Origin of the sequence: Desulfosediminicola flagellatus (genome assembly GCF_005116655.2) — a bacterium.
GTDB classification, from domain to species: Bacteria; Desulfobacterota; Desulfobulbia; order Desulfobulbales; family Desulfocapsaceae; genus Desulfopila; species Desulfopila flagellata.
Genome location: NZ_CP050698.1, coordinates 4,956,715 through 5,014,385 on the forward strand (window position 1 = coordinate 4,956,715; position 57,671 = coordinate 5,014,385).

At 44.6% G+C, this 57,671-nt stretch carries 53 protein-coding genes (1 of these 53 running past the window's edge); 19 read left to right on the forward strand and 34 right to left on the reverse strand.

The window, feature by feature from the left end; genetic code table 11:
- From FCL46_RS20555 to uvsE, 4 genes are all read right to left on the reverse strand, one after another.
- Positions 1-603, reverse strand: partial view of a putative sensor domain DACNV-containing protein gene (locus FCL46_RS20555; protein ID WP_136805989.1) — the beginning only. It extends 717 nt beyond the left edge of the window; only the first 603 of its 1,320 coding nucleotides appear in the window; the start codon lies at positions 601-603; its stop codon lies off the left edge, out of view.
- Positions 604-807: 204 nt separating this feature from the next.
- Entirely contained in the window at positions 808-1,224 is a 417-nt protein-coding gene (locus FCL46_RS20560; RefSeq protein ID WP_136805990.1) for a DUF2177 family protein, read from the reverse strand.
- Between the two features lie 4 nt (positions 1,225-1,228).
- A complete protein-coding gene (locus FCL46_RS20565; RefSeq protein WP_136805991.1) occupies positions 1,229-2,017 on the reverse strand; it encodes a DUF1295 domain-containing protein in 789 nt (262 codons plus the stop codon).
- Positions 2,018-2,187: 170 nt separating this feature from the next.
- Positions 2,188-3,111, reverse strand: a complete 924-nt coding sequence (gene uvsE, locus FCL46_RS20570) for a UV DNA damage repair endonuclease UvsE (RefSeq protein ID WP_136805992.1) — start codon at positions 3,109-3,111, stop codon at positions 2,188-2,190.
- Between the two features lie 186 nt (positions 3,112-3,297).
- Between uvsE and FCL46_RS20575 the strand changes: the two genes are divergently transcribed.
- Both FCL46_RS20575 and FCL46_RS20580 read left to right on the forward strand, forming a co-directional pair.
- A complete protein-coding gene (locus FCL46_RS20575) occupies positions 3,298-4,152 on the forward strand; it encodes a helix-turn-helix transcriptional regulator (protein ID WP_136805993.1) in 855 nt (284 codons plus the stop codon).
- A 152-nt stretch (positions 4,153-4,304) separates the two neighbouring features.
- Positions 4,305-5,909, forward strand: a complete 1,605-nt coding sequence (locus FCL46_RS20580) for a protein adenylyltransferase SelO (protein ID WP_136805994.1) — start codon at positions 4,305-4,307, stop codon at positions 5,907-5,909.
- A 54-nt stretch (positions 5,910-5,963) separates the two neighbouring features.
- Here FCL46_RS20580 and FCL46_RS20585 read toward each other — a convergent pair whose 3' ends face one another.
- The 11 genes from FCL46_RS20585 to FCL46_RS20635 form a co-directional block, all read right to left on the reverse strand.
- Complete coding sequence (locus tag FCL46_RS20585) at positions 5,964-6,878, reverse strand: AEC family transporter (protein WP_136805995.1); 915 nt, start codon at positions 6,876-6,878, stop codon at positions 5,964-5,966.
- A 31-nt stretch (positions 6,879-6,909) separates the two neighbouring features.
- Positions 6,910-7,371, reverse strand: a complete 462-nt coding sequence (locus tag FCL46_RS20590) for an Lrp/AsnC family transcriptional regulator (RefSeq protein WP_136805996.1) — start codon at positions 7,369-7,371, stop codon at positions 6,910-6,912.
- 317 nt (positions 7,372-7,688) lie between these two features.
- Positions 7,689-7,931, reverse strand: a complete 243-nt coding sequence (locus tag FCL46_RS20595) for a hypothetical protein (protein ID WP_136805997.1) — start codon at positions 7,929-7,931, stop codon at positions 7,689-7,691.
- A gap of 116 nt (positions 7,932-8,047) precedes the next feature.
- A complete protein-coding gene (locus FCL46_RS20600; RefSeq protein ID WP_167505771.1) occupies positions 8,048-8,953 on the reverse strand; it encodes a DMT family transporter in 906 nt (301 codons plus the stop codon).
- 395 nt (positions 8,954-9,348) lie between these two features.
- The gene (locus FCL46_RS20605) at positions 9,349-10,989 is read right to left on the reverse strand and encodes a response regulator (protein ID WP_136805999.1); all 1,641 of its coding nucleotides are present in this window, start codon (positions 10,987-10,989) and stop codon (positions 9,349-9,351) included.
- A 280-nt stretch (positions 10,990-11,269) separates the two neighbouring features.
- Positions 11,270-11,674 (reverse strand): response regulator, encoded by a 405-nt coding sequence (locus FCL46_RS20610; RefSeq protein ID WP_167505772.1) that lies wholly within the window; start codon positions 11,672-11,674, stop codon positions 11,270-11,272.
- Between the two features lie 68 nt (positions 11,675-11,742).
- Positions 11,743-13,140 (reverse strand): tryptophanase, encoded by a 1,398-nt coding sequence (locus tag FCL46_RS20615; protein WP_136806001.1) that lies wholly within the window; start codon positions 13,138-13,140, stop codon positions 11,743-11,745.
- A 174-nt stretch (positions 13,141-13,314) separates the two neighbouring features.
- Complete coding sequence (locus FCL46_RS20620) at positions 13,315-14,163, reverse strand: rhomboid family intramembrane serine protease (protein WP_136806002.1); 849 nt, start codon at positions 14,161-14,163, stop codon at positions 13,315-13,317.
- A gap of 84 nt (positions 14,164-14,247) precedes the next feature.
- On the reverse strand, positions 14,248-14,466 hold the full coding sequence (locus FCL46_RS20625) for a hypothetical protein (RefSeq protein ID WP_136806003.1): 219 nt from the start codon (positions 14,464-14,466) through the stop codon (positions 14,248-14,250).
- Positions 14,460-16,166, reverse strand: a complete 1,707-nt coding sequence (locus tag FCL46_RS20630; RefSeq protein ID WP_136806004.1) for an aldehyde ferredoxin oxidoreductase C-terminal domain-containing protein — start codon at positions 16,164-16,166, stop codon at positions 14,460-14,462. Before FCL46_RS20630 ends, FCL46_RS20625 begins: the two co-directional genes overlap by 7 nt.
- A gap of 208 nt (positions 16,167-16,374) precedes the next feature.
- Positions 16,375-17,607 (reverse strand): amidohydrolase family protein, encoded by a 1,233-nt coding sequence (locus FCL46_RS20635; protein WP_136806005.1) that lies wholly within the window; start codon positions 17,605-17,607, stop codon positions 16,375-16,377.
- 246 nt (positions 17,608-17,853) lie between these two features.
- On the opposite strand from FCL46_RS20635, the gene FCL46_RS20640 reads away from it, so the two are divergent.
- From FCL46_RS20640 to FCL46_RS20650, 3 genes are all read left to right on the forward strand, one after another.
- Complete coding sequence (locus FCL46_RS20640) at positions 17,854-18,342, forward strand: cupin domain-containing protein (protein WP_136806006.1); 489 nt, start codon at positions 17,854-17,856, stop codon at positions 18,340-18,342.
- A complete protein-coding gene (locus FCL46_RS20645) occupies positions 18,335-19,201 on the forward strand; it encodes a metallophosphoesterase (protein WP_136806007.1) in 867 nt (288 codons plus the stop codon). The genes FCL46_RS20640 and FCL46_RS20645 overlap by 8 nt, the downstream gene beginning before the upstream one ends.
- A gap of 95 nt (positions 19,202-19,296) precedes the next feature.
- Positions 19,297-19,770, forward strand: coding sequence for a hypothetical protein (locus tag FCL46_RS20650; RefSeq protein ID WP_136806008.1), 474 nt, complete (start codon positions 19,297-19,299; stop codon positions 19,768-19,770).
- 43 nt (positions 19,771-19,813) lie between these two features.
- On the opposite strand, the gene FCL46_RS20655 is transcribed toward FCL46_RS20650, so the two are convergent.
- From FCL46_RS20655 to FCL46_RS20685, 7 genes are all read right to left on the reverse strand, one after another.
- Entirely contained in the window at positions 19,814-20,068 is a 255-nt protein-coding gene (locus tag FCL46_RS20655; protein ID WP_136806009.1) for a VF530 family protein, read from the reverse strand.
- A gap of 75 nt (positions 20,069-20,143) precedes the next feature.
- Entirely contained in the window at positions 20,144-20,644 is a 501-nt protein-coding gene (locus tag FCL46_RS20660) for a TrmH family RNA methyltransferase (RefSeq protein ID WP_176371617.1), read from the reverse strand.
- 2 nt (positions 20,645-20,646) lie between these two features.
- Complete coding sequence (gene truA / locus FCL46_RS20665; RefSeq protein WP_167505773.1) at positions 20,647-21,423, reverse strand: tRNA pseudouridine(38-40) synthase TruA; 777 nt, start codon at positions 21,421-21,423, stop codon at positions 20,647-20,649.
- A gap of 176 nt (positions 21,424-21,599) precedes the next feature.
- The gene (locus FCL46_RS20670; protein ID WP_136806011.1) at positions 21,600-23,645 is read right to left on the reverse strand and encodes an acyltransferase family protein; all 2,046 of its coding nucleotides are present in this window, start codon (positions 23,643-23,645) and stop codon (positions 21,600-21,602) included.
- Between the two features lie 763 nt (positions 23,646-24,408).
- Positions 24,409-24,951 carry a hypothetical protein gene (locus FCL46_RS20675; protein ID WP_136806012.1) on the reverse strand — a complete coding sequence of 181 codons (543 nt, stop codon included), beginning with the start codon at positions 24,949-24,951 and terminating at the stop codon, positions 24,409-24,411.
- 136 nt (positions 24,952-25,087) lie between these two features.
- Complete coding sequence (locus FCL46_RS20680) at positions 25,088-25,504, reverse strand: hypothetical protein (RefSeq protein WP_228723261.1); 417 nt, start codon at positions 25,502-25,504, stop codon at positions 25,088-25,090.
- Positions 25,505-25,590: 86 nt separating this feature from the next.
- The gene (locus FCL46_RS20685; RefSeq protein WP_420811288.1) at positions 25,591-26,367 is read right to left on the reverse strand and encodes a methyltransferase domain-containing protein; all 777 of its coding nucleotides are present in this window, start codon (positions 26,365-26,367) and stop codon (positions 25,591-25,593) included.
- A 325-nt stretch (positions 26,368-26,692) separates the two neighbouring features.
- Here FCL46_RS20685 and FCL46_RS20690 point away from each other — a divergent pair, with 325 nt between their 5' ends.
- Entirely contained in the window at positions 26,693-27,259 is a 567-nt protein-coding gene (locus tag FCL46_RS20690; RefSeq protein WP_136806014.1) for a flavodoxin family protein, read from the forward strand.
- A 203-nt stretch (positions 27,260-27,462) separates the two neighbouring features.
- On the opposite strand, the gene FCL46_RS20695 is transcribed toward FCL46_RS20690, so the two are convergent.
- The 6 genes from FCL46_RS20695 to eno all read right to left on the reverse strand — a co-directional run bounded on the left by FCL46_RS20695 (position 27,463) and on the right by eno (position 32,984).
- Positions 27,463-27,801: a P-II family nitrogen regulator gene (locus tag FCL46_RS20695; RefSeq protein WP_136806015.1), complete on the reverse strand. Its 339-nt coding sequence runs from the start codon at positions 27,799-27,801 to the stop codon at positions 27,463-27,465.
- 1 nt (position 27,802) lies between these two features.
- Positions 27,803-28,597, reverse strand: a complete 795-nt coding sequence (locus tag FCL46_RS20700; RefSeq protein WP_136806016.1) for a DUF1538 domain-containing protein — start codon at positions 28,595-28,597, stop codon at positions 27,803-27,805.
- Positions 28,598-28,607: 10 nt separating this feature from the next.
- Positions 28,608-29,357, reverse strand: coding sequence for a DUF1538 domain-containing protein (locus FCL46_RS20705; RefSeq protein WP_136806017.1), 750 nt, complete (start codon positions 29,355-29,357; stop codon positions 28,608-28,610).
- Positions 29,358-29,541: 184 nt separating this feature from the next.
- Complete coding sequence (locus FCL46_RS20710) at positions 29,542-29,742, reverse strand: cold-shock protein (RefSeq protein WP_136806018.1); 201 nt, start codon at positions 29,740-29,742, stop codon at positions 29,542-29,544.
- An 88-nt stretch (positions 29,743-29,830) separates the two neighbouring features.
- Complete coding sequence (locus tag FCL46_RS20715) at positions 29,831-30,070, reverse strand: hypothetical protein (protein WP_136806019.1); 240 nt, start codon at positions 30,068-30,070, stop codon at positions 29,831-29,833.
- A gap of 1,621 nt (positions 30,071-31,691) precedes the next feature.
- Positions 31,692-32,984, reverse strand: coding sequence for a phosphopyruvate hydratase (gene eno, locus FCL46_RS20720; RefSeq protein WP_136806020.1), 1,293 nt, complete (start codon positions 32,982-32,984; stop codon positions 31,692-31,694).
- Positions 32,985-33,993: 1,009 nt separating this feature from the next.
- On the opposite strand from eno, the gene FCL46_RS20725 reads away from it, so the two are divergent.
- Positions 33,994-34,434 carry an AP2 domain-containing protein gene (locus FCL46_RS20725; protein WP_136806021.1) on the forward strand — a complete coding sequence of 147 codons (441 nt, stop codon included), beginning with the start codon at positions 33,994-33,996 and terminating at the stop codon, positions 34,432-34,434.
- Between the two features lie 161 nt (positions 34,435-34,595).
- Here the strand turns inward: FCL46_RS20725 and FCL46_RS20730 are convergent, their stop codons facing one another.
- Positions 34,596-34,859 (reverse strand): hypothetical protein, encoded by a 264-nt coding sequence (locus tag FCL46_RS20730; RefSeq protein ID WP_136806022.1) that lies wholly within the window; start codon positions 34,857-34,859, stop codon positions 34,596-34,598.
- A 329-nt stretch (positions 34,860-35,188) separates the two neighbouring features.
- Here FCL46_RS20730 and FCL46_RS20735 point away from each other — a divergent pair, with 329 nt between their 5' ends.
- The 3 genes from FCL46_RS20735 (at position 35,189) to FCL46_RS20745 (ending at position 37,994) form a co-directional block, all read left to right on the forward strand.
- Positions 35,189-36,034, forward strand: a complete 846-nt coding sequence (locus tag FCL46_RS20735; RefSeq protein ID WP_136806023.1) for a M48 family metallopeptidase — start codon at positions 35,189-35,191, stop codon at positions 36,032-36,034.
- 257 nt (positions 36,035-36,291) lie between these two features.
- Entirely contained in the window at positions 36,292-37,050 is a 759-nt protein-coding gene (locus FCL46_RS20740; protein WP_136806024.1) for a Mut7-C RNAse domain-containing protein, read from the forward strand.
- 215 nt (positions 37,051-37,265) lie between these two features.
- A complete protein-coding gene (locus FCL46_RS20745; protein WP_136806025.1) occupies positions 37,266-37,994 on the forward strand; it encodes an SDR family NAD(P)-dependent oxidoreductase in 729 nt (242 codons plus the stop codon).
- 108 nt (positions 37,995-38,102) lie between these two features.
- Here the strand turns inward: FCL46_RS20745 and FCL46_RS20750 are convergent, their stop codons facing one another.
- The 4 genes from FCL46_RS20750 to FCL46_RS20765 form a co-directional block, all read right to left on the reverse strand.
- The gene (locus tag FCL46_RS20750; RefSeq protein ID WP_136806026.1) at positions 38,103-38,639 is read right to left on the reverse strand and encodes a hypothetical protein; all 537 of its coding nucleotides are present in this window, start codon (positions 38,637-38,639) and stop codon (positions 38,103-38,105) included.
- 243 nt (positions 38,640-38,882) lie between these two features.
- Complete coding sequence (locus FCL46_RS20755; RefSeq protein WP_136806027.1) at positions 38,883-39,941, reverse strand: DUF6765 family protein; 1,059 nt, start codon at positions 39,939-39,941, stop codon at positions 38,883-38,885.
- Between the two features lie 84 nt (positions 39,942-40,025).
- Positions 40,026-40,466, reverse strand: coding sequence for a hypothetical protein (locus tag FCL46_RS20760; RefSeq protein WP_136806028.1), 441 nt, complete (start codon positions 40,464-40,466; stop codon positions 40,026-40,028).
- A gap of 12 nt (positions 40,467-40,478) precedes the next feature.
- The gene (locus FCL46_RS20765; RefSeq protein WP_136806029.1) at positions 40,479-42,935 is read right to left on the reverse strand and encodes a pyruvate formate lyase family protein; all 2,457 of its coding nucleotides are present in this window, start codon (positions 42,933-42,935) and stop codon (positions 40,479-40,481) included.
- Between the two features lie 582 nt (positions 42,936-43,517).
- On the opposite strand from FCL46_RS20765, the gene FCL46_RS20770 reads away from it, so the two are divergent.
- The 5 genes from FCL46_RS20770 (at position 43,518) to FCL46_RS20790 (ending at position 49,950) form a co-directional block, all read left to right on the forward strand.
- The gene (locus FCL46_RS20770; RefSeq protein WP_136806030.1) at positions 43,518-44,501 is read left to right on the forward strand and encodes a mechanosensitive ion channel family protein; all 984 of its coding nucleotides are present in this window, start codon (positions 43,518-43,520) and stop codon (positions 44,499-44,501) included.
- A 368-nt stretch (positions 44,502-44,869) separates the two neighbouring features.
- Positions 44,870-45,922, forward strand: coding sequence for a phospholipase A (locus FCL46_RS20775; protein ID WP_136806031.1), 1,053 nt, complete (start codon positions 44,870-44,872; stop codon positions 45,920-45,922).
- Positions 45,923-46,010: 88 nt separating this feature from the next.
- A complete protein-coding gene (locus FCL46_RS20780; protein ID WP_136806032.1) occupies positions 46,011-47,168 on the forward strand; it encodes a radical SAM protein in 1,158 nt (385 codons plus the stop codon).
- Positions 47,169-47,482: 314 nt separating this feature from the next.
- Positions 47,483-48,091, forward strand: a complete 609-nt coding sequence (locus FCL46_RS20785) for an NAD(P)H-dependent oxidoreductase (RefSeq protein WP_136806033.1) — start codon at positions 47,483-47,485, stop codon at positions 48,089-48,091.
- A 2-nt stretch (positions 48,092-48,093) separates the two neighbouring features.
- Positions 48,094-49,950 carry a monovalent cation:proton antiporter-2 (CPA2) family protein gene (locus FCL46_RS20790; protein ID WP_136806034.1) on the forward strand — a complete coding sequence of 619 codons (1,857 nt, stop codon included), beginning with the start codon at positions 48,094-48,096 and terminating at the stop codon, positions 49,948-49,950.
- Positions 49,951-50,196: 246 nt separating this feature from the next.
- Here the strand turns inward: FCL46_RS20790 and FCL46_RS20795 are convergent, their stop codons facing one another.
- On the reverse strand, positions 50,197-52,758 hold the full coding sequence (locus tag FCL46_RS20795) for an ABC transporter substrate binding protein (RefSeq protein ID WP_167505774.1): 2,562 nt from the start codon (positions 52,756-52,758) through the stop codon (positions 50,197-50,199).
- Positions 52,759-53,177: 419 nt separating this feature from the next.
- On the opposite strand from FCL46_RS20795, the gene FCL46_RS20800 reads away from it, so the two are divergent.
- From FCL46_RS20800 to FCL46_RS20815, 4 genes are all read left to right on the forward strand, one after another.
- Complete coding sequence (locus tag FCL46_RS20800) at positions 53,178-54,197, forward strand: tetratricopeptide repeat protein (RefSeq protein WP_136806036.1); 1,020 nt, start codon at positions 53,178-53,180, stop codon at positions 54,195-54,197.
- A 183-nt stretch (positions 54,198-54,380) separates the two neighbouring features.
- Complete coding sequence (locus tag FCL46_RS20805) at positions 54,381-54,917, forward strand: RNA polymerase sigma factor (RefSeq protein ID WP_136806037.1); 537 nt, start codon at positions 54,381-54,383, stop codon at positions 54,915-54,917.
- Position 54,918: 1 nt separating this feature from the next.
- Positions 54,919-56,088 (forward strand): tetratricopeptide repeat protein, encoded by a 1,170-nt coding sequence (locus FCL46_RS20810; RefSeq protein WP_136806038.1) that lies wholly within the window; start codon positions 54,919-54,921, stop codon positions 56,086-56,088.
- The gene (locus FCL46_RS20815) at positions 56,085-57,131 is read left to right on the forward strand and encodes a hypothetical protein (protein WP_153307108.1); all 1,047 of its coding nucleotides are present in this window, start codon (positions 56,085-56,087) and stop codon (positions 57,129-57,131) included. The genes FCL46_RS20810 and FCL46_RS20815 overlap by 4 nt, the downstream gene beginning before the upstream one ends.
- Positions 57,132-57,671: the final 540 nt, after the last annotated feature.

The window sequence follows — 57,671 nt, forward strand, 5'->3', positions numbered from 1 at the left end:
GCTCTGGATCTTTGAAAAACGCTCTTTCATCCAGTCCGCCTGAAACACGTTAATGGAAGGAGCGATAATTTTGCCACCGGTCAGCTGTACAAGAATTTCAAGCCCACGAAAAACAGTCAGTCTTCCGGCTCCGACAACATTTATCCCGAGTGCCACCGGTAATGGAGCAGCCTGCTTGCTTCCACCGTGTATAACCTGAGTCCAGCGGGAACCAGAATGGATTACACCCCATATCTGCAGCCCTTCATTCTCTCTGAAACGTATACCAACCAAAGAGTTGTTGAAATTGATTGAAGGAACAAGCTTGAGCAATTCATAGGTATTATAGGGGCGCGGCTCGGCAAGTTTAAGAATAAACAGTCCCTGCTGCTCTCCTTCCTTAGAACGAAAATGCTCAGCTTCAGCAAGAATTAACCTGAACCTGATATCCCGGCTCTCCTCCTGCATTTGGCTTACCTGATAGCAGGTGGATAGCAATTCTTCCAGTACCTTATTACTGGGTAACGGTAACGGGCCGGCATCATTGGGGTCTCGCGTACCCATGGGTCTATGCCATTTTTCCAGTAATTGGACAACCAGATCCTGAGGATATTTATGAACCATAAGAGAGAAAACTCATCAGTTACGTTAAGGCTATAAGGGAATAACACTCGCATAAGATACACATTACGTATAATACTTTTAGGATACGACACTTTTGTAGTAGATGGAATATATTAAGGAAAAATTACTGAAAATTTATGTTTATGACTCAAAGAGAATGTAGAAAAGAACGTTCCCAGTCCTGCCATGAAACCTGCAGGTTCCTCAAACAGAAACATAACGATAAATCTTAACTGCGCAAAGTGCCGCTATGCTGTTTAAGAAACCTCCCCAGCAAACATCAACCACAGCTAATTTCAAACTGTAACCGTCCAGCAAAGCATAGTTGGTCATATCGAATACTCCATAGAGAACCAGTCCGTACAAAAGACCATAGCCAAGAGCAGACATAATCTGATTCCTTTCGGGTACCAGTGGTAACACGAAAACAACTATACCAAGTGGAATAATGAGATAAACAATCACAGCAGCCCATACTACAGGCGCAAAACCGTCACCACCAATACGGGCCAGAGCTCCCAGTTCCTCAACATAAAAAGGCCCCATAAGCAGTCCCAGCCAGATATAATCAATCACAAACAAAACAGGCAGCAAAATAAGATATGTCTTGAGCTTCGCCATGACCTCAATCCTCCTTCGTATTTGTACGTGGCGGTAAGGGGATAAACGAACTCGTCATTTTTTTGTACCGCTGGTATTTCTCGCTATCTTTATAGCGCTTCTCTATGAGCGGAATTCCCGACACTTTCAGAATAAGAAAGGTAATAACAAGAGGACCGATTGCCGTATACGAGCCACCCGGAACTGAGAGTGCGATACAATAAAGCCCCCACCACATCACTACTTCACCGAAATAGTTGGGATGACGACTGTATCGCCATAATCCACTCTGGAGAATTTGGCCTCGATTATATCTTTTATGCTTGAAGGAATCCAACTGATAGTCGGCGACAGACTCGATAACAAATCCTGTAAGCCACAATAATACGCCCAGAACATCTAGAACAAAGATATCTCCCGCATGCTGCCTGCCAATCACATAAAGGACTGGTGTAAGAATCACGAACATCAGGAAAGCCTGAAATAGAAAAACCTGAAAATAACTGCGGAGGGCAAAAGAGCGGCCCCACGCCTCCCGCAACGCACGATATCTGAAATCTTCAGGTTTACCTCTGTTCTTTAAGAATATCCGTGTGGATAACCTGCTTCCCCAGACAATTACCATAAAGCTCATAGCCACGGAACGTAACGTCACATGATCAATTGTACAGAGTGAGGTCAGCACAATTATTACACAACCTGCTCCCCAAAGTACATCAGCGATATCCTGGCGTTTGATAGCCAGAGAGACCAGATACCACAATGTTACGAAAAAAAAGAGTACCGCTGCATCAACATAAAGCATGTAGACCATTTTCTTCTCCTGTGAAAAGGTACAGCTTTATTCTATCAGCGCAGTCCTTGGAGTCAAAAATGAAAAAATATCTCTGTGATGCAATTGGTATATCTCTACAGATTTTTCAGGTGAAAAGAGCTGATATAGTAGAAAGCTCAACAATGGCAGAGGTGGTATACACTGCAAATTCAGGCAACCCGGGCAAGACGCGCCAGCTCCTGTTGGAGTTGTGACACCGCAAGCTCCTTAGCTTTAGCTTCTATTTCTATTGTTACCTCAAGATCCTTCCACGACTCCGGCATATCATCTGGATTTATATAATCATGGTGAGATCGTATATCGTTGCCACTCCACCCGTATTTAGGGCTGGAAAGGTGAAATAATGGTTCTCTGTCCCATGTTTTTCGAGCGAGCCCTGTGACATCATCAATAGACAATTCATCTTTCAGGCATCGATGATGATGCACATCATACACGAGGGGGATGCCCATTTTTTCACATACAGGAAACAGGTCCATCGGCGAATACACCCTGTCATCATTCTCCAAAGCCAGCCTTGAGCGGACAGCATAAGGGAGTCGATCTATGTTTTCCATTACACGACCCAGAGCACCGGCTTTATCACCATAAGCACCGCCACCGTGCAGTGTAATAACATCAGCACCTATCAATTCTGCCACTTCGGCGTGATAGATCAACTCTTCTATGGATTTTTCAGTCACCTGCTCACGCGGTGATGATAGCAAAGTGAATTGATCTGGGTGAAAAGTAAGACGAATGTTGTGTTTTCTGGCAAAGCCTCTGCTTGTCTCAAACAAATCCATGATCAGCGCATAGTCTGGAAGATCTGTCAGGGCGTAGTGTAACTTCGGATGAGTTTTTAACGGCAGCATCCTCGAATTTACCCGGAAACATCCAATACCGTTCATAGCACAATAGTCGATTGCCCGTACCAGCGAAGAAGCATTATGCAATACGGTTACCGAGATTTGCTCCAACCTGTTTTCTTTATCAAGGCGTTCGATGTATGTGGCCTGACGAGATTTAAACGTTATGTCTTCGTCCCGAAAAATACAGCACAGTCCCAATCGGTTTCGCTTCCCATTATACATCTATATCCTCCGCTTTATGTTTGACCAGCTTCAACATTGCCAGCTTCCTGTTCAACCTATTTTTAGACGATTTTTCCTATGTTCATTACGTTAAGCAGTGCAAGGCAGACAGCAATTGGTAAGAAATAGCTGGAAAATGATAGCAACAACTACTATTGTTTAGATACAACCAGCTGGAGGAATACTATGAAGACACCGGATATGTATAAAGTCATTCTTAACTCTTTAGATACCCATGTAGCTGTACTTGATGGCGAGGGATACATCCTCGAAACAAATGCAGCCTGGCAGAATTTTGCCCGAGATAACGGGATGCAGGGCGCGATTGACTGTGTGGGGATGAACTATCTGCACATATGCGACCAGAGTAAAGGCACAGACATAACCGTTACCACTATCGGCACAGCAATCCGTGGTGTTATTGACGGTACAGTCTCGGAATATTCAACTCAATATCCCTGCCATTCGCCAACCGAAAAACGCTGGTATTCGCTCAAAGTGCTTCCATACAGATCAGCCGGGCAGCAACGAGTTATTATCACACATGAAAATATCACCGACATGATCCTCATCCAGGAGGAACTCAGAGCAAAAGAAGAACTTCTTTCACACAAGGCTGAAAAACTCGAAGAAACTAATATCGCGATGAAAGTATTACTCGATCATCGAAATCGTGATCGCCAGGAACTTGAAAATCGCTTTCTTGCCAATATTCGTGAACTTGTTCTTCCCTATCTCGAAAAACTTAAAACAGCTCGATTGCAGCAACGCGAAAAAGCTTTGCTATCCATCATGGAAGAACATCTTAATGATATCAGCAGCCCTTTTCTTAACCGCCTTTCCTCCCTGCATCTTATGCTTACCCCGCAAGAGCTTGAAGTAGCGCTCCTGGTTCGTCAGGGAAAAAGCAGTCAGGAAATCAGTGACGTACTCAATATCGCGGTCGCCACAGTCAGTTTTCACAGAAAAAAACTTCGCAACAAACTCGGTCTCGAGAGTCGTACTCAAAACCTCAGGACCTACCTGCTCTCATTGCAATAACAGTATTGATGAGAAATCGCAGGAGGCCCGTCCAGGAGGGTGTCACTCCTTATACCGTCTCATTCCCTTGTCTCTCAATAAAGTATGATTAACCTGTGACAATAGTTATCAGTACCACCATGATCACTACCTAATCAATTTTGCAGAGAGCTATGACTAAAAACACACCTGAATTCCCCCTTGCCAAATTGCATTTCGACAATGCTTTCACCCGTGAATTACCCGCTGATCCACTGCTTGAAAACATGCGTCGTCAGGTAACCGGTTCATGCTACTCACGGGTTAAACCGACAAAAGTCGCTCAACCTTCACTCATCGCCTATGCGCGTGAAGTAGCTGATCTACTTGACCTTGATAAAGATAGCTGTATGTCTGAACTTTTCACAGAGGTATTTTCCGGCAACAGCATACTGACGGGTATGGACCCTTTCGCAATGTGTTACGGCGGCCACCAGTTTGGTAACTGGGCCGGTCAACTTGGTGACGGGCGTGCAATCAATCTTGGTGAAATAGTTAACAGCAGAGATGAACGCTGGGTTCTCCAGCTTAAAGGTGCTGGGCCAACCCCCTATTCCAGACGTGCAGACGGCTTAGCTGTACTACGTTCATCTGTAAGAGAATTTCTCTGTAGCGAGGCAATGTATCATCTCGGTGTCCCGACAACGCGCGCCCTCAGTCTCATTGATACTGGCGAACCGGTACTTCGTGATATGTTTTACGATGGACACCCTGAAGAAGAACCGGGAGCAATTGTCTGCAGAGTTGCGCCGTCATTTCTCCGCTTTGGTAATTACGAAATTCTTGCCTCGCGTGGTGATAAAGAACTTCTGAAACGACTGGCGGATTATACAATCAAAACCGATTTTCCCCACCTCGACCAAACCGCCGAAGATATATATCTACAATGGTTTTCAGAAGTGTGCAGTAGAACAGCTCGACTCATTGTCCACTGGATGCGAGTTGGTTTTGTACATGGTGTAATGAACACCGACAACATGTCGATACTTGGCTTAACTATCGACTACGGACCATACGGCTGGCTTGAAGATTATGATCCGGAATGGACACCAAATACCACAGACAGTGTCGGCAAACGTTACGCTTTCAGCAATCAGGGACTCATAGCTCAGTGGAATCTGGTCCAACTCGCCAACACCCTGTATCCGCTCATCAACGATGCCACAGCCCTTCAGTCTACGCTCGACAATGCGTATACCCGAGAATTCACATCAGGTTGGAAAACCATGATGGCAAATAAAATAGGGTTAGACAGGTTTATTGACGAATCAGACACCCACCTCATTAAAGAACTGACGGATATTCTACAGGAAGCCGAAACTGACATGACGATATTTTTCAGGCAACTGGCAAAACTTGATATCTCGGAAACACTCGACATAAGCCAAGTGCCCGAGCAGCTCATTCAAGCCTATTACCGTCCTGAGCAACTGACACCGGTATACCTCAACCGCCTGCATAAGTGGTTCAAGGATTACAGACACCGCTTTCAAGCGGGGAGCATAACAAACTCAGCACGGACCGCCCTGATGGATCGTACCAATCCTAAATATGTCTTACGCAATTATCTCGCTCAGGAGGCTATAGACAAAGCGGCAAATGGCGACAACTCAGGAGTCCATGAATTACTGGAATTGTTGCGAAGACCATACGACGAACAACCGGAAATGGAAAAACAGTATTATCGTAAACGCCCGGAATGGGCACGCCATAAACCGGGATGCTCAATGCTATCCTGAAGTTCCTGACTTACGGCGCAGGCTGCGCCGAATAGAATAAAACGAGCTGAAAATCTATAAAAGCAGCACTATTGAGAGCGGAACAAACGATAACAGGGTTGAGAGTACAATCGACGATGATGCCAGTTCAGTATCACTGTTGAGTTGTGATGAAAGTACATAAATGGCTGTCGAAGCAGGCAGACTGAGAAAAATCATCCCGACTTTAAACGGTATCCCGTCAATACCGGCCAGTGTATATGCCACATATCCAGCGCCGGGCAAAAGCATCAGCTTCAGAAATGCTGCTGCAAATGCATTGAAAAAATGGAGCTGTACTCCGGCAAATGTGAGTGAACCACCAATGGAAATGAGAGCCATCGGCAGGGTAACCATTGAGAGCAACTGCAAAGAATTATTTAGAAATGCCGGAAATTCACCAAAAGCCCGTGAATACAACAACCCGGATGCACATCCAATTATCAGCGGATTTGCGGCAAGTGCCCTCACCAGCATCTTTACCCGCCTGGCCATCGAGAGCTCTTCCCCCGAGAACCAGATAAGCGTTGATACTGCGTAGATGTTAACCATTGGAATGGCAAGACCGATAAGAATGCCGAAAATGGCAATCCCCTGCTCACCAAGGCTGTTTAAGATAACAGCCACCCCTATATACGTATTAAAACGGTAACAACTCTGTGAAAATGAACCTGCCTGAAAACTGTGAACAGGGAGAAACCGAATGACTAATGCGCTGACCACAAACATGAAAATCAGCACGGCCAGGGTGACGAGGCAGAAACTCCAGTTAATGTCTGCGCCGTAGGGCGCACCACCTATTTTCCAAAACAGCATCACCGGAAAAAAAATGTAATAAACGAGCCTGTCCGATTGCTGCAGAAAAGAGGTGTCAGTAAACCCACGCGCTCTCAACAGGACTCCGAGAACAATCAATATAAATACTGGAAATAATGAATTAAGTATTATCAAAGTTCTCGTAGTCCGATGTCATTCACTCGTCTCAATCCTCATCTAAAGGTAAAACTGTTGTACTTTTAATCGTTTCCAGCACAAATGACGTGCGGATATTCTGAATACCGGGGATTGCTGTAAGTTTCTCATTGATAAACGTGGTGTAGCTCGGCATATCTCTTACAGCGACCTTCATGAGAAAATCCACATCACCCGTCAGCTGGTAGCACTCCTGAACTTCCTCAAGATCAAGGAGCTTCCCTTTAACATTGGGTAACGATATAATTTCACTCAGACTCACTGATATAATTATTATAGCCAACAGACCAAACCCTGCCTTTTCGCGGTCTATCAGTGCAGCATACTGACGAATCATACCTGAAGCTTCCAAACGCTTCACCCTCTCCAGCATGGCGGGTGGTGAGATACCTATCTCTGCAGCCAGTTTCGAATTGGTTATACGCCCCTGTTGCTGCAATATATTCAGTATTTTCCTATCTGTTTTATCCATATATTTTCCCTTCAATTAACTAACATGAAGCTGTGGCGCCCAATTGAGCAGAACTATTGTATTGAATTTTATTCATACTTCCAAGCAAAATACTTAATTAAATTTAGCAACTTTCACCTAAACCCAACAGATACGATTAATCACCTATTGACAGCAGCCTAATTAAATAATACAAATACACATTGCAAGCTAACTTTAAAAGCACCATCTCGCCCCCGCCGACATATTGTTAAATTGTATGCATTTTCCAATGTAGTTCTTTGCGGTGTCAGAATCAGCCGTTTACATTTGTCGCTTATGACCGATATTAAGTTCGGTCACATGTCCGGTGCTAATATACTCATTGGTGTTGCAGTGCATATAAGCCAGCCGTTTTTGTATCCATGGGCGAGCCTGGCAAACGTGCCGTTGATAATAATGTAGTGCTCTTCTTCCTCTTGATAGTCCCTGCCATTGGTATTTCTGGCTATCTGAATCAGAATATTCCAAAAGGTTCTGAAACAGGGTCCGGGTATATCGGCAGTAAGATTATCCTCCTCTTGTTCAACTACAATCAACATTGCAGGTTTGCCACGCTCATGGGTACATTTTTTTCTTTGCAGAATCCATGATACAGATGCAAGCCAGTTCTTTTACACCACGACTTCATTTCAACTGGTGGCAACTGCAGAGCCGACTATCTATTAAATTTTTTCCTGGGCATATTCAAAATCAGTAAGCTGAATGCAATAGCAATCATACCCGCAAGTGTTGCTGTGTCCGGTGACTCACCATCCAACAGCAACCAGCTGAGACAGGCACCTGAAAGTGGAATCAAAAACTTCCAGATGTTTAAGTCAGAAACATTAATACCCTCAATTTTTAACAGATTGAACCAAATTGAAAGAGCCAGTGCCGACAAAACGCTTAACCAGGCAAGTGAATAGTAATATTCTGCTGGATAGACAATTGCCACACCGTCCTCGACCAAAAAAGATAACAGCAGCAATAACAAACCACCGACAACGAGTTGAGCGGAGTTTAATACCAGAGGAAAGATATTCGCTGTTCTCTTCGACACCATGAGATTTCCCATGGCTGCGGAAAGATTGGAAAGCAACAGTAAACCGATACCTACCAAAGCCATCCCTCCCTCGACGCTCAATTCACCACGATCAAGAGCAATAACCGCCACGCCCGTCAATCCCATCGCCAGACTTACACCTTTTCGCATTGTCATACGTTCAGCATCTGAGACAAAATGGGCGACAAAAGCTATTATCAAAGGCTGTGTGCCGATAATAATTGCCGCAACGGCACCTGGAAGCAACTGCAGCCCCTGGTAGAAAAGGGTGTAGAGCAACGTAGTCTGTAACACTGCAACCAACAGAACTGTTCGGTAATTGTCTTTAATCTGGCATATATATTTTTCAGGACTACCGCAAAAGGGGAGAACCAGCAAACCGGCGAGCAGAAAGCGAATACCGGCAAAATGGAGGGGAGTCGTATATTGCAAGCCTATCTTTATAGCAGCAAATGCCGAAGACCAGAGCAGGCAGGCAATAATTGCCATAAAAGAAGTATACTTGAATAATCTGACCACAAAGCCTATCCGGGCAGCCATCGATGCTATCGGCGCTGCTGTTTGTCAGCAAAAAATATTTACACAATCCCCAAGCCTCACTCATCACTCATACCATTCGAATGAGAACCAGCCTAAATAGTTCCTTAAATCAACAAAGCTGATGTAATGAAACAATCAGGCAGACTGTGTCTTTCACCTGTCTGCAACGGTCGACTTTGTAACAGAAAGCTCTTCTATTTACAATATCCTTGTCCTAACCTGAATAGATCCTTAGTAGATCATACGATGTCAATAGCTATCAACCGGGATAGCTTCCTATTGGCGACTGCTTTTATCATTACACACTCAGACATCCACTGTGCGAGAAGCTACTCTATTGATAAGGTCTGCACTTTTTCACTTCTTCAAATTTCTTAAATTATCGGAAGTTCGATAGTAAACATCGTACCTTCACCGGGTGTAGTTAATAAACCTAGCGTACCACTATGTTTTTCTTCCACTACCCGACGCGCTATGGCAAGCCCCTGCCCGGTCCCTTCTCCCCGGGCCTTGGTTGTGAAAAACGGCTCAAAGATCTTTTCCCGAAATTCTTCAGGAACCCCTCCACCGGTGTCCTTTATCATAATGCGCACATTGTCCTTGAGCCGCTCACTGGAAATAGTGATAAGCCCGCGCCCTTTAATACCCTGTTCCGTTAGTGAGCCTATTGCATGAGCAGCATTGACAATAAGATTCAGGAATACCTGATTCATTTCACTGGCAAGGCACGAAACTTGAGGCAAATCTTTATCGAAGTTGGTTTCTATATCTGCCACATATTTCCACTCATTCTTACTAATGGTGATCGCATTCTCCAGCAGCACGTTGATATCCACAAGCGATTTTTCGTCGCTTCCCGGATGTGAAAATTCTTTCATTGCCCGAACAATGGCGTTTATTCTCTGAATTCCTTCAAGTGACTGTTCAAGTGTTTTGGGAAGTTCTTCCAGAAGGTAATCAAGGTCAGCGTCTTCTCGTGCTTCATCAATTGCTTTCTGTAACTCCTCCACGTTCACAGTACCGCTGGAAATAATCGAGGTAAACAGCTTTTCATGTTCATCCAAAAGATCAGATAAATCAGTGAAACTGTCCTGGAGAAAATTCATATTATCCATTACGTACTGGACTGGTGTATTTATCTCATGGACAATACCTGAAGCGAGTTGCCCAACAGCCTCAAGCTTTTGTCGTCTGCTTGCTTCACGTTCACTTGTTAACCGTTCTGTCACATCCTCTAAAAGCTCAACGGCAGCGATTATTTTACCCGCTTTGTCCCGAACGGGTGAAGTAAGCATACTGAAATCTTTTTTTCCTTCCGCGGTATAGAGCTGTCTCACCCCCTTGCCGTTTTTACCTTTAAACAATGCCTCCCGGAGAGGGCAGTGCTTACAGGCAGGGGTAATTCCAGGGCTTAAACGTAAATGGTAACAGTCCCCTCCCTCGCGGGGTGCGTTCGGAAACCAGGTGCGCATCTGCTGATTCATTTCAAGCAATTTCATATCCGGTCCGATCATAGCCACGCCGATGGAAAGATTTTCCATGATGACACCGAGCTTTTCCTTCCTGCTCCATGCCTTTTCCTCAAGTTGCCCTTTATACGCCTTCATCTGAATGGCAAGAAAATGGTGCCTCAGAGCATTCTCGACTGTGATGATCAGCATGTCCCGCGTGACAGGCTTTATAATATACCCATACACACCGACATCCATAATCTCACGAGCAAGATCAGGATCGGTAGTAGCCGTGAGCATTACCCGTGCAGTCTCTGGGTGGTTTTCTTTCACATGCTGAATCAGAGAAAGCCCACTCTCATCCGGCATCTTCAAATCTACAAGTACAAGATCAAAGGGCCTGGTTTTCAGTATATCCCGTGCCTCTTTGCAGCTGGAGGCTGTAACACAGTTGTAACCTGACTGTTCAAGCATACGCGCAACCAGGCGCCGGAGAGGACCTTCGTCGTCCACTGCCAGGATCCATATATGCTGCCGGCTTAATTCCAACTGTTCTTTGTCCATACCAGCCCCTTAGGCTTCAGAATCGGCGGCTTCCCTTGAGATGCCGATTTAAGGTAAAATGAGGATATTTGCCACAGAGCTGTCATTTCTTGAGTGGTTTCTGTCCCACACTAACAGTGACATCTTTTCAAGATGTGAATTCTCCACTCTATTCTCTGGCCATTTCTACTATAAACTTTATAGGAAAAGCAGATTGAAGTCAAAATACCAACCAGAGAAAGGGTACATCTACTTATGTTCGCTGCAAAGACATGCAGAGCGTTTGAGTCTGCCTACGACATCATTCTTTTACAAGCCCCAGCCAACGCCTCAGCATCTCATATAGCTCTTCTGTTGTAAACGGCTTACCGAGCGAATCATCCATACCGGCACTCTCCATCTGCACCTGCATATCATCGCTATTATGTCCAGATATTGCAATGATCGGAATGCGGTTCCCCTGTTGCTCCCTACTTCGAATCTTACGGGTAGCTTCAAATCCATCCATTTCCGGCATAAGACAATCCATCAGTATCAGGTCGTATGTCCCGACCTCCCAGCTTTGAACTGCACGTTTGCCATTATCTACAGTGTCAACATTACATCCAAAGAATTCCAGGGTGGCGATAACCACTTCCTGATTCACCACGCTATCTTCAGCCAGGAGAATATCTGCTGATATTTTAGGCAAATTTTTTTTAACCATGTGAAAAGTCTCCTGCCCTACCGGGGCCGTTCTGTTCATATCTAATGACAGGTGTTAGATTCATCGGATCAGCTTGATTCCCGTGGTAAAAATTTTGCAGTAAAATGCCTGAGAACAGGGCTCTGTTCAATAATTGTATAACCAGTAAGACGATCGCGCTGCCCAGCAAGTTCGATGACTATTTCGGCCAGATAATCAACATGGCTCTGGGTATAAACCCGACGTGGGAAAGCCAGTCGGACGAGTTCCTTCGCAGCCGGTTTTTCAGTGCCGTCAGGTTGCAGACCAAACATCACGCTGCCGATCTCTACCCCACGCACTCCCCCCAGCAGATACAATCCGTTTGCAAGGCTCCATGCCGGATATTGATTCCAGGGAATATGGGGCAGCATACTTTTCGCATCAATATAGAGTGCATGCCCACCGGTTGGCTGGATTATCGGTACACCTGCTGCCAGAAGTTTTTCGCCGAGATACTCTATTGAGCGCACACGATATGCAAGATAACGCTCATCCATAGCCTCATAGAGGCCAAGAGCTACAGCTTCCATGTCATAACCAGCCATCCCGCCATACGTTGGAAAACCTTCCATCAGGATCTCAAAGCTCCTGCACTGAGCAGCCAGGATACCGTCATTCATCGCCAGAAAACCACCGATATTAGCCATGCCATCTTTCTTGGCACTCATGGTGCAGCCATCGGCATAACTGAACAGTTCCCTGGCAATTTCTATTACAGGTGTATCTGCATACCCGGCCTCCCGCTCATGAATAAACCAGCAATTTTCTGCAAATCGGCAGGCATCAAGAAAGAAGGGAATATTATGCTCTTTTGCCAGTTCACTCACCCTGCGGATATTCTCCATACTGACCGGCTGTCCACCACCTGAATTATTGGTAACGGTCACCATGATGATAGGTATCGATTCAGCGCCTTCAGTGCGAATAAGATCTGCGAGTTTTTCCAGATCCATATTCCCTTTAAAGGGATGGATAAGCGCAGGATCAGCCGCTTCATCAATCACCAGATCGCGCGCTTCAGCTCCGCAATTTTCCACATGTGCTCTGGTTGTATCAAAATGCGTGTTATTCGGAATTATCTTGCCACTGCCGGCAATACTATGAAAAAGGATATGTTCAGCGCCACGCCCCTGATGAGTAGGCATGACGTGGCTAAAACCGGTTATATCACGAACAGATTTCTCAAAACGATAATATGATCTGGCCCCTGCATACGATTCATCACTGGCAATCATCCCGGCCCACTGCTTTGACGACATCGCACCTGTACCGCTGTCGGTCAGCAGATCGATCAGAATATCTTCAGCTTTTAGCAGGAATGGATTATACCCCGCACTCTCAAGCGCTTTTTCGCGATGTTCAACAGTGGTGAAATCAAGAGGCTCAACAGAACGGATACGAAACGGCTCAATAATAGTGCCAGGAGTATAGGCTTTGAGTTTCATCGTGACCTCTGTGGATAGTAGAGAGGTCATTGTATGCAGCCGACCTCAACGTTGAAAACAAAAGGAAAAACACATCCCTTAATAATTTCTATCACACAGAAGTCGTTACTATCAAATGTCTTTCAGATGGCGCTCCGAAAAGAGCGCCGGAAAATCATACGTCAACAGCAGTAATCACCCACCAAAAAGCAGATATACCGCTATTCTCAAAGTAGAATAGAGCAGCACCAGCCCTGTACAGATAATACAGGCCATACTGATGAATTTATGGCTCATATTTTCTTTCTTACGCTCCTGATAACCAAGCAACAGGCCGCACAATGCTCCAACTGCCATACCGCCGCCATGCCCCCAGTTGTTAATGCCGGGAACCATAAATCCAAAGATAAATATTCCGATAGCCCAACCACTCAACTGGCTATAAACCGCATTGCCATAGGCTCCACCTCGACTTTTACCGTAATACAAAGCAGCACCTATCAAACCGCAAACAGCCGCAGATGCACCGATGGTAAACGCCACTCCGAAAAGTGCCGATATAAGAAACCCACCAATTCCACTCAAGGTATAAATTGAGATAAACCTGCTCGTGCCATACTCTTTTATCAAAAGCGGACCAAGCTGATGCAGAGCAATCATATTAAAAACGATATGCATCAGGCTGCCATGCAGGTAATTGGCCGTAATCAGCGTCCACCACGCTTTGTTGTAGAAAAGAGGAACAGACCCTGTAGAACCAAGTGCCTGTAGAGCCGGGCTGGTTGGTGATAGAAAATTAAACGGACTCCCCCGGAATACCAAACCTCTCGGATCTATCAGAAGAGAAAGGACAAACATCACTACATTGGCAATAAGAATAATCTTCAGTATTCCGGCTCCATCGTTATTGCGCGTGAAGATATTATCCTTCCAGAATGAACCGGGATTATTCAAGCCACAGTACGGGCACGTTGTTGTATTACGACTGATCAGCCTTTGGCAATCAGGGCAAAGAAAAGAGTTTCGTTGTTGAGGAGATGTCATCTGTTTTAATTTGAGATATTAGCGTACAGCTAAAGGATTTTTAATGGTTCTGTTATATACATACGACGTTCGTTCAAGCAAGGGTCAGCCTCCGGAAATCGCTGGAAAGATATCGATCTCATCATGCTCGCCGACAATATCGTTTCTTTTCAAAACCTTTCCAGCCCTGACTGCAATATAGCCGCCAAGTTCAATGTCAGCTTTGGCGGCACACTGCGTAAGAATTAATTCCAAAGACTCAGGTCTATCAATACTCAGCGAAACGGAACCCGCATCGCTGAGTTTGAAGTTCACCTTTACCATCGACGCGCCTCGGCACTTTCTTCATCGGTGATATCCATCCGCTCGCCGGTTTCCACCTGGGCTTCATCATAGAATGTCTCAGCAAAACGGTAATCAAGCGCTGTAATCCCTGCATCGGTGTTGAATTTATGCTCCAGCCGCAACGTCTCTTTGACGAAATCGTCAAACTCTTCAGAGGTAATATCAACACCATGACGCGCCTTGATAAGCTCAAGCAACGGTGTCATATCGTTGCGCACTGAGTAGCGCACGAAGTTGCACATTCCCATTGCATCCATACGTGAACCGATAACCTGAAACTTCTTGGATAAAACCACCTTTCCTTCCTTGCTGATTGGATCATCCTCATCACGCAGAGTAAAACCAAAGGTATGATCCGCGCCCATTGGTGAGGAAAGATAGGTCATTGCCATTCCTTTAGTACCGCGAGGCTCATAGGCAGGAATGGCCTGACCGAGCACGTGCGGTGCATGGCGTACTCCAAGCACTTTTGCAGCGACCTTACAACCTGACCCGATGATCCGGCCAAGCGGTGTGAGTTCTTTGACTTCGTTCATCAACCTAATGGCCGCATCGCTATCACCAAATTCGGCAAGCCCTGCTTCCATGGCAACACCGATTGCAGCCCCGCAATCGAGAGTATCGACACCAGCATCATTGGCAATACGATTCATCTCAGCAATGGCATCAAGATTTTTAAGGCAAAGATTAGAACCCATAAGAGCCATTGTCTCATATTCTACGGGCGAGCAGAGAAGCTTGCCGTCTTTATCAGGATAAACGTTTGAACACTGAATCGCGCATGGATGCTGACAGGCATGCTGAGTCATCCCTTCACCGCCCCGCGCCTTGATTGTGTCATACATAGTCTGGGCGTTAATATCCTTTGCACCTTCAAATTCACCGTGGGTGAAATTTCTGGTCGGTAGCACCTTGAGCGCCTGACAGATGTCAACCATCGCGGCTGTTCCGTATTTGGTAAACTGAGATGACACCGGGTTTTCTTTAAGCAACTGAACGATTTTTCTGGTACCTGCCTTAAACCCATCCTGATCGATATAATCAGGTTTTACCTCTCCATCGTTCAGAATTACTATTGCGACAATTTTCTTGCTGGCCATAACAGCACCCATGCCGCCGCGACCTGCATAACGGGAACACACACCATGCGGGTCAGAACAGGCAATACCTGATGCAAGAAGTAATTTTTCAGCGGCAGGGCCGATGGTTATACAGCCCGCTTTTTTACCGAATCTCTCACTCAACAGTTCGGATTTTTTATAAACGCCTTTACCGGCAATAAATTCGCCGTCAATAAATTCGGTGGAATCTTTACCGATAACAATTATTTTCCAACCAGCTTTATCAGAAGGAGCATCTTCGAGCGCAATACATCGCAAGCCCTGTTCGGCCATTCGTAATCCTACAATACCACCGGCATTACTCTCTTTTATACCGCCCGTCAGAGGACTCTTGCCTCCGATGCTTAACCTGTTTGAGCTTGAAACTGTTGTACCGCTCAAGGCACCATTACAGAAAAACAGAGTATTCTTTTTACCAAACGGGTCGCATGTTGGGTCTACTTCCCGGCTTACAAGTCGGGAAGAAAGCGTTCGTGCGCCAAGCAGATACTCTTTGGCGGTGAAGCTCTCATTTCTTGACTCACCAGTAGCGGTGTTAATTCTCAGAATGGAAAACATCGTACGTCCTCTCGGCTTGATATAGGCGGGTCTGAACCGGTATTTTCAGTACGTCTACATGAGTAAATAGCCGGCAAATTTTATGATTCCACTATATTGATTGTGGCCAAATTATAAGTCAATTACAGCTTGGTCAAGTATACAATTGTTTTTTTCCATTTTTCAGTTGAGTTATACCGAAATGTGAGAACATACACATCTTTTGGATTCAATCAGTGCCCTGAACATGCTTCATTGGATTTTTCAGGTAAATCTCACTTGGTTTTCCTGCAAGATAAATAGATTCCAGATATGAGAATTTCCGCGGCAACTGGGCCGGAGTCCCCCTGGTAACAAGAAAATCTGCAGGTCTTCCTTTCTGCAACAGCCCTGCTTCTGTTATTCCCAGCAGCTCAGCACCAAGTGAAGTTGCGCTCTGCACGATCTCCTCAAGGCTATAACCGGCCTTGGTGAATAGCTTCATCTCTTCAAAAACACCTTCTCCATGCAACACGCCCGGACTGCCGGAATCAGTGCCAAGAACAACCTTCACACCGATCTCCCTTGCCAGTCTCAACTGGTCAAGTTGATGCTGAAGATTTTTACGGGCAACCACTTCACCATTTACATTTCCCTGGTAGGAAAGTATTTCAGCATAGGCCTTCATGGTACAGACTGTAGGTACCCAAAAACAGCCTTTTCGAGCCATTAACTCAAGATTTTCTCGACCCATGAAAAATCCATGTTCAATAGAATGGCAACCCGCCTCAACCGCCTCCTGCACCGGCAGTTTTCCATTAGCATGCACCATCACCTTTCGACCATCCTTCTCTGCCTCACGAACAAGCATACGTATTTCTTCAGCATTAAACTGCGGCGCTGTCTCTTTTCCGTAATTCTTCAAACTGTTGAGGCCTGAATTTACCAGTTTAATAAACGATGTGTGACCCTCTTCCCGCAAATAGGCTTCTGCAAGTGTTTCTCCCTGCGCAGGACATCTGCCGATTAACCCCCCATATCTACCTTTGCGGTGCCAGGCACGACCGGGCGTAATAACCTGCACGGGAAATTTTAGCGATGCTGCTCTGTTCAGATATGTGTGCACACAGTTATCCCTATCCCCACCGTCACGCACCGTAAGCACGCCATGATTAAACAACTGCTCAAGATGTGTTTCGATATACGGCTCCAGCTCTTCACAACCTGCAACAAGCTGGTTCTCCCTCGTTTGCTGGTCCATACTTCCAGACATTGCCAGATGCACATGACTATCGATAAACGGCGGCATAACAGCACCAAATGAAAAGTCAGCTGTCAGTTTCCGGTGCTGAACAATCTGTTCAGAGTATTTTTCGATATGTGTAATACTCCCTTCAGTGATGGTCATCACAACATCTCGCAGAATCGGCCCGCCGCTGCCGTCAATCAACCACCCAGCACGAATATATGAAATCCCGGTCATAAAACAGCTCCCTTTCCCGATGCTTTTATTGCGATAGATTTGTCGTAATCGGATATTTTTTCATTTTCACGCTAACACTATGCATATAATAACCATTTCTCTGCAGCAGCAAGGAGCAGTGCTGAAAAACCTCCTCCTGGTCCTATTTATATTTCACGTTCATTATGGCATACAATTATCTACGTCATACAGTTTTCATGTGAAACAGGAAAGCATCATGCATATTCCCCTATCAGTGAGGTGACTATGGTAGACGCATATACCATCGCACATTTTGACTTTGATAATCTTCCGTGGCTTACCAGCCCTCGTAATGCTCTTCAACTGCAAGGTGTTGCACTGGGTTTTATAAAAATCCCTCCAGAAGATGGTTATACCTTCACTCACACGCACAGAGAGCAGGAAGAAGTGTATATAGTTATAGAGGGTTCAGGAACTATAGCTATTAATGACGAGTTACTCGACCTTACTCCAGGTGATGTGATACGGGTCTCGCCCAATGCAAAACGCGCCTTGAAAGCTGGAGGTGATGGGCTATTTGCCATATGCGCTGGAGCAGTCCCGGCAGGATTCCCCAAAAATCCGCAATCGAGATATATGATTGATGACGGCGTGCCTGATTATGATGACATCCCGCCATGGCACCGTGACAAACGCGAGGTAGTAGAGAAAAACATGATACTCAAACAACGCATGCTTAAGTCCCAACTCAAACGAAAAAAGCGGAATGAGTAATACCAAAAAAACGTTCAGTCGCCGTGCCCTGCTGAGAACCTTAATCTATTCTACCATCGCACTCTCTGGTTCAACAGCTTATGCAACGTCTGACAATCTCGAAATCCTTCATACAGATGTACCAATAGAAGGGCTTCCTGCCGCCTTGGATGGTTTTACAATCGGCGTGATGTCTGATTTTCATGCCGGTGCCTTAGGAAATAATGAAGTGTGTCTGAATGCCATCCAGGCGATGCATGAACTCAAACCTGATATGATTACTCTGGCTGGCGATTTTGTTGACGGGGCAAACAGTCATGACGCTGAAAATATACACAACAGCATGTTCCTCTTTCAAGAACTAGAAACCCTCAATGCACCATTTGGGGTGTTTGCAGTTCTTGGTAATCATGACCACTGGGCTGATAGTAAGCATGTAACCGAACTGTTGACAGCAAAAAACATCCCCGTTTTGAATAACAGAAATATCAGGCTGGCAAATGGACTGATTCTGGCAGGCGTCGATGATTTATGGGAAGGCCCCGGGGATATCAGGAAAGCACTCAGGGGAGTTGAGTCAGAAAAACATATAAATATGTTATCTCACAATCCTGATATCAATGAAGATCTCATTCATGACAGCTCCGTATCCCTGGTAATATCCGGACATACACACGGAGGGCAGATTCGGGCACCAATCTCTCACTGGGCTCCCTGGGTTCCTTGTGGACCACGATACACAGGTAAAACCGGCTTGATTTTTGAGACCGCTCAACGGCGTAGTTTTATTAGCAAAGGAGTTGGGACATTTCTCCTGCCTCTACGATTATTTTGCCCGCCTGACGTTGCGGTATTGCACTTAAGAAGTGTAAAAGTATAGACACATTAGCTCCCGCATATGGTAATAGTTCACCTATGTTTCACCTGTTTTTTTGAAATGTCCATGAACAGCAATAGAATGTCAGAGAGGCGAACATGCAGCAGATCAGGTTTTCGGATGCAATTCAAAGATTGGCCAGTTTCGGTATTAAGGATCAGTATATCTATCTGATCGATCTGGTGTTACTCTGTGAAATGGCCTGGGCTGATGGAAAAATTCAGGACGCGGAACGGGACGTACTCTTTGGGCATCTCAACTGTCATGTTGACAGTATCAATCGACTGGCAGGCTGTAACGTTCTCAGCCATAAAAGTGCCAAAGAGTTTGTCAGAACGTTTCTCGATAATCGTCCGGACCAGAAGCTACTCAAGGAGATTCATGACCTCATCCCCGCAATAAGACTGAGCAGCAAAGATCCTGAAAGTGTCGAGAAGATCCGACTGGATATTCTTAACGGCTGTCTCGATATAGCAGCAAGCGCAGTGACAACCTACCCTTATGGACTAACCGAGCGTTTTACTGCTGAAGAAAAAGAATGCTATCATAAGATTGTACAACTGCTGAGCTAATATTTTTTGTAACTATTCAATAGCACTCCACCTACCCATATAGTTACACGTCTTTACTTTTGGGCCACACCCTCTGTTCTCTCTTTTTCATCGAGATATAGAGATTTTCTACTTTTGTCCGCGCCCAGGGTGTTTTGCGTAAAAGCTTCAGACTCGAATTTATTGTAGGATTAGTAGTAAAACACTTAATCTTTATATATTTACCGAGTTTTTCCCAGCCATAATCAGCAACCAGAGCTGTCAAAATCTGCTCTAAAGTCACTCCGTGCAGGAAATCAGGTGTTTTCTTTTCACTCATAAATCGGGGTATCTCGTATTTAAAATATTAAGAGAGGAAGTTATTGCTGCAATAGGGTTTCAGCCTGAAGAGCCACTATCCTTGCGGGTATTGGCGACAATACTCATAAAGCGCAATACTGGTCGCAGTAGCCGCATTAAAACTATGGGGTAACCCATATACAGGGATCTCAACAACATCATCTAAAACTTCCAGAATTTCGGAAGTTAACCCTGTACGTTCGTTGCCAATCACCAGGGCTGTACGTCGCGAAAATTCGTAGCAATGCATACTCACTGAATTCGTTGTCTGCTCAAGACCTACCAGCCGGTAGCCATCATCTTTCAACCGTTTCAGCACTGGAAGAAGAGTTCGGTGCGTTGAGATATCAAGTTCTGATTCACCATCGCGGGCGATCTTTGAGATAAGACTGGCATTACCGGTCAAGACCAGCCGTTCTATGGCGCATGCACTTCCCGTGCGTGCAATACTGGAAACATTCACATTACTGCGCATCGGCGCACATGCTACTATTATCTCCCGCGGCCTGGTAAGCTCAGAGCCTGGCTTGTGGCGCAGGTGTTCGAATTTACTCATCCTTAAAAACCTCGGTTAACATCTTCACTCATTTCTTCTTTACTGTAATACACTGACTCAAGGTATAAACCTGATGCCGGAGCTGTTCCCGGTGCAGCCTTGCGGTCCTTTGCCTCAAGGATACGGCACAAATCTTCGCGGGTGTAACGCCCTTCACCAACTTTAACAATTGCCCGGACAATGTTGCGCACCATCTTATAGAGGAAGCCATCGGCACAGATATCAAAGGTAATAACAGGTAACTCATGATTAATTACCGCCATAGTCACGGTACGATGAGTCATCTTCTGTTTAAAGTTTGGACGAGTAGCAAAAGAGGCAAAATCGTGCTCGCCTTCAAAAACAGAGCAGGCATCAATCATCGCCTGCACGTCGAGGCTGCTTGTTACATGCCAAACCCTGCCATCACGATCTTTCGGCAGTTTTTTATCATTCCAGATCACATACCGATAGCGCTTCCCTATTGCGCTGTCGCAGGCATGAAAATCATCCGGCACTTCGCGCACATCCACTACCCGAAGATCTTTTGCAAGTACACTATTTAACTGTTCTTTGATATCTTCCGGCTGTAAGCCTGCAGGAAGCTCGACACTCGCCACCTGGCCATTAGCATGTGCGCCTCGATCAGTACGTCCAGATCCTCTTACTGCCGCACGAACTCCAAACAATTGCTCCACCGCCTGCTCAAGGGCATATTGAACGGTCGGCTTGTCGCCGTGCCGTTGCCAGCCAAGGTACGCGCGGCCGTCATATGAAACAGTCATACGATAATTAGACATAGTAGAAATTTCATTAGACATAATAAATATTTAATCCCTTAAAGAGATGAGTAAGCAATAGATTTTATAGTGTGTTTCTGTTTTTCCGTCGCACCTATGTACCATGAATCAACACAGAGATGAAGAGACACTTCTCCAACCATAAGCATAAATACGTCGGGTGTAATTTATGTGCATCAAAGGCGGTAGGCTGATGGCAGAATTTCAGCCAGAATAGGACGCAAAAATCGTGCGCCCTCCAGGTTTAGATGATTGCTGTCCCGATATATAATCTTCTCATTCTGCTTTGCCTCGCACGAAGAATCATTACACATATAGAGGACAGGATCAAAAAAGAAGACATTTTCCATGCTGCCCAATTGCTGAAGAAACTCTCTGGATCGTAATAGCGAAGGTTCAATCATATCAACAGCCAGTGAACATATATCCGTTGACGGATGAATATCATTATACACCCATCGTTTGAAGGGTGTTTCCGCCTCTAAATAACATTCAGGAGGATGGTTAGGAAATTCAGGCATCTGCCCGAGGATTATCACTTCATGAGCATTCTCTGTGAGTTTGAAAACCATTTCGGTAAAATATTTTTTGAATATCCGTTCGGTTTCTTCGCTATCCTGCCTGACTGCTTCTGAGTCAATAAAATACGTCTCAGGCGGTTCGATCATGCCGTTTGCAAAATATGTTTCCCACCGACCGGCAAGAACTACCACCTCAGTCTTTTCATTATCGATTGTTGCCAGCACCTTTTCATTGCTGCTCAGACATGTTCCATACTTTGTGCTAATTCCATCGAAAGATCTGTACACCGTGAAATCTCCGACTAAGGGAGGGCATGCACTTTTGGAGATTTGCCGCAATGAGATGTGATCTTTTTCAGCCCATGTCTCAAGCGCTGGCATATAATGATCAGCATGAGAATCACCCCACAAAATTGCTTTTTTATTACCATAATCATACACACAGCTTTCTGAACCGGGTAGTTCTGTTTCTGAACCAGACACATGGCATTCATCACGAAATGGATTTTTACTATACAAATCGGGCTGATTGAGATGAGTGAATCGAAAAGAGAGGCCATCGAGACTTATTGAGATGGACACTGCAAGTAAAATGATAGATACAACAAACGCTCCGGCAAATGGTCGCTTAATCAAGCGATATCGCAAATTGAGTGGAGTAAAAGGGCGTGGCCGTTCTTTTCGCCTGAAAGGTGTTTCTATCCATTTATAGGAAACGTAGGCTGCCAGTATGCTAAATAGTGCAACGGCTACAATTTCCCCAAAGCGTAACTCTCGTCCCAGGTAATTTTTTACATAGGCAATTACAGGCCAATGCCACAGGTAGAGTGAATAGGAAATAAGACCAATAAAAACAATGAATTTCAGAGATAGAAATCGATGAACAACTCCCAATACACCTGATTTGCCCGAATATATAATCAGCACAGTACCGACGACGGCAAGCGTGGCGGAAATCCCGGGAAATCTCAAAGTATCATTAACAAAAATCAAGGAAGCGAAGATGAGCACTATTCCGATTGCGCTGAGAATTTCGACCTTTTTCTGCGATGAAATATTAGGGAGAACAGGAAGTGCTATCATCGCACCGGCCCCCAACTCCCATGCTCGCGAATAAATCATGAAAAATGCCAACTTCGGCGAGTAAACAGTAAGGATTTCACTGGCAATCAACGAGCTACCCAGAAATATCAGGAAAAAATACACATACCTTCGATTTGAACAATATTTGGCCAAAAGAATCATGGTCAATGGCCAGAGAAGGTAAAACTGTTCCTCTACCGACAAGCTCCACATATGAAGAAGAGGAGAGGAGTCGAATGTTTTTTCGAAATAATCCACATTTCCTGCAAACAGAAAATTTGAAATAAAAACGAGGCTATTACTCATTGCCTTGCCATATTGCTCCAACGGCTCAGGGGTTAGCAAAAGATAGCCAAGAATGGTTGTGAACAGCAGGAGAAAAAAGTAGGCTGGTAAGATTCTGCGAATTCGCCTTTCGTAAAATCGTATTAAAGAGAATTCCTTCGCATTGATCTCCCGTGCGAGTATGGAAGTGATCAAATATCCCGATATCACAAAGAAAATATCTACTCCAGTGAAACCTCCCGGGCAAAGGTTATGATCCAGATGATAGAGAAGCACTCCCAAAACTGCTATGGCACGCAGGCCGTCAATATCTGGTCTATAGGTAGTTTTCATGAAATGAACAGGTAAAATGATATAATATGGGGGATGCTGGGTGCTATACGCAATTTACTACCTGGCAGCCACATCATCTCAAGCATGATGTGAATCCATATAACGTTTTTATTCTAAAATAAAATTTTTCCGCCAATTGAAACTTCTGAGGTCTCAACACTTCAGTAACGGGTCATTTTTCAGCTGGTACGCAATATAGCCGTACAATTTTGAAATACAACACAACAGTTTTTTATAGATTTTTTGAAAAGACATCTCCCATGCATACCAGGAGGCTGTCAGAGAATAGGAATTTCTTCTCAAGTAGAGGACATTTGACAATAACAAGCGGAAACATATGCTTGATATTTAGAGCATTATTTCTTAAAAATTCCGAATATTTTGAGAAAAAGCCATTCCAGGAATATCTGAGGTAAAGAGCATTCAAATGAGCCTATTACACCGCATGTATAAAAAAATCATATTACCACCGAAACTCAGCCACATGGAGTGAGGCGATAGGTGTGAGGAGTCAACGGCATCATTTGGCAAAAAAATCTCAAATCTGTTGTGAAATATGATAATTACTGTGTGTGAACATTTTCCTGTTCATTACACCTCACGCCTTTCTCCTCACCGTTTGAAGCTGAGGATTAGTGGTAATCGGATAGAAAAATACATGTTCATGTTGTTCAAAAGTTCCAATGCTGAATATGACCAGATAGAGGAACATGCTCTTTCCTCAGACAAAACCGCTTAATCAAATAGTATTACGGTTATATTACTATACGGGCAGCACAGCCTGAATGCATTTTTCTTCGAGATTTTTTCTACTTTCCTGTATTTCACCAATACGCGAAATAAGTAATTCACCAGCTTCGCCCTGCTCCTGCAACAGTGCTTTCTGAGCCGCACATATATACCAGGTGCAGATAAATGGTCGTTCATCACGAGGAAGGCTGCATCCGTTATCTAAAAGAAAACAGCACCTTCCATCAGGTTCACGACTCACCTGAGTTTCCTGAAAAGACTTTCCTGCCAGTTGCAGATACAATAAATCCCGTATCTCATACCAGACAGTGGCCCGCATGCAGCAAACATCGCTACACAAACTACACGTTTTCTCACAAAGCTCCTGCAATTGTGCATCAACCGCAGAATAGCTTGTGCGGATATTTTCAGTCAATCCCGTTATAGCCTGAGTATCTTCACCAATCCCGTCACAGATACGCTCAATAGAAAGCTGTAATTCCATCCACTGCTCTCTGTTCTGCCAGGGAATCATCGTCTGAACGACAACGTTTTTATCTACGCTTTTCGGGTCCATAATTACCTCAGTTCTAATCCGGGTACCTAACGTCCCCAGCCTGCCGCCGGTGACGAGTGACTAACAACACATTGCCCTGAAATACAACCAGCAGACTCAGTGTTACATGAGTTATGGTCATTTCACAATCGTCTGCTTAATAGATCCGCCGATGACGGATATTTTTCGGAGCATGTGATCCAATGGATGCAATAATAAATACAGCCAGTATTGCTGGAGCTGCGGGTAGCAGACCATGAAATCCAGCTCCGAGTAAAACACATTTCGCCAAAGTAACCATGCCGGAAATTTCCCGATACACCTCACGATGCCTCATGGCCTCAGCAAAGAATAAAACCACACCGGTTATACCGGCCATGTAGATAGAGAAATCAGGGAGTGTAAACCTGTCTGCAAAAAGATAGAGGCAGAGAAAAAGAGCAGCCCCAACCTGATGAAGGGCCCGCGTAAAGATGGAGAGCCAGAGCACCCAAACCGGGCGATGCATAGTTCTGCCAAAGAGAGATGTATTATCCGAAATATCCCCTTTACTCTCCTGCCTGTCAATATTCATATACTCGTCATCTCCTGAACCTCAGCATAGCTCTCTCATCACCGGTAGAGGAGATGACATATTCAGCAGTACCAAAAGTCGGTATGCTATTTTTTTGCTTTAAACAATTCACCCGCCGTATATTGCGATGTACTCGTACCACTTGTTCCCAAATGCTCGACATCAACAAATCCAGCCTTCTGCATATGTTCGATCTGATCTCGCACGGAGACCGCACCACCTATTCACTGGGCCCAGGCATCAAGATTGCCGGACATTCCCGGAGGAAGAGGCTTATTGAGGATCATATCGGCAAACTGCAGTCGCCCACCCGGCTTCAATACTCGTCGAATTTCCTTGAAGAGTTCAAGTTTTTCAGCTGAGAGATTGATTACTCCATTTGAGATAACTACATCAAACGTATCATCTTCATAAGGGATGCGCGCAGAATCGACCAGTTGAGTTTCGCATTTCGTAATTCCCAACCTCGAGAAATTACTCTCGGCCTTATCCAACATCTCGGCAGTCATATCAATACCGCAAACACGACCTGTTTCACCAACGAGTGAATGAGCCACTATCATATCAAACCCGGCACCGCAACCAACGTCAAGTACAACGCTACCTGCGGCAATTTGTTCGATGCCGAACGGGTTGCCAACCCCGCAAAATGACCTCAGCAAATCTTCAGGCATTTCGTTGATGATGCTCATGTCGTAGCCGAGCTCTATTGCTCCCTGCCTGCCGACTGTGTACTTAAAAAACCCATCTGCGGACTTTGTTGCAACATCTTTGTATTTATTCTGTATTGCCGATCGAATAGCTTCTAACTGTGCTTGTGTAAACGGTTCATTCGAAAGGGTAGCCTGCGGTGTCTCCTGAATCTGTACTCCTGCTACCGGCAAACTGCCGGAAAGTCCTGGGGGTTTTCACACACCTGTTTTTAAATCACATTTTGGAAATTGATCCATAGTATATCCCGTACGTAATAATGTATTCCCTGAGACATCATGCTTTTCAGGGAATTTCTTTCAAAGTCTTCAAGACCCATTAAGAGAGCATCTTTTAATGTACTGCATGATGGTACATAATAGTAATTCATCAGAATCGTTATTGCTATATGCAACGTTTTGCAGAAATCACAAAAAAGCTGTACATAATAGAGTTCAGTTATTTTTTGCCCCGCGCAATTCCAGATAAGGAGAAAAAATGAAGAGAACAATCGTTCTGATGGCTAGCCCAAGATTGCAAAGCAACACAGATATATTAGCAAACAAAATAGTAGAAGGCATCAAATCGGTTGGTTCACCGGATGACATCGTCGAGCAGATCGATCTGGTTGAGATGCAGAAATATGTCTGTTGCGCCTGTGGTCGATGCAGGGCTGCCGGCCAATGCCTTCAGTTTCCAAAGGTAACAGAAAAACTCGAAATGATTAAAGAGGCTGATGGTCTGGTTATTGCCACACCCGTCTGGTGGCTTTCTTCATCAAGTTATCTGAAAATATTTATCGATCACTGGGGAGCTTTCCTGCGACCTGATTACACCTCAAGAATTTCTGGAAAACGCGCTGTACTCGCTGCAGTCTGTGGTAATCCTCAGGAAGATCTTGCAGAAAAAGTGTGTGACGATCTTCGTCAGATACTCTCGTTCCTCGGTGTAAAAGTAATAGGTCACCTGAGTGTTAAGGGCGTTGCTGATCACGGTGCAATTGTACGTGAAACCCAAAGCCTTGAAAGTGCATTTGAACTTGGAGCAGCACTCTACACTAAGTAACAAGTTCCCCTGCCATCACGCACAAAAAAGCCGGAATCTTCTTAAAGAGGATCCGGCTTTCGTTTCTTTTCGTCTCTCATAGTATATGAAGGTCTGACAACCATAGTTGATCACCAGTTACTCCATATATTTTAGCCAATTACCACACCGCACCACTTTCGTCAGTCACTGAATAGTAACGAAAAATAGTAACTCCGTGCTCATCATTCTCCGGCAAATTTCTTAAACCTGTCCATCTGGGCCTCAAGACCGATTACCTGATCTACAGGAAGCACAAAAGCTATTCCTGTACCCGGTTTTTCAAACTCGCCGACCCGGCCAATGGTTTCAAGTATAGTATCAACAATATGTTCTTCTAAAAGGAACATGATAATGTCGGTCTGCGCCTCAAGACTTAACCCGAAAAAGGTTTTCGCCTCACGAATTCCCGTCCCGCGAGCCGGGATGATCGTTGCGCCTGTAGCACCAGCCGCCTTGGCAGCGTCAACGATTTTGTCGGTCAAGGTGGTTTTGACCGAAGCCAGGATAATCTTGAACCTCATCTCACTTCTCCTTTTTAGTCGTTTTTACTTTAACTTCTCTGGTGCTAAGCCACTGGGCAATCTGGGCATAAGCTAAAACTGTGATAATTGGAAACAGGCTTGCAAACGCGATCAGGCCGAAACCGTCAATAGCTGGATTTCTGCCGGGAACCGAGGCAGAGAGACCAAGTCCTAGCGCTGCAACGATGGGCACTGTTACGGTCGAGGTGGTAACTCCACCAGAATCATATGCCAAGGGGATCAACGATTTTGGTGAGAAAAACGTCTGAACAATAACAACACAATATCCCGCCATAATATACATATACAACGGTGTTCCGGTTACGATCCTGAATGTTCCGAGGCAAATGCCGAACGCAACACCAATGGCGACAGTTATCCTCAGTCCCCATTCGTTAATAGCACCACCAGAGACATCTTTGGCCTTGTAAGCCACGGCGATAAGTGACGGTTCTGCGACAGTAGTAGCAAAACCAATTGCTGCTGCAAACACATAAATCCACCAGTACACTTTCCAGTCTGTCAGATCTACCGAAGCAGCGCTGCCCTGCAGAAAAACGGGGTCGGTCAACTGCTCAGCCATGATTTTCCCAAGAGGAAAAAGGGCATCTTCAAGACCGGTTAAAAATAAAGTTAACCCAATTAATACATACAGACTTCCAACCAGAATCCTCGTCAGATTTTCCAACGGCTGTTTTATGACAACAAGTTGGAAAAAGCCAAATAACAGAACGATAGGAATAAGGTCTCTGCTTGTTAATAAAAGGGTTTTCAGGAGATCCGTTAACAGTTCCATCAAGTCCTCTTCAAATACCGAAAAACAGGATGCCATAGACCATAACAAACATCATTGGCAGTAATGAAGCAAAAGCGATCAGGCCAAAACCATCCAGCAGGGGATTTCGACCCCGAATGACTGTTGCCAGGCCAACTCCCAATGCGGTAACGAGCGGTACGGTTATCGTTGAGGTCGTTACACCACCAGCATCGTATGCGATACCTATGATCTCATCAGGAGCAATGGTGGTAATGAGCATCACCAGGACATATCCACTGATGATCATGAAATGAATCGGCCAGTTCAGAAGTATGCGTAACACACCGAGAAGAATTGCAAAACCGACAGAAAAGGCGACTGTCATTCTGAGACCAAGCGCATAATTAGCCATGACAGAGGCTTCATTTTCGAGAAGCCCGCCTTCCATGGCAATATGTGCTGCCTCTTTGGAAATAGCAATCAGAGCGGGTTCAGCTACAGTGGTGGAAAAACCGAGTGCAAAAGCAAAAATCAGTAACCAGAACAGACTACCTTTACGGGACAACTCCTGAGCCATGGTTTCCCCGATGGGAAAAAGCGCCATCTCAAGCCCCTGGATAAACATACTTAAACCGGCAATCACAAGCAGAAATCCTACGAGCATTTCCCCGAGTTGTGGAAGCGGTTGTCGAATAACAACGAGTTGAAAAAAGGCTATCACAGCAACTATAGGCAACAAATCTATTGTTGACTGCTTCAACCTTTCCAGCACATAAGACAATGTCTTGGATTGCAACATGGTGGAGGACCCTGTTAAATATCTAAACGACTTAAGCATTCTGTAATAACATCCAATATATAGTATTTATATATTGAATTACAATCTGTTTTCACGCTTACCTGTTTAAGATATTCTAAAAAAAGAGCAAAAAAAACCCCGCCACAAGGGCGGGGTTTTTGAATATCGTGAGATATTCTAGCGATCAGATCTTCTGTACATTAGATGCAGCAGGACCTTTAGCGCCATCAACAACCTCAAAGCTTACTCTCTCGCCTTCCTGGAGAGATCTGAAGCCTTCAGACTGAATAGCAGAGTGATGTACGAATACATCTTTTCCGCCATCCTGCTCGATGAAACCAAAACCTTTTGCATCATTAAACCATTTAACTGTACCTTCAGCCATGTTACTACTCCTTGTTCGTTGTGCTATAATCTTGCACGGTTGTAGGTCGACTCCATTAGGAGCCGTTGAAATACGCTGATACTATCTTTTAGACAGCACAGCAAGTTCGTTTAAGGTGGCGCAGAAAACCTGTACCGCCTTGTGCGGGAAAACCAATAGCATCTGAAAATGCAGTTCGACTTTCCCAACATTGTTCTGCCATTCGCATTAATGCGTCAAGTATGGCAGACACCTTTATTCGGGCATCATCACTACAATGCTGCCCTCTAGTCAGCGCATCCGAACCCAATGGTCCGGTCGCTGTATATTGATCTTTGGATATTGACATAGATACGTCACGAGATAACAAAACAGTCCAGAGCAACAACACAATTTGTGCTGAGGTATTTTGGAAACTAGATTTATTATTTGAGAATCGTATAACTGGCACGTGATTTACTTACTAAAATAAAGAGTCATTCTGTACGGCATATTAGAATAAGCCGTTTCCCTTACTAAATAACAAAGGTTGTCCAGAACTTGCCAATCCGTTCGAAAACATGACAGCATCTCTGGTTATTTTAATCACTGGAAAATATATTGTTTGCAAAGAAGTGTTACCCTAAAAAAAAGTTTCTAGCATACTCCCCGTATTTCTTTACTCAGCAGGAAACTTTTAGGTATCTATCGTGAAAGTGCAACTGAGGAATTCGTGCTATGATTTATCTGAAAGAGAATATAGGTCATAGTCACTCTTTTCACAAGATATATTTTTCAAGACGAGTACGCTTTTCAACTATTTGGGCAGTGAAAAATCTGAAAGCACCTACCTTGTCTGTTGAAATCTCAGAACATTAGTTATTTATGAAAATGATATTTTTTTTCATAACGAGGGCTAAAAAACAGACCTTTTATGAACCAGACACAATTAAATGGATTTATTCGTTAGGCGCATCTTACTTTCCCGAAGTGTATTCTGATCCATTGTCAGCACCTGCACGAGTCATACCTCACCCCACCCGCGTAATTAATATGTATTTTTTCACAAACCCACCACCTGATTTGATGTTAAAAGAATCCCCAACTCAAGTAACAGTTTGTTTTTTATTCTCAAATAAAAAAGCTCATGAAAAATCCGGACTAAGCATTGTGTTGACCAGCGTGTATTATATCCCGTTTCACCTCTTACCAGACCAACACCACATCCAAGATGTTTTTATTGTAGGAAATCCTTCCCCCCTACGTCCTCTTTCATTACTGACATTATGTTTGTGTATTTTTTTTCAGACAGAATTTTCAGACAAGTAATGTATTATCAATCCGTTGGATACACATACTCAAAATCCAACAATTAATAATCATTTCATTGATTTGACAGATTGAATTCGTCCGTGATAATTTAAAGTATCCTGTATCAAGAAAGATGCAGATGCACAGAGCCGCCTGGCTACCCCTCCCGGCCAATCAGTAAAAGGCGGCTCGCTCTTTCTTTCTTCCCCCTCTCCACTGAACACTCTCCGATTGAAAAGTTGACACGTAAACATATTGAGAAAAAGATCTGATCGCGGCTTTTCTGGATGCAAGAGGTATGCTTCAGGAATATGTTTGATTGCACATTATTCACAGCAAATCAAAGCATTGCTGGACAAATAAGCACGATCATATAGTAAACATTGCAATGCATTAATTTTTTAAAATCTCGAAGAGTTTGAGGTTCAGAGCCTTATCGGACAACCTCATAGGAAGCTGATACACTGCATGTATTCAAACTGACCTTGAAGTTTTCTCCCTCTGCTGGCTATGCACTGTGAAAATCATACAGGATTTGGAGTCGAGCATATAAAGAAGAATTGGCGACCACCACACTATGCCCCACTCCTCAGGCACCCCAAATGTGCTCAATGCAGAACAACAACTGGGGTACCTGAGATACTTCAACAAATCGATAAATACCTTATCGTTTAATACACTTACTGCCCTTTAATCTCTTTTCGACCGTTATATGCTGCTGCACCGCCCAGCTCTTCTTCTATTCGGAGCAACTGATTGTACTTGGCAACACGATCAGATCGACAAAGCGATCCGGTTTTTATCTGGCCCGCTGCTGTACCAACGGCAAGGTCAGCTATGGTGGCATCTTCAGTTTCACCACTTCGATGAGATATTACAGCAGTATAGCCAGCTTCTTTAGCCATCCTGATAGCTTCCAGAGTCTCGGTAAGGGAACCGATCTGGTTAAACTTAATAAGAATGGAGTTAGCAACATTGGTCTCAATACCGCGCTTTAAGATTTTAGTGTTGGTTACAAAGAGATCGTCACCAACCAACTGAATTTTGCCGCCAATCTTATTGGTTAGGCTCCCCCAGCCTTCCCAGTCACTCTCATCCAGTCCATCTTCAATAGAAATAATAGGGTATTTTTCGGCCAGTTCTGCAAGATAATCACCAAATTCTTCAGAACTGAAAACCTTTCCTTCACCTTTAAGGTCGTATTTACCATCCTCGTAAAACTCAGATGCAGCACAATCAAGAGCCAGAGTCACGTCTTTGCCCATTGTGTACCCTGCAGCTTCAACCGCCTGAGTAATTACGGCCAGCGCTTCTTCATTTGAAGCTAGATTCGGGGCAAAGCCACCTTCATCACCAACGGCGGTGTTCAACCCTTTGCCACTCAATACTTTTTTAAGATTATGGAAAATTTCAGCGCCCATGCGTAATGCTTCACGGAAATTTGTGGCGCCTACCGGCTGAACCATAAACTCCTGAATATCTACGTTATTATCGGCATGCTCACCACCATTAATGATATTCATCATCGGAACAGGCATGGAATATTTACCCGGAGTTCCGTTGAGCTCTGAAATATGCTGGTACAGTGGAATGTTTTTGTCCATCGCCGCAGCTTTTGCATTGGCCAGCGAAACAGCAAGAATAGCATTGGCACCAAGTTTTTCCTTGTTCTCAGTCCCATCAAGATCGATCATCATTTTATCGATAGCCTGCTGTTCATAAGCATTTTGGCCAATCAGGGCAGGTCGGATCTCATCATTTACAGCGGCTACTGCCTTTAGTACACCTTTGCCCATATAACGACTTTTATCACCATCCCGCAGTTCCAGTGCTTCGCGTGAACCTGTAGATGCTCCAGAAGGTGCACAGGCACGCCCCCACGCTCCTGATTCGAGATAAACATCTGCTTCCACAGTGGGGTTACCCCTTGAGTCCATCACTTCCCGGCCTATAATCTTGCTGATCTTTGACATAACTGTTCCCTCACTATTCATTGTTGCCGCCTTAAACACGGCCGTTACTTAAAAAAGAAAGCCAACCACTGTACTTTGCTCAAACCAGGCTTTCGCCCGACCGACCACATGTCAAAACATGAAAAAGGTACTATTGTGGTATTTGCCTGTACGATAAGAACTTCACTACAATATAGCCAAAATTGCCGTAATGCTACGATATTAAAGTGGTTGATATAAATTTTCACTCAATTCCCATAAGAAATCTACAAAAACCTCAACATTCCACTTGTAAGTAACTCATATAAAACACGCAACTTCAAGCCCTGAGTAGTTATCATTACCTTGTTTTCCCGCCCTAATTCCCTCGAAATTCGTCTCAAATTCAGGCGTTTTCACGCTTCAATCAGACAGTATCTCAGTTACAGAATGATATTACCGTACAAATTGTATCACTTCGCAGGATGGCCAGTTTCCATCCTTACACTATCTCAATACTAAACTGAACAGATGAGACAATAGATCCTACCCCTGCAGAAAGAAACATCTCCTTAACCTTCAGAACGTGATTTATAACCACGATTTATTCTCATTCCAAAAGCCAGTTACACGCTTACTACTTGTCCCCGATTACCAATAACACAGCAGGTAACCACCTACCTATTGCAATGAAATTCAGAACATTATGGAATTCCAATTACATATTCGAAATGTGAATTTCAGCAATGTAATCACCACCACCATACCCAGCACCACAACGTGTGACTCATCTGCTCACTATAACAAACTATAAGAGCACCATGGCTTTTATTTATATAACTGGCACCAAAACTGCAAGTACTACATCAATACGTTATGCAATATAAAGAATTACTCAAATCATCCTGAGTCTTCACTTTTCGGATAACACCAATCACCCATAGGAGGCTGCACTAAATAATGAGGATCATCAATAGTTGTTCCATAGCCGGGGGATTCGGACCTTCGAATGACAAAGATTAACACTATTACAATAAATAAAAGGTATTAAATGAAAGAACTAAATAAACAAAAAATATTACTAGAAAAGCATAAGGACATAGCACGAATCGATCAGGACTCTAAGCGCACTCATGGCTGGTACGTTCGTGTCAGATTCAAAGGCAGGACGCACTCTAAATTCTTTTCTGATATCAAGTGTGGAGGCCACTATTCAAGCCTTCTCTCCGCAATTTCATGGCGCAACGAAACAGAAGTGAAAATTGGTAAAGTTCGTACCAATAAACATATGGTTACTATGACCTCTTCGAAAACCGGGGTCGTCGGTGTCAGGCTGAACGAAAAACTTAATCGTTATGAAGTGAGCTGGGTTACCCATCAGGGCAAGCAGGGCAAAACTTCAGTATCCATAAACAAGCACGGAGAGAAAAAAGCATTTATCAGAGCATGCTCAATACGGCAGGAAAAAGAGCAGAAACGGCTCGAATACTGAACATAGTTTTTAGCTGAATAATGCATGCAAGAGTGTGGGGCGTGTAACACACACCCCACACTCATTTCGCGTAATATGTTCAATGAAGTTTAATTCGGGTGCCATACAAACAGTTTATTGGTCATCCGCAAACTCATCATTGTACGACCACAACTCTCTCTTTATGAAAGTCCCCAAATACCGTAATTGGGTCCGTAGAGATCCCATTCCAACGGTTTTATTGCTATAAGCCATTTATAAAATTTTTCATCAGTCCGACTGCCCTTATACGGAAAGCTCAAATAAAAGCGAGCTGCCTCCCGTGTATTGGGTTTTCTGCTCATTCTCATCTGCGGATTTTCAGATTGTGCTTCGGCGAGTAGTTCCTGGACTTTCTCCAGATCGTGCAGTGGCACAGTGAGAGTGTAGTTGTACTCTTCTTTCATATCTGCCTCCTTGTCACCTTGCTATCGTATACCTCGAAAAAGTGCATTCTCACAAAACACCTTAATTTCGAAAAGTTATCCTTAAGTGATTACGTAACTTTTCGACCAGGCATCAGTCATTTTCCACATCTGCAGTTCACAACTCGATTAAAACAGACATTCTTAACCTGAGAGGTTGAGGCAACCAGTCAGAATAGTATACTATTTCCAGTAGAGATGTCTTCGGCTACAATACTACAAACACCATACACCGTATATATTTCATCACTACCTTATGTGCCTGCGTTTAGACCATATTCACTAATGTGCTTTACAATCCGGAGCATTTCATGAAGCGAATTATACTTATCCTGATGTCATTCATGTTGCTTAGTTCCTGCGAAGACACCAATGTTTTAACCCTGACTGACGCCGCCTCAGATGCCGTCAATGCCATAACCCTCACAGATGAGAGTGTAAGAGATCTTGCCTTGCAGGCCTCAATTGAGGCTGACAGTACGCATCAGGTGGCATCAACATCTAATCAATATGACAAACGCTTACGAAGACTAATCGACACGTACACGACCAGAGACGGCCACCAGTTCAATTTCAAGGTATACCTGACAAAAGATATCAATGCCTTTGCCATGGCAGACGGCACCATTCGCGTCTATAGCGGCCTTATGGATCTCATGAACGATGAAGAACTGCTCTTCGTTATCGGCCACGAGATGGGGCATGTCGTAAAAAAGCATTCACGAAAAAAGGTTGTTCTTGCATATGCCTCAAGTGCCATTCGTAAGGGCTTGGCATCTCAGGAAAATGAGGTTGGTCAGATAGCCCGATCGGTGGTCGGGGCATTTGCACAGCAGCTTACCAGCGCACAATTTTCACAACATGAAGAACGCCAAGCTGATACGTACGGTGTACAGTTCCTTGAAGCAGAGGGCTACGGAAAAGATGGTGCAGTGAACGCACTCGGAAAATTAGCCGATCTCGCCAAACGACACACATTCCTTTCAAGTCACCCCGACCCCGAACAACGAGCCAGACGTATAGCCGATGGCAGCTATGAAAATTCTGAAGACGAACAATCCCTCGCGGCTACACTTTTTGATTATGCAAAAAACATCATCATTACTATCGTGAAGATTCTACTCGCTCTTATAAACTGGGTACTCTCACTCTTCTAAGTCTGGCTACGATTCTTATCCGTCTACTGATCTAACACAACTAACTTTACACCATCCGAGATTTCAGAGACCCATACTATGCTATACTACACTCAGAGGAATCATAACAGTGATGCCCATACCGAAGATGGATTCGATGCCAATCCATCCGTTATGGGTAACGATTATATCATATTATAGGCAGCAGAAAGTCGGAGTTCGCTTCCCACAATGATGTGTCGTGGAACTGGCTCAAAGACTCTCTGTAGTAATAGCATATGACTGAACCTATACTACAGCTACATTTCACAGGTAACCTCAAAGGGTTGCTTCGCAAATCCCGAGAGACAGGCATTGTTTATTATCCACTCAACAGAAGGGCCTCAATAAAAGATATAATTGAAGCTCTTGGTATACCCCATACAGAGGTTGGCAGAATCACCCGGGCAGAAACTGAACTGGGCTTTGATTATTTGCCGGAAAAAGATACGGTTATACAGGTTGCTCCCTTCAATGATGATATTTCTGTCACAATGCCCTCGCTCTTACGTCCGGCACCATTTGCTGACCACACATTTCTGATAGATATAAACGTACTGAAACTCGGTCGTGATCTCAGAATGATCGGTTTTGATGCCACCGATATTACCGGCACTAACCTTCAAACAATTGCACAACAAGCCACTGAAGAGCAACGTATTGTGTTAACCCGCAACAGGGAGTTACTTAAAATCAACGCAATCAATTATGGCCAATTACTGCGTTCAGAAGACCATCAGACGCAACTCGTTGAGGTTCTCGAACGCTATAGACTGTTCACACAGATCAAACCATTCAGCCGCTGCCTCAATTGTAACGGAACTCTAGTAAATGTAGATAAAAACGATATTCTCCATTTACTGGAGCCACTGACAAAGAAATATTATTCAACATTCAAACAGTGCGGACATTGCAATAACGTCTACTGGCGAGGCTCACACCATAAAAAGATGATGCAGCTAATCGATTCTATACAACCAGAATCACCAGAGGTATGAAAAGGCTTTTTGGTTAAAATTTAGACATTAAAAAAATAATACAACCACTACCATAGAGCTGAGACTGCGGTAATTAGTATTTTCAAAATCCCGAAGAGTTTGACCAAGAGGCCAATCTCAAACAGCCTCCCAGCTACCACCCTCATGGCATAGTGACGCCCAAATGTTTATGATATCAGAACAACTTATCACCACAACCATAGAGGATGAGACATATGGCAGATTCCACTCGCAGGCGCGTATTGATTACAGGTGTAAGCTCCGGCTTAGGTGAGGCGTTGGCCACATATTATCTGCAACGCGGCTGGTATGTCTACGGCCTGAGTCGAAGAGTACCGAAAGGCCTCATAGATGATGAAAATTTCAGGTTTGTCTCCGTTGATCTATCAGCATTTGAATCGGTTGTACTCGGGATTAGAGAGCTGATCGATGTAAAATCGCTTGATCTGGTTATTCTCAATGCAGGCATTCTTGGAAGTTTTGGAGATATGGTTGACGCTTCGCTGGAAACCCTGCACGAAGTAATGGACGTTAATCTTTGGTCGAACAAACTCATCATCGATTTTTTTGTTCAGGAAGAAATTGCAGTACAACAGATTGTAGCCATCTCTTCAGGAGCTTCCACCAGCGGTGCACGTGGCTGGAACGGCTATGGTATTTCAAAAGCTGCGTTGAACATGATGATAAAACTGTATGCTGCGGAACTTCCTGATACACATTTCACAGCCCTTGCACCAGGCCTAATCGACTCCCCCATGCAGGAAGATCTATGCAGCCAGGATAACTCCCCTCACTATCCGACACTTAACCGAATTAAATCCAGTCGCAATACAGATGCCATGCCGCAACCGGATAAAGCTGCCAAAACTATTGCACAACGCATTAGCAACCTTCCTGAAACGGTGAAGAGCGGTGAATTTATGGATATCAGGAAAATGAAGTGATTTTTCACTCATAGAGATACAAGCCATACTGCCGAAGTAAACTACCTCAAATGGATTCTACCTCAACCTACGGATATTGTATTAATCAGAAAGGCGGGTCAATCCCAGCTACTTTTCGGTCCCCCGCTCTCTGTAATCATTATTTTCAGGCTCACTGCTATCAGTTGCCAGTTCAACTTGTCCAGAAACAGTATAAACCGTTTTTTCCTGTTGATATTGACTGCCTGATGATTCGACTTGAATAGTTACATCAGGTGTGGATTCAGTCGCCACGTCGGATTCCTTGAGCGAAGTATAGCTTTCCGCCACCCTATCCCTGCGGATATTTTCAGATGTCAGATACGTGCGTTTTTCAACTACTTCTCCCAGAATATCATAGTCTATCTCAATGATTCGTGTAGTTTTTCCCTCCGCATCTTTTGTATATATCCGATGTGTTATTTCCTGAGTTTCTTGTATCGAATCAGTATGCCGTTTTTTTTCGCCAGAGTTCACTTCTGAAGATGTTGGCTGCTCGTCCCCAACCACACGAACATCGCCGATTATCAGTTGCTCGCTCGCAACAGGCTGTGAATCTGCAGTTTCTTTTGAAAAGGAAGGGGAGCCTGATAAAGCAATCATCATAATGAGAAAGATCAAATGCATAGACACCCCCAAGCAGATCTCTAAAGGATCAAGACATATTTACGAGCTGATTATATCTACAAATGCATGATATCAAATGGTCGACTGGCCTTGCAAGTGAGCACCTGCAAAGCAAAGGCGAAGAAAGAAAACCCAATTCCACTCTACTTTCGAAACATATACGGCCATGATGCTGTAGTAAACTACGGCATCATGGCCTCTATTACAGGTGAAACACTGCTACACACACGGGATACTGGTTAGTTAGGCAGCACATATGGAGTATCGTGGTAACAAATCATGAATGACATGAAATCTATGCGCTTGAAGAGCGTCGTGGAAAAGCTTCCAGTTAGAAGTAAGAAAATTCTCATTATAACTATGTACCCGCATGTCAAAGCTTGAGCCGATTGCCTGCTCCTTCCATGAGCTTTTTCCTTTTGCCGTATATGCGACATCTTCTCCGCCAAAACTAAAATAACCGTCACGAATTGCATGCAGCCAGATCACATGACGTTTGTTCCCATCTTTGTCCGGATGACGCAGGAACAGTTTTCGGATCTTTTCCATATCACCTAATGCAATTCCATCAACTTGAGCATCAGGGTCACCAAAACGATATCTCTGCATCGCTTTACACATCTCATCCGCGGCGTCGCAAAACAGGTCGGTATTGTTTCGTCGTACTGTCTCATTTTTATGATTTTTGTACTCCCATTCAAGAAATGGCATGTCAGGGAGAACATTTGCACGACCGTGCCCTAATGGCGGGATGGTATCATCCATCACCTCAAGCAACAGAGTCTTCAAACAACTGCCAAAAACCCTTGAATCACTGATTTCATTCGCGTTTTCAACCTCATTCACCGGATGCAGCACTCCTGCAAATCCTTCATGGGCATAGGTATCGGCAAACACATGCATAGCAACCCCCAGCCTGTGCAGACCATAGGCCTTTCCCTTTTCTTCAATGGTGTTTCTCACCATGTCTCTGGCAATATGGCTGTTATGTACACAAACAATTTTTTCAATAAATTCTCCTCTCGGGTTTTCCCCGGCCTTTTTGTCGCCGTTGCCGGGCAGGAAATGAAAAGGAATCCAGACAAGATGATTAGCCAGCTCTTTTGCGTTACGCTTATCAATCATTTTATGCGCCGAGTTGATACGACTGTACATAGCTTTATTATCGAAATGTACCGTTCCGCGACTAATTGCATCATCAACATACTGAGCTGAGTAGGCGACAATATCGGCCTCTGCTTGAGAAAAACCAGCAAGTCGTGCTACCACATACGTTGTTCCATGATGAAAATCTATTTGCATGACGTATCCTCCCAAAGTGTTGCCCCCACCTCTTTTGGAGCAACTTCTACTCGTTTTACAACAGCTCTGTTTCAACGACAGGGTTTAAACAGGCTGCAGCATGAGTTGAAGCTTTTTGGCCAGATAACCAAATCTATACAGATAATTGAGATTACCATCCGTCTTTACATCCTGGGCGAGCATTGATCCCAGAATGTCCTGCTTCGGAGCCAGCAAAAATTTAAATAAGGTCTTACCATCCCGGAAGGTAATAGTAATATCCGGATGAGTAATTTTGGTTTCCGTCACCCGCATGCGGCCATTGCTAAACACCGCTGCCATAGACATAACTCCATCGGCACTGGTGAATTGGTAACTGCCATCAAATTTGCGGATTGACTCCCGGTAATCCGGCAGAATGATAAAGGCCATGCGCATTGCCTTAAGCAGCATTTCCAGAAATCCTTCCGCCGCCTCACCTTCAACGGCCTGCTGTATATTCTCCCAGAGTCCTTCCAACCCTTTTTCTGCTAAATGTATTGTCATGTGACCACCTCTCTATCTGTTTTCAGGAAGGGGAACAGCGTGACCGGACCCGAGATTATATTGCGTGCGTGTAATAAGCTCTTCTTTCATAGCCGGATTAAGCGCATTAAATTTTGCCGAATACCCGGAGACCCGCACTATAAGCTCTGGATATAAATCTGGATTCTCTTTGGCCTCCCGAAGCATTGCATAATCCATGATATTAAACTGCACCTGCTGGCCGCCTGCTCTGAAATATGCATCAATCGTCTGGCCGAAATGAACTGCCATCGCCGCCGTATCTGCTTCCGGCGAATACTTGATATTCAACGCCCAGCATCCGGGTACCTGCTCGCCACCAAGTTCTGCCACAGAATTGAGACACGAAGTAAGTTCAGGTGCCACACCGGAAACCGGGGTAATGCCACTTGAAAACAGTTCATTGCTCCTACGACCATTGGGAGTCGCACCTGTGACTTTACCCAAACCTGCATGGTTGGTCATGGTCCAGTAAGCCGGACGGTATTTGCCCCCCCGATAATTGGTAAATGACTGGTATTTCTGATAGAGATGTTCAATAATATCTGCAGCATTTTTTTGAGCTACCGGGTCTTCTGTACCAAATTTCGGCCCCTTATTTCGTAATTTCAAACGGATAAGCTCACCTTCATTTCCGCTGAAATCATTTTTTAAAGCAGCAACCATTTCAGCCGGACTCATTCGTTTATCTGCGAAAACTACCGTTTCGATGGCGCTCAGCGAATCTACAACATCGGCAAAACCAATATGAGTAGCTCCTGAGGAATTATAGACAGCACCACCCCGAATAAGATCCCGCCCCTTTTCCATCGGTCCTTCAAAAAATCCGGAGAGCAATGGGGAAGGCATCATCTCCTGATGTACCAGCCCCAGATATTCGTTGGTCTGAACCGCCTGCTCAATAAGCCAGTCCACCTGTGTGAAAAACGCTTCTTTGAACTCTGCAAAGCTTTTCATTTCAGAGGCAAACACCGTTTCGGGGCCGATCTGTTTATTTCCGGTTATTGGTCGTTTGCCCCCATACAGTGCCATTTCAAGCGGTGCTGTGAGGTTCAGCATGATTGATGATGATGACGGGTAATCCCGGCCACTGCTTGCCAACTCCACACATCCGATAACAGCATAATCACGAGCATGTTCAAGCGATTCCCCCTGCCCCATCAGCGCCTCAATATTTTTCACATCATTAAAAAAGGCCGGGATAGCACACGTGTTTATGATAGTTTCAGAAACACTCTGCCGCCACTCTGGAGGATTCTTTTCGTAGTGATAGCGGGCGTTAACATTTGGATCAGGGGTTTTGAGAAGCTCAGTTACCCGCAGCATAATATATGACAAATCATTAACGGCATCTTCACCTGCGCTATCTACTCCACCAAGAGTAATCGCCGGAACTGTCCCTGCCCCACCGAACATCTCTTCTGATGCCTCAGGAACCATCGCCACATTGTCAGAAAGCTTCAGCCACAGACAACCAATAAGTTCTATGGCCCCAGCCACATCAAGCGTACCGTTCTCAATATCTTTTTTGTAATAAGGATATAAGATCTGATCAAGCCTGCCGGGACTCATAGCCATATTGATATTTTCTGCATGAATGCCTACCTGGCAGATCCAAATGGCATTCACTGCCTCTCTGAATGTACGGGCAGGAGAAGCTGGAATCCTGCGGCAAACTGCTGCAATATCTGCATACTCCTGTTGCTTTTCAGGATCCTCTATTGATAGCGCCAGATATTCTGCTTCCGCTGCCAGATTTTCAGCGTATTCGATGATTCCCTTTAATGAAATTTGCACAGCTTTATAGAAATCCGCCTGCGCTTCACTTTCATCATCACCACTCTGTGATGCCCGTGTCTCCAGGTCTGCCGCTTCGCGAATCAAGCGCGTCAATCCTTTTTCGAGCATCGGAGCGTATGTGGGAACGCAATGAGAGATACAGCCCGCCTTACCTGCAATGAAAAAGACCAGGCTTTCAAAGAGCTTTATACAATCAGGATTATTAAACCGCTTGCGGGCGACCTCAAGTACATTTCTATCCATCCAGAAAGGAAAAATAGCCCGGTCCAGCTCAGTTGCATCAGCTTGTGAAAGAATTTGCGGATTTTTCTCTCTGGTGGAGACCGTTTCCAGCTCAGGCCAGAGAGTAAGAGCGAAGAATTCAGGGAATAAGGGTGCACCGAGTGGTTTTGAAGTAGTTGATCCGGCAAGAAGGTTATCATCGTGAAAAACAGCGCGTTTTTTCTTAAGAAAGTGACGCACTTTCTTTGCCTGCCTTACCTCTGGAGAGTCCTTTTGATCGTCGAGATACTTCAGATATTTCGTAACATATCGAGCCCTTTCAATACATATTTCAGGTTGTAAGGAGAATGCCCGGCTACGCAGTTTTGCCAGTCTTGGCAGAGTATCCAGCGTGTATTGCTGCAACCTGATATCATCGAGAGTTACCATTTTTCACCTCCTGATTACCGGGGAACAGCATGCCCCGGTCGGATAATATTGCAGGAAGGCTCGCGCTACGCCTCCACCCCTTAAAGTTGGAGTAATTACATCCCAAGTATAGCTCTGCAGACCCACATTAACCTGACCTTTTCCCGTGACCAGTAGCGGGGCAATTTCCCATGTGCTAACAAGATGTAGACCTCTTCGACCCTTTAAGGCTTTTGTATCGTGTGCGTATTGAAACCCTCCTTCCTGCAATCGAAAACATAACGATGCGCCAGAATGTCAGGCGTTTTTTTGAATATTCTATTATAAGAGTTTATCATACAGGCATATAGATCAAAACTATCATCTGCAGCATTCGAGTGTCCTGGTAAACCCACAATGCCTCAGCAGATCTGGTTATGATCGCTCCGTATACGTATATTTTACCACAAATAGCACGAGAATAATATTCATTCTCTTCCTTGCAACACTCTTGTCAATACGGTATTTTCATGTATTATTTTTTGTTTTTACACACTTTTTTATAATATTTTATCTTTTTTTATTATTTTGTTTTCCACATCTCAGGCGATCCAGGAGGATTACATGTCTAAAAAATTTATATGCATAGTAATTTCTGTCTTTCTTTTCACCGCGCTGGCGCTTCCTGTTGTTGCTGCAGAGACAGCTGAAGATGCGGCTCAGGCAACAGAGGCAACTGAACCCACCAAAAAAATCATTGATCTTTCAGATCCTGAAAAGACCCTCAACCCTGACACATACATACAACTCCTTGACACTGCCAAAGAGTGGCTGCTAACCAACGGGCCCAGCATCATTATTGCAATCATTATTCTGATTGTCGGACGCTGGATTGCCATGTGGTTTGCCTCAGTCGGAAAGAAAGCGATGGTAAAAGGGAAAATTGATATAACCTTAGCCAGTTTCTTGAGTAAGCTTATCTACTATGCACTGCTTGCAGCAGTCGCAATTGCTGCAGCCGATCAGGTAGGAATTAAAACGACTTCCTTTATCGCGATTTTCGGTGCAGCAGGTCTGGCTATAGGCCTGGCCCTGAAAGACTCACTTTCAAACTTTGCCTCCGGAGTTATGCTTATCCTCTTTCGTCCGTTTAAAGTAGCCGATGTAGTAACAGCTGGCGGAGTGACCGGAAAGGTTCAGCAGATCGATATATTCAGTACAATTATACTCACCGCTGACAACCAGAAAATCATTGTGCCTAACAGTGGGATTACTTCCGGCGTAATCACTAACGTTAACGCAGAACCCACCCGCCGAATTGACCTGGTTATAGGAATTGGCTACGATGATGATATTCGCCTGGCAAAAACTACACTCGAATCGATTATCCAGGCTGATGATCGTATTCTTGTTGATCCTGCACCCACCATAGCTGTCGCTGAACTGGGTGATTCAAGCGTAAACCTGATTGTTCGTCCGTGGGTTAAAACACCAGAATACTGGGATGTTCGACTCGCCCTAATTGAAAACATCAAACTTACTTTTGATGAAAAAGGGATATCCTTCCCGTATCCTCAGCAAGATGTTCATATGCATCAGGTTTCATAAGCTTCCTAAGAAAACGCCCCTATCTCAATAGTGAATCCACCAGGATAGATTATTTTTCAGTTCTTCTATCCTGGTGCTTTTAGTTTTCTCCGCATCCGCCTTGCGAGGATTTTGTCTACATTCCAGCCATATAACAAATATATCTATCAAGTCTCCTTTCAATCCAACCACCCGCATACAGCATAATGCGCATTTCCAGTTGTAAAAACAGTTGTCTACTTCGAAAAGAACACCTATCATGAGACTATTCTATAATAAACCAGCAAGTAACACGTCTCCTTTTAAAACGACAATCATATCACCCAACAGGCAAATCCATCACGCCCAACGTGTGTGACAGGGTTGAATTTTATTAACAGGACCCCACCATGAAACAGATACATTCAATACGACCACTCACTGCTTTCAGGCAAATCTCAACTACTCTGTTGATTAGCTGCTTTCTGATTCCTGCCGTACAACCTGCACTGGCAGCGCCGAACTCTATTCAATCGTGCATTGAGGAAAAGTTCCAGTCTGCACCGGACTCTATGACCATGGGTGAGATTCGCTCTGCATGTCAATCACAGGCAACAGCAGAACAACAACCAATAGCCGAAGATTCAACACAGCCCGGCGCTATTGAAACACGCATTCAGATGGACAGGGAAAACGTCTTAAAACCCTTTACCATCATGTCTCACAAGCAAAACTATATACTCCTGGGTGCCTACAATTTTAAGGGATACAATTCAGAGGAATTTGAAACTGCCTTTGACAAGGATTCGATCGATCTGGATGATATCGAAGCACAATTTCAGCTGAGCATAAAAACACCGCTTGCTGTTGATATCTTTAAAGATGGCATCAGCCTCTGGTCTGCCTATACAGTACGATCTTTCTGGCAGGTATATAACAATGACATTTCATCACCGTTCAGGGAAACCAACCATGAACCGGAAGCGTGGGTCCAGTTTATTCCTGATTTTGATATATTAGGTTTTAGCACCACTGCCGGAGCGGTCGGAATTGTTCACCAATCCAATGGTCAAGCCGGCAATCTCTCACGCAGTTGGAATAGGGTCTATGCTTCCCTTGTCCTGGAAAAAGGCAACTTTGTCATCGCCTTTAAACCCTGGTTCAGGATAGAAGAAGATTTCGAAGATGATGATAATCCTGATATCACAGATTTTCTTGGTCATGGTGAAATCAGGATGGCATACAAATACAATGATCATGTTTTCACTCTTATGAGCCGTAACAACCTTGAATCCGGCTTCTCCCAGGGCGCAGTTGAACTTGGCTGGAGTTTCCCCATCTACAACTTTCCTTACCTCAAGGGATATGTCCAATATTTCTCTGGATATGGAGAGAGCCTGATAGACTACGACGAGTATGTGAACAGGTTGGGCGTAGGATTGCTCTTGACAGATTTATTGTGATAAACATCATATCTAAAGTTTATAGTATTATATCTTACTTTAATTTGATGTATAGCAACTCCTGCCGGAATAATTAACGGATGTCGAAATGAAGGTTGAGGAAACGTACAACGGTTTTGAGCAGGGGCCGATCCGCCCGCCCAGTGAAGCAGAAAGCCTGCTAATCCGCATAACCAGAAATTGCCCATGGAATTTCTGCACTTTCTGCCCTGTCTACAAAGATCAGCAATTCAGTCTGCGACCTGTTGACCATGTATTAAAAGATATCGACACCGTTCACGCCTACGTCCGTGCGATCACCGAAGCACGTGAGTCAGGCCGTAAATTCTCAAGACGTGATATTTACAGTCTCGCACCATCTGGTAGTAACGAGGAAGATCTTCACGCCTTACATGCCGCCTACCAGTTTATCGCTGGCGGCATGAAATCGATTTTTCTGCAGGACGGTAACAGCCTGATCATCAAACCGGAAAATCTTATCCGTATCCTTCGTCATCTTAAACACACGTTTCCGATGGTGGAACGAATAACCTCCTATGCCCGCTCACACACCATTGCCAAAATCAGTGATGAACATCTTGGATTAATGGCAGATGCCGGATTAAACCGTATTCACATAGGCATGGAATCGGGCTCTGACACGGTACTCAAGCAGGTGAAAAAGGGGGTTGATAAAGCAACCCACATTGTCGCCGGGCAAAAGGTGAAGCGCGCCGGCATGGAGCTCTCAGAATATTACATGCCCGGCCTTGGCGGCAAAGCCCTTTCCCGCGAAAATGCCCTTGAAACAGCCGATGCCTTAAACCAGATTAATCCAGACTTTATTCGCCTGCGCACCCTCGCACTGCCACGGAATACGCCACTCACTGAACAATTTAACGCTGGTAAATTTGACAAGATGGGTGAAGTGGCAACAAGCGAAGAACTTCTGCTCTTTCTGGAATCACTTGAAGGTATAACCAGTACAGTTCGCAGCGACCACATGCTCAACCTGTTCCCGGAAGTGGATGGAACTCTCCCTGATGATAAAGAGAAAATCATTCAACCTGTAAAAGATTTTCTTACTCTTAGCCCCGAAGATCAGATGATATTCTGCATCGGCAGACGTACTCACCGGATATCCCGTTTTTCCGATCTGCAAAATGAGATTCAACGTGACTATGCTCTGCAGATGTGCTCTGAACTTGGAGCGACGGTTGAAAATATGGATAATGTTATCGAAGCATTGATGCAACGTTTCATATAAATAGTGCCTGAACGAAAACCTGCATTTTTTCAATCTCAAGGCGGCCGATAATTTTAACCGAAAGAATACATTACGTATCTCGGAGTCTCGTACCTCGCTTACCGGGAGTCTCGTACCTCGCTTACCTGAGGGTTAAAATTTGAGACCAACAAAGAAATTGGGGAAATTGGCGGTTTTCAGTCGGGTACTAAATAGAGTATATTCGCAGATAATTTCTCAGGCACAGGCTTGCTTACCAGTCTTCAAACATATTGATATTCAATATATACCCACCTTTTACCATACTCCTGCTGCAGGAGAATTCACGCGCTACCATGAAGAAAATACTTATCATCTTTGCTCATCCGGCTATTGCACGTTCAATGATCAACAGCGCAATGAGGGATGCTGTTACAGATCTTGAAGCTGTAACATTCCATGATCTCTATGCCAGCTATCCAGATTTTTTAATTGATGTTACGTATGAGCAACAGCTGTGCGAAGCTCATGATATCATTATCTTTCAGCATCCGTTTTACTGGTACTCTACTCCTGCAATCATGAAAGAGTGGATGGATCTGGTACTTGAGCATGGCTGGGCCTACGGCAAACATGGTCACGCCCTTGAAGGCAAAGTCTTTCTTCAGGCACTTACAGCCGGAGGTGATGATGCCGCATACCAGCGGCATGGCTCAAACACATTCACCATCAATGAACTCACCAGCCCGTATCGTGCCACAGCAAACCTTTGCAGAATGGAGTGGCTACCACCATTTGCCATTTTGGGTATTCACCGTGGCCTACCTGAGAAGACCATCCGCGACCATGCCAGACTGTATCGCAATACTGTTATTGCACTACGGGATGACACCCTGGACATATCCGCAATACAACAACAACCATACCTTAACATTGACCTCAGCACCTCAGGCAAAATAAATTAATCATGGAACATTTTCTTCTTCAGCTCTTTATCTTTCTCACCGCAGCGGCAATAGCCGTGCCCCTTGCAAAAAAATGTGGTCTCGGGTCAGTCCTTGGATACCTCATTGCGGGCATTATAATCGGGCCGTTCTGCCTCTCCCTTATTGGTGACATTGAAGAGGTGATGCATTTCACAGAATTCGGTGTTGTCATGATGCTGTTTCTGGTTGGTCTCGAACTTAAGCCATCCCTGCTCTGGAAGATGAAAACCCCGATACTCGGCATGGGCGGTTCACAGGTTGTGCTGACAAGTATACTGATAGGCGGGATCGCATCCATGTTTCTGCCCTGGCAACAGGCCGTTGCGGTTGGCTTGACGGTATCTCTTTCGTCCACGGCAATCGTCTTGCAAACCCTTCGAGAAAAGGGACTTATGAACACCTCTCCCGGGAGATCGGTCTTTTCGGTACTGCTCTTTCAGGATCTTGCGGTAATTCCCATGCTGGCTGTATTGCCACTGCTTGCAACATTAACATTGCAGGATAGCGGCCATCATGGATCCGTTTTTTTTGATATAACAACCCTACCCGGTTACCTGCGTATTCTTGTTACCCTGCTGGCCATTCTCTTTGTCTTCCTGCTTGGTAAATTCGCCAGCCGTCCAATTTTCAGAACGATTGCCGCAACCCGCGTTCGCGAAATATTTGTTGCAGCTGCACTGGCCCTGGTAGTCGGCATATCTCTCTTGATGAGCGCCGTCGGTCTCTCACCAGCACTTGGAACATTTCTTGCGGGTGTTGTATTGGCAGACAGCGAATACCGTCACGAACTCGAAAGCGATATAGAGCCATTCAAGGGTCTGCTGCTTGGCATATTTTTTATATCAATCGGGGCCAGTCTCAACTTCACCCTGATTGGTGATAAAATTTTACTGATTGCAGGGCTGGTTACCGGCCTCATCGCCATAAAACTGTTTGTCCTGATGATTACAGGAATGTTCTTTAAAATGCCCAAAAGTGAGCGATGGCTTTTTGGTCTGGCACTTGCCCAGGGAGGAGAGTTCGCTTTCGTATTATTCCAGGTTTCAAAAGTAAACGGTGTACTGCCCGCCGAAACTATCGAGCCACTCATTTCTGCTGTGGCCATCTCAATGTTTCTGGCACCACTGCTGTTTCTACTCCATGAAAAAGTCATCGCTGTACGCCAGGGTGATGCTGTTCCTCCAAAAGACGCTGATCAGATCAGCCATAAAGAGCACAGGGTTATCCTTGCCGGTTTTGGCCGTCTGGGCACTGATCTTGGCAGATTTTTGATTTCAGCAGGTATCAAGCCCGTCATACTCGATCATGACGCTGCCAATGTTGATATTCTCAGAAAATTCGGTTTTGAGGTGTATTATGGTGATATCACCCGCCTTGACCTGCTTGAAGCGGCCGGGGCAGCAGAAGCTGAACTAATCATCATAACAATGGGCAATATTGACAAGAAGCGCGAACTCATTGAACTCATCAAAAAACACTACCCTCATCTCAAAATTGCCGTAAATGCTAAGGACAGATCAGCAACATACGAACTGATGGACCTGGGAATTACCACCATCCGCAGAGAGACTTTCGGCAGCGCTCTCGCCCTTGGCCAGGATGCACTGAAACTTCTCGGCACCGATCCCTATGAAGCGTATAAACTCATGCGGATCTTCAGGAAAAAAGATGAAGACACCCTCCCCGAGCTTTACAGTATTCACAGGGAAGATCAGGCAAACTACATCTCAATGTATCAGCAGCATAACGCAGATCTAGAAAAATTAATGTCAATGGACCTGGAAGAAGATATGGAAGAACTCGATAGGGCCTGGAGTGGCGGTAACCCTTCAGCGTAGATAGCATTCTACCTATAAAACGGCCTAAACTGATGAAAAACACCGTTATAGCTCTATCTGATTACCACCGAAACTCAGCTTGAAAAGGTGAGGTGTCAGGAGTGAGGTGTGAGGCGTCAACAGCATTAGTAACGAATCCCTGGAAAACTCTTGGTATTTGCACGATATAACATAGTTGATTGTTTCAATCTTCTATACCCCTCACTATACCAGCCGAAGATTAGTATTAATGACAATGATATCTATTTAGTGATGAGTTCGTTTCCTACGGTCCTGTTTATGCCTGTACATCATCTGATCCGCCTCTTCTATAAGTGTTGCAACAGAGACAGGTTCTCTCGGATTAAACTCACTGCTGCCACAACTGATTCCAGCATTCCAGGAGTGGCCGCGCCGTTCAAGCTGTACAAGCAATTCTTCTTCAGCACGCCTGGCTAAAGCTTTTCCCTGGCTGGCTGTACAATCGGTTAGAATTGCAATAAATTCATCTCCACCGACTCTACAGAGCAGGTCAGCTCTCCTTATCTGCGAACGTAATGAGTCCACAGCCAGCATAATATATTCATCTCCGCTTTTATGACCAAAGGTATCATTTATGCTTTTGAGATTATCAAGATCTAAATAACAGAGCACAAACCGTTCATCTGCTGCCACAGCAGAGGCAATAATTCCATCAATACGATCATCAAAGTAATCCCGGTTATTAACTCCAGTCATCGGGTCGGTTGTTGCCTTAACCGCAAGCAGCTTTTTATCTTTTGTTTGCAGAATTATCTTTACAGTCTGAATAGCCACAATAATGAGAAGAATGCCAAAAGCTCCAACTGCTACATACACAACAACCCGATATTGATCGACAAAACTTTCAGGCATGTTGATCACTTGAATGTCTGTAGGGATTGATTCAAGGTCCAGATTAAAGCGATGAACTACATCATAGTCTACAACGCTGGTTACAGGACTCTTTTCCACTATAGGGATAGTACTGGCCTTCTCACCAGCCAGAACTGAACGTGCCAGGAAGCCAGCTGTTTTCCCCTGATCCCATCCTCTGGTAATAACCCCACCTAAAATACCGTTACCAAGATAAAAATCCCAAAAGCCCAGAACAGGCCGCGCAGAACTTGACGTTATAAGCCGCGCACTCTGCTGATAGGAAAATTGATGATTGTTCTTGTCCATCGTAAACGACATAAGAAGAACAAGTGTCTTTTCATTTAGTCCCGCAACCTTTTGCTGTAACTGCTGCATTGAGACAGACCCGGAATGTTCTATGCGAATAGCTTGTGGCAATTCAGCAACTATTTGATCAAACCGCTGTCGGTTCGCAACCCCTGTTGTTGTCGCGTCATTAATAACATAGAGGACCTCAGTCTCAGGATAAAGCGACATCCCCAACTTCAATGTGCCCGGAATATCATAGGACTCCATCACACCTGTGATTTCACGGCTTGGCACCTTTTCAGGTTCAGGCAGATAATTGACTCCGCAAAAAACCACAGGAACAGTGGTAAAAAGCTGATCCCGCTGCCGTTGAATAAAATTAAAGGCATTATCATCGGATACAATTACCAGATCAAGATCCTGGTAACTATATTTGAGTACTAATAGTTGCGTTATTGCATGCATATATGGCTTATCCGTAAATCGTTTGGTATCCATAAACTCTGTAAACGAGTTAATCAGAAAGCCGGAATCACTTAACTGCTGATCCAGTCCCTCCATGATAGCCCTTGTCCATGGGTTATCAGACGAATACGAATGAAGGATAAGGATGTTTTTCTGGTCGGTATAGGTAATGTTTTTTACTGCCACATCTTGAGGCAATTTCTCAACGGGCAAACCAAAACGCTCCATCTGCCTGTAATCAAACAACAGCCTGTTAGCCCCGCTTGTTATTATCTCTATATCCGAGACTGCAGATCCTTTAAGAATCTCGATTGCCAACTCTGCAGCAACCTCACCCTGGCGAAACCCTGAGGTAAGAACACCTCCGGTTATGCCAAAATTGAAGTAGAAATCCCAAATCGAATATATCGGTACAGAAGAGGCCGCACTCAGAACAGAGGCAGTATACTGTGGTTCATAGAAGGTTCCGCGGCCATCGCGCAAATACGCAAGCAGCAGAACAATTGTGTCAGGTGGCAGCTTGCGTATAAAGTCCGCCAGTTCGGTTATCGGCAGATCATCTAGAATTTCAATTTCCAGATCTCTGTTGAGCTTTGGCACTACATTATCAAACTCCCTGGCAATGTATCTGCCGGTGGTTGTATCATCATTTATAACAACAATCTTTCGAACATTGGGCTGCAGGTGAAATGCAATATCCAGCGTACCTTTGATATCAGCGAATTCAAGCACACCAGTAAAATTCGAATTATCAAGGAACCTTCCGGCATCGAGAGCGTTCGCACCACAAAAAACAACCGGCACTCCCGGAAAAACAGTTGCACCAAATTTCTGCAAAAAATCTATAGCATGATCATCAGCGCCAATAATAAGGTCAAACTGTTGATTTTTAAACTTTTCCTGAAAAAAGCTTGAGATCTTATCAATGTACCACGGCGAACTGTTTCTCTTGGTATCCATGTACTCCACATGAATATCAGCCTTTGGGAAGGTAAGTAAAAGTGTACTCTCAATTCCGCTTACAATCTGATCCGACCACTCATAGCCCTTATGATAGGAGTTAATAACAAGGATTGTCCGTTCATCTTCGCCTACCACAGCATAGCAGACTGAAGTGACAATCAGATAGATCATAAAACATATGCCACTCAGCAGATAACGAACCATTCGATCGCGCATGTACTGTTTTACCTGTATTCTTTGGAAAATAGAAAATCTGTAATTCTTCAGGAATCCCTGCCCGTTTAGCCTCATAGAGCATATAGTCAGCTTTCTCGATGAGCTCTGGGTACATTACACCTCCAACACTCAACTGTAACCCAGCCAACCTGTGAGACAAGTGGTTATGACATAAATGATTGGTTCAGCACATGCGGCGTAATTCATCTTAAAAAAGTGTAGCACATCTTCAGCTAAAGCAAAAAATTATCTGTTTGAATAAGCTGATGCCCATTGACGCAGTACAATAATTTGATGACTCACCCTTTTTTTTGTAGAAAATGCAAATTATCAGGTCTACCTTGTAATAGGATATACTCCAACATGACTTTACCGGACTGATATCCTGATTGTTGAATCAACCTCATAAAGGAAGCAAAATGAAACAACCATTTTCACCCCTCTCAAAAATATTTTTCCTCTGCGCTTTCGCAACATTTCTCATGCCGATGCTGAATGGCTGTGTAGTCAAAGATATTGGCAATAAGGTCGGGCATACTATAAAGGGCGACTACTACCTTCAGAACAAGGATCATCGTGAAGGCAGGGCAACCTTCATGCAGGAGGTGGAGGAAAACCCGACAAGTCCGTCAGCACGATATTACTACGGGCGTTTCCTGCTCCAGGGTGATGAGAATAAGGCGGCACTTACTCAATTTAAAAAGGCACGGGAGCTTGAGCCGGACAACGTCGACTACCAGTTCTGGACCGGAGTGGCTTACGGGGCCCTTAATCAAAAAAAGTCTGAAGAAAAAAGCTATCGCGCAGCTCTTACCATCAATAAAAAACATCTGCAGTCCCGTATTTATCTAGGTCATAACCTGCTTGAACAAAAAAAATACACAGACAGTCTCGGCCAGTATGAGTACGCACTGAAAATCTGGCCGCAAAGCCCGTCTTCACTCTACAATCGTGCCCTGATTCTAAAAAAACTGGGAAGAACACCTGAAGAAAAAAGCGCCTGGCTTAATTACCTTGGCCTCTATCCATCCGGAGCGCTGGCACGCAGAGCCACAGACCACCTCAACTACATGGGGGATTTTTCTTTTCGCAATCATCACATTGGTGCAAGAACCGTGACAATTGAAAAGATCTGGTTTGAACCAATAACCAATCGCATCGCAGATGGCAGTAAAGAATCGCTTAAGATGATAGGTGCAGTCATCAAAAACCGTAAAGCTGGACGACTGCAGATTATTGCATTTCAGAAAAACAACGCAGAGCTTGCACGTAAAAAAGCTACCACGATTAAAACGTTTCTACTCAAAGAATTCCCAGAGCTGAATTCCCAGGATATAGGTATCAGCTGGTTTGACAAACCTCAGACTATTATCGTTAAAAAGAAAAAACGGCACATTGATGAGTCTGTAAGCTTTTTCATCGGCTCCGGGAAAAAGTGATAACTCCTGAAATAACAGACATTTTAGCCACTGACGTTGTATTGACAGTCGAGTCCTCAATACAACGTCAACCATTACCTGCCCTGCCTGTAGAAGAAATTTCATTTTTTTTGCACTTTTATGTGACCATTTTCCATCCAGCACGTTTATTCCAATAAAAAGTTATAATTATTGAATCACTTTATGGAGATATCCGACAATCAGCTTGTAAGCCGCATCCTCAAAGGCGATACCAACACCTTTGCAACTCTTGTAGATCGGTATAATTCTCAGATTTTCAACCTGATGTATCGTTATAGCGGTTCAACAGAAGAAGCTGCCGACATGACACAGGATGTCTTCCTGAAAAGCTTTGAAAAACTGGAGAGCTACCGGGAACAGCGTTTTTTTTCCTGGTTGTATACCCTTGCGCTCAATCACGCTAAAGACTGGAGCCGAAAAAGGCAGACTAATGAGCAGAAACTTGCACGATTAAAACATGACTCATCAACCAATGAACAGCACGCATCAGGCGAACTGGAAAGCCAGCAGGAAAACACCAGTCTGCTTAAAGCCCTTGAGACTTTGTCACCTGATAACAAGGAAATGGTTCTGCTCAAGTACCAACACGATCATTCAATAAGGGAACTTTCTGAGATTTTCAACCTTTCGGAAAGTGCAGTTAAAATGCGACTACACCGCTCACTGGCAGAAGTTCGAACCGTATTGACAGGTGATTAATATGGATATCAACAACGATAACATCGAAAATGAAGAGCGTGAACTTATTAAACAGTTACGCAATCTTCCTGTGCAGAAGGTCCCGGAAGACCTGACCCGGAAAGTGATGTGTTCAGTCGCAGAACGGCAGTCGCAGCCGCAGTCGGGATTATTTACCAGTATATTGAGACGTTTCAATCGTCCACGTGTTATCTCAATACAGCCACTTTACGCAATGAGTCTGGTAGTCATCATCTGCGGATCATTCATGCTCGGAAGAATATCGACAGAGAGTGTGGTTTCTTCCCCTGAAATTGTTGCGGACAACACCAGCTATAGTTTCCCCCCAACAGATAATTCCAGAGCCGCCCACCTTATGGGAAGAGGTCTGCTTGCTGCGGATAAACAGAAAGAAGCACTGGATATGCTGCATAACGCCGCCTCACTTGAGCCGCACAACCCTGAATATGCATACTGGGAAGGTGTCGGCTACTGGGCAAACGATGATCGGGAAAAAGAGCGCAACAGTTACCTGCGAGGCCTTGCTAACGCCCCTGACTCAGTTCCACTGCTGATTAATCTCGGCCATAACTATCTCAGTGATGGCAATTTTGAGCAAGCACTTACCACCTACCAGTCGGTACTGGAACATTCTCCATCTGAACAGATTGCCCTCTATAATGTCGGCCTTATCTATAAACAACAGAAAATGGTAGATGAGGAAATTGCCGCCTGGGAAAACTATCTGGCAAACTACAGAACAGGCAATCTCGCATTCCGTGCAGTAAAACGTCTCAACAGTTACGGAGTGTTCTCGTATCGAACATACAGAATAGGAGCACGCAGTCTCATCCTCTCGCCTGAAATACTGCTTGATCCTTCAGCACGATATCAGGACAAAAAGCAGGAATTAAATCCGATAATTTCTATCCTTAAAGCCAACCCCGCACTCAATCTGGAAGTAGTAGTTTTCTCGGAAAACAATGGTCCTTCGGCCTGGCAGAGAGCGCTTGAGATCAAGGAAATACTTGTCGGCGAACCTTCGCAGGAACTTGGTGACAGAATCGCACTGAGCTGGCTCGACAACCCTGAGATATCCACGGTTAATGCATCAAAAAAATTCACACTTACCAATAGTTTGCTGATTTTTAGCAGAACATCACATCAGACCAACAAGGAGGTCTCAATATGACATTTTCCCGTTTTTTTGCTGTATGGGTGCTTGCTCTTTCACTGAGTTTCACCACCATGTCCATTGCAATTGCAGATACAGCAGACGATGAACCTGCAGCCCCTTCTGAAGATATCAGTCAGCCCGCAGACACGGGCGGTTCTGATGACCCGGCTGATCCCGTTGATCCCGATGACCCCGCTGACCCGGCTGACCCGGCAGACCCGGCAGATGATCCTGCCACAGAAGATGAGCCTGCAGCAGTTGAAGAACCGTCTTTCTCAAACGCCGCACAGGCAATGCATGCTGCCAATCTTGCAGCTGCTGCTTCAGCCGGGCCAAATCCTGCCACAGAAGAAGCCGCTAATACCTTGAGCGATGCAAAAGACGCACTTGATGATGCAAAAGACGCAGCAGCAGCAGACCCGGAAAATACTGAACTTCAGGATGCCCTCGCTCAAGCTGAAGCAGACCTGCAAGCCGCAAGTGAATCCTATGCTGATGCAGTCGGTCAACTTGCAGGAGTCCTTGGTGATGATATTTACCAGATGCGCAATAGCGGAATGGGCTGGGGCCAGATTGCCCACGAGCTTGGGGTCCATCCAGGTTCCCTTGGGCTTGGGCATGGTAAAAAGAAAGGAAAGTTTGATCTTGATGATGATCTCACCGCCCCCGACACTGACCTTGATCCGGATGCGGAAATTGCCGAAGCAACCCAACGCAACACGACCACTGGCTGGAATAAAGGCCATGGCCTGGCAACAACCGGATCCCAGAGTTCACAAAAAGGTTTAGGGCTGTCTGAAACAAGCTCAAAAGCCAACAATTCAAAAAGCAATAAAGGTGGCCAGGGCAATGGCGCCAAGACAAGTAGCTCTGGTAACTCCGGCAAGTCAGGAAGCAGCCGTGACTCCTCAGGTGGACCGTCAAACAGCAATGCTGGCGGCAACAGCTCAGACAAAGTAAAGGGTGGAAGCAGTAATAGTGGTAACAGTGGAAATAACGGAAAAAGCGGAAACAGTAATAGCAACGCTGGTGGCAACGGAAAAGGTAAAAACAAATAACCGGCCACTGATCTTCCAAAGCATCCCTGTAAAGACAATACGGCTCAGGCATATTTTTTAATATATGTCTGGGCCGTATTGCTTTCAGCTGTAACAATTCTTCATGCCTCTACCCTTACGAGTAACATAAGGCAGATCTGCACCCAATCGGTAGAATCCTATCTGGTAATATCCTGTCCCCCACTCTGCATTATTAATGCAAAGACTCCAATATCATGCATATGGCTGTGCGTGGTATTTTAGAATGTTTCGATTTTGAAAAAAAAATTGCTGTCGTCGTCCCCCCTCATGGCAGTCGATTCAGCATACTGTCGTCGAAGCTGTTCCAGTTGTCGCAGGTCGAGGTACAGGCCAAGTAACTACAGGACACTACAGCAATACGTTTGTTGCACTCCAGCTGCCCCAAAATCTATTGCTCCGGTTGAGGATTTTTTTACCTATTACAAATACTCCACGATTAGAGATGGAGATTTTTATTATGAAATTAGAACGTTACGTTTGCAATCAAAACAATAATGAGAAATACGGGGTAGATCAGGC

What these genes read in the sequence shown, in the direction of transcription:
- FCL46_RS20650 (WP_136806008.1), top strand. Translation starts at nt 19,297, where the DNA reads ATGCAGCAGATCAGGTTTTCGGATGCAATTCAAAGATTGGCCAGTTTC.
- FCL46_RS20590 (WP_136805996.1), bottom strand. Translation starts at nt 7,371, where the DNA reads ATGGATAAAACAGATAGGAAAATACTGAATATATTGCAGCAACAGGGG.
- FCL46_RS20705 (WP_136806017.1), bottom strand. Translation starts at nt 29,357, where the DNA reads ATGTTGCAATCCAAGACATTGTCTTATGTGCTGGAAAGGTTGAAGCAG.
- FCL46_RS20580 (WP_136805994.1), top strand. Translation starts at nt 4,305, where the DNA reads ATGACTAAAAACACACCTGAATTCCCCCTTGCCAAATTGCATTTCGAC.
- FCL46_RS20575 (WP_136805993.1), top strand. Translation starts at nt 3,298, where the DNA reads ATGAAGACACCGGATATGTATAAAGTCATTCTTAACTCTTTAGATACC.
- FCL46_RS20695 (WP_136806015.1), bottom strand. Translation starts at nt 27,801, where the DNA reads ATGAGGTTCAAGATTATCCTGGCTTCGGTCAAAACCACCTTGACCGAC.
- FCL46_RS20800 (WP_136806036.1), top strand. Translation starts at nt 53,178, where the DNA reads ATGAAACAACCATTTTCACCCCTCTCAAAAATATTTTTCCTCTGCGCT.
- FCL46_RS20565 (WP_136805991.1), bottom strand. Translation starts at nt 2,017, where the DNA reads ATGGTCTACATGCTTTATGTTGATGCAGCGGTACTCTTTTTTTTCGTA.
- FCL46_RS20690 (WP_136806014.1), top strand. Translation starts at nt 26,693, where the DNA reads ATGAAGAGAACAATCGTTCTGATGGCTAGCCCAAGATTGCAAAGCAAC.
- FCL46_RS20770 (WP_136806030.1), top strand. Translation starts at nt 43,518, where the DNA reads ATGTCTAAAAAATTTATATGCATAGTAATTTCTGTCTTTCTTTTCACC.
- FCL46_RS20595 (WP_136805997.1), bottom strand. Translation starts at nt 7,931, where the DNA reads ATGTTGATTGTAGTTGAACAAGAGGAGGATAATCTTACTGCCGATATA.
- FCL46_RS20745 (WP_136806025.1), top strand. Translation starts at nt 37,266, where the DNA reads ATGGCAGATTCCACTCGCAGGCGCGTATTGATTACAGGTGTAAGCTCC.
- FCL46_RS20655 (WP_136806009.1), bottom strand. Translation starts at nt 20,068, where the DNA reads ATGAGTGAAAAGAAAACACCTGATTTCCTGCACGGAGTGACTTTAGAG.
- FCL46_RS20700 (WP_136806016.1), bottom strand. Translation starts at nt 28,597, where the DNA reads ATGGAACTGTTAACGGATCTCCTGAAAACCCTTTTATTAACAAGCAGA.
- FCL46_RS20710 (WP_136806018.1), bottom strand. Translation starts at nt 29,742, where the DNA reads ATGGCTGAAGGTACAGTTAAATGGTTTAATGATGCAAAAGGTTTTGGT.
- FCL46_RS20785 (WP_136806033.1), top strand. Translation starts at nt 47,483, where the DNA reads ATGAAGAAAATACTTATCATCTTTGCTCATCCGGCTATTGCACGTTCA.
- uvsE (WP_136805992.1), bottom strand. Translation starts at nt 3,111, where the DNA reads ATGTATAATGGGAAGCGAAACCGATTGGGACTGTGCTGTATTTTTCGG.
- FCL46_RS20560 (WP_136805990.1), bottom strand. Translation starts at nt 1,224, where the DNA reads ATGGCGAAGCTCAAGACATATCTTATTTTGCTGCCTGTTTTGTTTGTG.
- FCL46_RS20815 (WP_153307108.1), top strand. Translation starts at nt 56,085, where the DNA reads ATGACATTTTCCCGTTTTTTTGCTGTATGGGTGCTTGCTCTTTCACTG.
- FCL46_RS20670 (WP_136806011.1), bottom strand. Translation starts at nt 23,645, where the DNA reads ATGAAAACTACCTATAGACCAGATATTGACGGCCTGCGTGCCATAGCA.
- FCL46_RS20725 (WP_136806021.1), top strand. Translation starts at nt 33,994, where the DNA reads ATGAAAGAACTAAATAAACAAAAAATATTACTAGAAAAGCATAAGGAC.
- FCL46_RS20660 (WP_176371617.1), bottom strand. Translation starts at nt 20,644, where the DNA reads ATGAGTAAATTCGAACACCTGCGCCACAAGCCAGGCTCTGAGCTTACC.
- FCL46_RS20680 (WP_228723261.1), bottom strand. Translation starts at nt 25,504, where the DNA reads ATGAATATTGACAGGCAGGAGAGTAAAGGGGATATTTCGGATAATACA.
- FCL46_RS20635 (WP_136806005.1), bottom strand. Translation starts at nt 17,607, where the DNA reads ATGACCGGGATTTCATATATTCGTGCTGGGTGGTTGATTGACGGCAGC.
- FCL46_RS20610 (WP_167505772.1), bottom strand. Translation starts at nt 11,674, where the DNA reads ATGGTTAAAAAAAATTTGCCTAAAATATCAGCAGATATTCTCCTGGCT.
- FCL46_RS20730 (WP_136806022.1), bottom strand. Translation starts at nt 34,859, where the DNA reads ATGAAAGAAGAGTACAACTACACTCTCACTGTGCCACTGCACGATCTG.
- FCL46_RS20795 (WP_167505774.1), bottom strand. Translation starts at nt 52,758, where the DNA reads ATGCGCGATCGAATGGTTCGTTATCTGCTGAGTGGCATATGTTTTATG.
- FCL46_RS20645 (WP_136806007.1), top strand. Translation starts at nt 18,335, where the DNA reads ATGAGTAATACCAAAAAAACGTTCAGTCGCCGTGCCCTGCTGAGAACC.
- truA (WP_167505773.1), bottom strand. Translation starts at nt 21,423, where the DNA reads ATGTCTAATTATCGTATGACTGTTTCATATGACGGCCGCGCGTACCTT.
- FCL46_RS20765 (WP_136806029.1), bottom strand. Translation starts at nt 42,935, where the DNA reads ATGGTAACTCTCGATGATATCAGGTTGCAGCAATACACGCTGGATACT.
- FCL46_RS20780 (WP_136806032.1), top strand. Translation starts at nt 46,011, where the DNA reads ATGAAGGTTGAGGAAACGTACAACGGTTTTGAGCAGGGGCCGATCCGC.
- FCL46_RS20750 (WP_136806026.1), bottom strand. Translation starts at nt 38,639, where the DNA reads ATGCATTTGATCTTTCTCATTATGATGATTGCTTTATCAGGCTCCCCT.
- FCL46_RS20620 (WP_136806002.1), bottom strand. Translation starts at nt 14,163, where the DNA reads ATGACATCTCCTCAACAACGAAACTCTTTTCTTTGCCCTGATTGCCAA.
- FCL46_RS20735 (WP_136806023.1), top strand. Translation starts at nt 35,189, where the DNA reads ATGAAGCGAATTATACTTATCCTGATGTCATTCATGTTGCTTAGTTCC.
- FCL46_RS20605 (WP_136805999.1), bottom strand. Translation starts at nt 10,989, where the DNA reads ATGGACAAAGAACAGTTGGAATTAAGCCGGCAGCATATATGGATCCTG.
- FCL46_RS20790 (WP_136806034.1), top strand. Translation starts at nt 48,094, where the DNA reads ATGGAACATTTTCTTCTTCAGCTCTTTATCTTTCTCACCGCAGCGGCA.
- FCL46_RS20760 (WP_136806028.1), bottom strand. Translation starts at nt 40,466, where the DNA reads ATGACAATACATTTAGCAGAAAAAGGGTTGGAAGGACTCTGGGAGAAT.
- FCL46_RS20775 (WP_136806031.1), top strand. Translation starts at nt 44,870, where the DNA reads ATGAAACAGATACATTCAATACGACCACTCACTGCTTTCAGGCAAATC.
- FCL46_RS20805 (WP_136806037.1), top strand. Translation starts at nt 54,381, where the DNA reads ATGGAGATATCCGACAATCAGCTTGTAAGCCGCATCCTCAAAGGCGAT.
- FCL46_RS20630 (WP_136806004.1), bottom strand. Translation starts at nt 16,166, where the DNA reads ATGTTTTCCATTCTGAGAATTAACACCGCTACTGGTGAGTCAAGAAAT.
- FCL46_RS20675 (WP_136806012.1), bottom strand. Translation starts at nt 24,951, where the DNA reads ATGGACCCGAAAAGCGTAGATAAAAACGTTGTCGTTCAGACGATGATT.
- FCL46_RS20740 (WP_136806024.1), top strand. Translation starts at nt 36,292, where the DNA reads ATGACTGAACCTATACTACAGCTACATTTCACAGGTAACCTCAAAGGG.
- FCL46_RS20715 (WP_136806019.1), bottom strand. Translation starts at nt 30,070, where the DNA reads ATGTCAATATCCAAAGATCAATATACAGCGACCGGACCATTGGGTTCG.
- FCL46_RS20625 (WP_136806003.1), bottom strand. Translation starts at nt 14,466, where the DNA reads ATGGTAAAGGTGAACTTCAAACTCAGCGATGCGGGTTCCGTTTCGCTG.
- FCL46_RS20755 (WP_136806027.1), bottom strand. Translation starts at nt 39,941, where the DNA reads ATGCAAATAGATTTTCATCATGGAACAACGTATGTGGTAGCACGACTT.
- FCL46_RS20640 (WP_136806006.1), top strand. Translation starts at nt 17,854, where the DNA reads ATGGTAGACGCATATACCATCGCACATTTTGACTTTGATAATCTTCCG.
- FCL46_RS20810 (WP_136806038.1), top strand. Translation starts at nt 54,919, where the DNA reads ATGGATATCAACAACGATAACATCGAAAATGAAGAGCGTGAACTTATT.
- eno (WP_136806020.1), bottom strand. Translation starts at nt 32,984, where the DNA reads ATGTCAAAGATCAGCAAGATTATAGGCCGGGAAGTGATGGACTCAAGG.
- FCL46_RS20615 (WP_136806001.1), bottom strand. Translation starts at nt 13,140, where the DNA reads ATGAAACTCAAAGCCTATACTCCTGGCACTATTATTGAGCCGTTTCGT.